The organism is Pseudomonas sp. WS 5011, assembly GCF_012985775.1.
Lineage (GTDB): Bacteria > Pseudomonadota > Gammaproteobacteria > Pseudomonadales > Pseudomonadaceae > Aquipseudomonas > Aquipseudomonas peli.
The window spans coordinates 112,865-165,487 of the sequence record NZ_JAAQXA010000010.1 but is presented as its reverse complement, the minus strand read 5'-3'; the positions used below and the strand labels follow the sequence as shown (position 1 = coordinate 165,487).

Here is a 52,623-nt window from a genome sequence, read left to right as displayed (position 1 = left end):
TCTTTGCGGGTCTGTTTGCGCTTGCCGGCGTACTCGGCGTCGGCGAAGGTCATCTGCTTCATCGGAAAACTCGGCGGGTGGAGTCCGGGGATTTTGCCAAAATCAGGAAGTCTTTTTCAGAGTTTCCCTAAGTCCTTTGCCAGTGGTCGCAATATCCGCTTGGTGGAGGGTACAGAGCTTAATCGCTGGATCGCCGCTTCACGCACGGCTCAAGCCAAACCCTCGGTTGCTACCCCAGCTCAAACCAGCTTCGTACCTGAACAAGCGCGTGCACCAAGTTGCCCTGTCTGCAGCTCGGCTATGCAAAAGCGAGTAGCAAAACGTGGGGCGAATATTGGTAATGAATTTTGGGGTTGTTCGCAGTTTCCGAAGTGTAAGGGGATTGTTCAGGATTTATGAGTTGTAGAGATATTTTTTGATTCTAATTTTAATTGTTTTAAATTTTGAGGTTTGTCATGTACATGAAGAGTGCTGAGCAAATTATTGAGATTATTTCTGCTTGTCGGCATGTTGATAGTGAGCTTCTCGAGAGCGATGTTGTTGAGTTTAAGGAATTTTCTGGTCTGAGTAGTTTGCACGGTAGCAAGGAATTAGCAGAGGAGATTTCTGCACTTGCTAATCATAAGGGTGGAATAGTATTGGTTGGTATAAAGGATGGGTCCAATGTGTCCAATAAAAATTGGTCGTCCCAGTTGGTTGGTTTTGAGCCTGTAGATAGTATTGAGCTGGAGCAAAGGTTGAGAGGGAAAATAAAGCCGTACTTAGATATTAAGGTTCAGAATATAGCATTTGATCATAAGAATTATGTTGTGATTCACGTTCCTACTAGGCGGGATATCTTGGTTGCTACGTCGAGCGGGAAGACATGTATTCGTGATGGGCGATCTAGTAGGCCAATGATGCCTGAGGAAATAAAGTCTGCTGTTAGTGGTTTGTTGAGTTACGACTGGACGGCTGATACGTTAGAGAATCTTGATTTTTCTTGTTTTGATATTGAATCAGTTGCATCTGCCTACAAAGATTACTGTATTCGTAAGGAGTACTCCGTAGAAAAGCTTCCTCTTGAAGAAGCGTTTCTTGAGGCTATTGGCGTTACTTCGAACGGTAAGCCGACTAAGGCAGGATTGCTATTTTTAGGTAAGGCGGATGAGATTGCTAAGTGGTTAGGAGTTTATGAGTATCGCTTTAGCTGGCGTACTCGCTCAGGGCAGCTGATTATAAATGATGTGTGGGATTCAAACATATGGGACACGATTGATCGGGCAAAGAGGCATTTTGATTTCTGTAATATGGAAATTGAGCTTTCCTTCAGAGGCGATAAGTATAAGTGTAAAACTTTGGATGATTCGGCGTTTCATGAGGGGTTTATGAATGCGCTTGTTCATCGTGATTATTCTATAGAAGGCATGGTTGTAGTTGATTATGATAATGATAAACTCGTTGTAACTAATCCGGGTGTTTTTTATGGTGGGGTAACGCCGGAGAATATTGGTACGCACCAGCCCAGGCATCGTAATAAGGCACTGGCTAAGATGTTGATGAACTTTCAGCTGGTTGATAGGGCGGGTATGGGGGTCAAACGAATGGGTTTAGGTTCTTTGGCGTACGGTCGTGAGTTTCCTGAGTTTAAGGAGTCATTTGATACTGTAGAGGTTGCGTTGTCGGCGAAAGCTATTATTCCAAGTATCTTTATCAAAACACAGACTAATCCATCAAAGTATGGTGTTGATGATTTGATTATTTTTAATAGCCTTTATCGGGTTGGTTATAAAGTTGTTGCTGATTTGACTAAGCGGCTTAAAGGTATCGTAAGTGACCCTTGGGCTGCAATAAAAGATGCAGTGGCTAGACATGAGGAGATTGAGCTTTGTGGCACTAAAGATGGGGTTTTTGTTCGTATAAAGCCTAAGTGGGCAGATTTTTTTGATGTTCGTCAGACTCTAAAAATTAACAGGGCTTCAGATAAGCATGTGAAGGTTTTTGATTATCTTATGGAGTTCTCTGAAGGGTCTAACGAGAATTTCACCAAGCTGTTGGCACATAAAAAATCTACGCATACAAGTGCTTTTCTACGTGAGGCTGCATATGTCGCTAGGCGAGGTAATGGCCCAGGCGCAAGATGGTATCTTTCTGAAGTTGGTCATAAAGCTTGATCGGCTTTTAGAATCTGAATAATTCTATTGCGAATTAATTGCTTGAATTCTCACAAAAAAGCCAGACCTAACGGTCTGGCTTTTTCACATCTATCCAACCTTTCTTACAACGCCCCAAACACCTTCTTAGCCAAACTGGTCGCCGCACCAGCCGGATTCTCCCGGATGCTGGCTTCCTGCTCGGCGATCATGGCGAACAGGCCGTCCAGCGCCTGCTCTGTCACATAGTTCTCGATATTCGCGCTTTTCGCGTCGATCACGCCGAAGCTCGCGGCTTGGCCGGCGAAGCTGTTGTATTGCTTGGCCAGGCCGACCTGGTCGGTGGCTTGCTTGACGATGGGCAGGAACTTGGCGCGGATCTGTTCGCGGCTGGTTTTGTTCAGGTACTGGGTGGCGGAATCTTGCGGGCCGCTGAGGATGCTCTTGGCGTCTTGCACGGTCATCTTCTTCACCGAATCCACCAGCAGCGCCTGGGCCTGCGGCACGGCAGCCTCAGCGGCTTTGTTCATGCTCGCTTCAAGCTGATCAACCTGCGCGCCCATGCCCATCATCTTCATGGTTTTTGCGGCTTTGCCGAGGTTGCCCGGCAGCTCGATGCGTACGTCCGGGTTGTTGCTGAAACCGCCGGGTTTGCCCAGCTGCTGCACGGCTACTTTGGCGCCTTGGGTGAGGGCGTCCTTGAGGCCGCCGCTGGCGTCGCTTTGCGAAAGATCGGCCAGCGACAGGGCGAAAGCACTGCTGGAGAGGGCGAGGCCGGCGGCCAGGGAGATAAGACGGAGCATGATGGGCATCCTTGTGCGGTTGGTAAGGTAGTGACTGGAGCTTAACGGAGTGGCGCGCGCAGGCAAATCTGCAGTTGCGTCGCCGCTCTGGCAGGGCGTCGCGCCAGAAGGTCGCTGGAGAGGGAGAAGGGGCGAAGCTAGTTGGTTAAGCGCTGCAGCTCGCGACGCACCATTTGTGCGTAGGCGGCAGGCTTAAGGGCATACAGCTCGGCCGCCACCCAGCTGAGCCAACGGCCACCCAACTCGGCCTTGGCGGCCAGCAGGCGCTGGGCTTCGGCTTCGGCGCGGGCCTGGTTGGCTTGGTGAAATGCCGCACGGGAGGGCCGTGCGGGTTGGTCGTTGGTTTCGCTCATAACGCTGCGGCCAGGCCGGTTTACACAGGCTCGGCGACATCCTCGTTGCGATCCATGGTGACCTGGCGGATCGATAGGCGCAGCTCTGCCGGCAGCACGCGCTTGGCGGCGCCTTCGGCCAGTTCGCTGAGCAGCGGATGATGGCTGAGCTTGCCGGCTTCATCCTGACGCAGTACGCCCTGGTCGAGCAGGCTCTGGATAAAGTGACGGAACAGGCTCTTGTCGAAGAACTCCGGGGCGTTCAGGCCATGCAGGATCGACAGGCGCTGGGCCATCACGGTGCAGAGGTCTTCCAGCTCTTCGGCGCTGATGGCGTTCTGGCCGGCATTCAGCAGCAGGGCGGTGGCCATATAGAAGCGCTGCAGGGTCTGCACGATGGCGCGGGCCAGCAGGGTGAGCAGGACGAACTCGCGCGAGCTAGGCGCCGGACGTACATACATATCGCCATCGAGCTTGAGCAGGCCCTGTTCAACGAAGGCTGTCAGCCATTGATCGACCACACCGTCCAGCTCATCCAGGTTCCAGCGGATAAACAGTTCGGCTTGCAGGTAGGGGTAGAGCGCGCGGGTGTAGCGCAGGATCTGCTCGCGGCTCATCCGTGAACTGCTCTGGAAGAAGCTCGCCAGCAGCGCCGGCAGGGCGAAGATGTGCAGCACGTTGTTGCGGTAGTAGGTCATCAGAACGGCGTTCTGCTCGTCCAGATAGAGAATCTTGCCGAGGGCATCCTTTTGTTCGGCGAGCAGGTTCATCTTCTGTACGTATTCGATCAGCGCCTGGCCGTTGCCGTCCGGCAGGGTGGTGTGCGGCGAGTAGGGCACGCTGCGCAGCAGGGCTAAATAGAGGTCGAGCACCCGCGACAGGGCGCGTTCGTCCAGGGCCAGTTTGCTGGTGGAAAGTAGCGCCAGGGCCACCAGGTTGACCGGGTTGATCGCCGCCGCCTCGTTAAGGTGTTGGGCAACGCGCTCGCCGAGGTTGTTGGTGGCTTCATTCAGCCAGGCCGGGCGGTACTGCGTGCCGTAATCCTGCTCGCGCCAGTCGGGCTGCTCGCTGTCGAGGAATTCCGCCAGTTTGATTGGCTCGCCGAAGTTGACCCAGACATGGCCGAAACGCTGCTTGAGCGCGCCGATGACCTTGAAGATGTCGAAGATCGACTCTTTCTTCTTGCTCGCGCCGCGCAGCTCACCCAGGTAGGTGCGGCCTTCCAGCACGCGTTCGTAGCCGATATACACCGGCACAAACACCACTGGCAGGCGGTTGCTGCGCAGGAAGCTGCGCATGGTGATGGCCAGCATGCCGGTTTTCGGTTGCAGCATGCGCCCGGTGCGCGAACGGCCGCCTTCGACGAAGTACTCGACCGGGAAGCCCTTGCTGAACAAGGTGTGCAGGTATTCGTTGAACACCGCGGTATAGAGCGGGTTGCCCTTGAAGGTGCGGCGCATAAAGAATGCCCCGCCACGCCGCAGCAGCCCGCCGATCACCGGCATATTCAGGTTGATGCCGGCAGCGATATGCGGCGGCGTCAGGCCGTTGCGGAACAGCAGGTAGGACAGCAGCAGGTAGTCGATATGGCTGCGGTGGCAGGGCACATAGATCACCTCGTGGCCCTGGGCGACTTCCTGCACGCCCTCGATATGGTTGACCTTGATGCCGTCGTAGATCTTGTTCCAGAACCAGCTCAGCACCAGTTCGAGGAAGCGAATGGCGGTGTAGGTGTAGTCCGAGGCGATTTCGTTGCCATAGCGCAGGGCCTGGCTTTCGGCCTTCTCCAGGCTGATGTTCTCGCGTTCGGCTTCTTCGATGATCGCCTGACGCACCTGCGGGCCATGCACCAGGCCTTTAACCAGGTTGCGGCGGTGCGACACGTCCGGGCCGATCACGGCGGCTTTCTGGTTGCGGAAGTGCACACGCAGGATGCGCTGGACCATGCGCAGGGTGCGCTCGTGGCCTTTGTCTTGCTCGACCAGCTCGCGCAGATGAATCGGCGTGGAGAACTGCACGCGGGTCTTACGGCCCAGGATCAGGATGCTCACCAAGCGGCGTAGACGCCCTGTAACCGCCCAGCTGTCGGCGAACAGCAGCTTCCACGGGCTGGTTTCACGGTCCGGCGACTGGCCCCAGAACACGCTGACCGGAATGATCTGCGCATCGTCCACCGCATGCTGGCTGAGTGCGCTGACCAGGCGTTGCAGGGTCGGCGAGATGCCGCGTTTGTCCTGCCGGCCGAGCCAGTCGGGCTCTGGGGTCAGGTAGAAGAAGGCGGCAGGCTCCAGCAGCTCACCCACGGCCACCGGTAGCACCGGGCGCGGCAGGCCGGCCTTGCGGCACTCCGTATCGACCACCGCCAGGTCACTCAGCGACGGCTGTTGCAGCACGTAGAGCACCGGCTTGCTGCGGTCGAGCTTGAGGGTGAAGGCGGACTGGTTGATGGTTTCCGAGCGCACCCAGAGGTACAGCACGCGGCGCAAGGTGCCAAAAACGAGACGGCGGAGCGGAGATCGGGTCATACGGAGTCTGCAGGCTTGAAAACGAGCATTTGCTCGGGGGGCGTAGTGTGCCGGATCGCTTGGCTGGCGGCAAAAATCTTCTAGGGTTTAGCTGTCGTCAGCTGGGTTGCGAAATTTTTTCAGCGCAGCTGTAACAGCCGCCGGTCGGCCTCGTCTATTGGGCCGAGGCAGCCAATCGGCCGCCACTGTAAACCACCATTGGAGCGTTGCCATGAACCATCTGAACACTGTTGTTGCATCCCTGGGCGCGGTACTGCTGAGCAGCGCTGCATTGAGCGTGCAGGCCGCGAGCAACCCGTTTGCCGCGCAGGAGCTGAGCAGCGGCTACAGCCTGGCTGCTGGCGAGAAATCCGCTGAAGGCAGCTGTGGCGAAGGCAAATGCGGCGGCGAAATGAAAAAAGCCGAAGGCGAAGGCAAGTGCGGCGAGGGTAAATGCGGTGGCGAAGCCAAGGCCGAAGGCGAAGGCAAATGCGGTGAAGGCAAGTGCGGCGGCGAGCAGAAAACCGAGTAACGGACTGAGTGCAGGGGCAGAACATGCAGATGGATTTCGTTAACGGTGCCGGGCTGGGCCTGCGTCGCGGCCTGCTTGGCGCGCTGCAGGACTGCAGCGCAGACGAGGTGGATTTCCTCGAGCTGGCGCCGGAGAACTGGATCGGTGTCGGTGGGCGCCTGGGCAAGCAGCTGCGTGCCCTGAGCGAGCGCCTGCCGCTGCTCTGCCATGGTCTGTCCCTCAATCTCGGTGGTTTTGCCCCGCTGGATCTCGAACTGCTCAAGGCCATCAAGGGCTTTCTCGACTTGCATGGCGTACGCGGTTACAGCGAGCACCTGTCGGCTTGCGCCGACCATGGCCAGCTGTATGACCTGATGCCGCTGCCGTTTTCCGAGGAGTCGGTGCTGCGTATCGCCGAGCGCGTGCGCATCGTGCAGGACGTGCTTGAGCGTCCGCTGATTATCGAGAACGTCTCGGCCTACGCGCAGTTGCCGGGTGAGCTGGATGAAGCGGCGTTTGTCAGCGCGGTGTTGGAGCAGGCCGACTGCCAGCTGTTGCTCGACGTGAACAACGTCTTCGTCAACAGCATCAATTTCGACTTCGATGCGGCCGCCTATATCACGGCCATGCCCAGTGCGCGCATCGCCTATTTGCATGTGGCCGGGCATTACGATCAGGCCAGTGATCTGAAAATCGACACCCACGGCGCGCCGGTGATCGACCCGGTCTGGGCGCTGCTGGAACAGGCTTACGCCACGCACGGCGTGCGCCCGACCTTGCTGGAACGGGATTTCAACTTCCCACCGATTGCCGAGCTGTATGCCGAGGTGGCGCAGATTCGCCAGCTGCAAGCGGCTGCGGCTCCTTTGCGGAGTTACGGCACATGAGTGGCGTCGAAGCACAGCGCGCGTTTGCCGCGCGTATTCGCCAACCGGCAGAGCAGCCGTTGCTTGATGGCATAAGCGCCGAGCGTATGGCGGTGTATGAAACGCTGTTTTTCAACAATATCGAAGGCTTTATCAGCGGCGCCTTTCCGGTGCTGCACCGGCTGATCGAGGCCAGTCGTTGGCAACGCTTGGTGCGCAGTTTTATCGCCGAGCATCAGGCGCGCACGCCGTACTTTCTTGAGATCAGCCAGGAGTTTCTCGCCTGGTTGCAGCAGGGCTATGTCGCCGAGGCGGGCGATCCGCCGTTTATCCTCGAACTGGCGCATTACGAATGGGTGGAGCTGGCGCTGGATATCAGCGAGGCCGAAGTGCCTGCGCAGGGCTGGTCGCCATTGGCTTGGCCGCTGGCTTATCAGTGGCCGGTGCAGCGCATTGGTGTGGACTTTCAGCCTTGTGCGCCAGATGCCGAGCCGACCTGTCTGCTGGTCTGGCGTGATGCGCAGGACAAGGTGCGCTTTATGCAACTCAGCCCGTTTGCCTATCAATTGGCGGCGCGCCTGCAGGCCGGTGAGACGGCTGAGCCGGCTCTGCTGGAGCTGGCGCAGCAGCATGGCCTAAACGCCGACAACGCCTATTTCAACAACGCCAAAGCCCTGCTGGATGGCTGGCAGCGCCAGGGCATCTGGCTCCCTTAATCCCTCGCTGTATCTGACCCTCGGCGCCAAGCGCCGGCTTGTGGAGATTCACCATGCTGACCCTGCTCAATCGTCTCCAGGATTGCCTGGACGCTACTCGTCGCCTGGATTTTCTGGGCCCGTTGTTGCTGCGCCTGTATCTGGTACCGATCTTCTGGATGGCCGGTACCCACAAACTGGCCGATATCGGCGCCACCGCCGCCTGGTTCGGCAACCCGGATTGGGGCCTGGGCCTGCCGTTCCCGACGCTGCTGGCCTGGGCCGCGGCGCTGACCGAAACCGGTGGTGCGCTGTTGCTGTTGTTCGGCCTGGCGGTGCGCTGGATCAGCATTCCACTGATCGTCACCATGCTGGTGGCAATCTTCGCCGTGCACCTGCCGTTCGGCTGGCAGGCGATTGCCGATGCCTCGGCGCCGTTCGCCAACGAGCGAGTCATGGCCTCGGTGGAAAAGATCGAGCGGGCGCGGGCGATTCTCAAGGAGCACGGCAATTACGACTGGCTGACCGGCAGCGGCAAGCTGGTGGTGCTGAACAACGGCGTCGAATTCGCCGTCACCTACCTGGTCATGCTGGTCGCTCTGTTCTTCAGTGGCGCCGGGCGCTGGCTGAGCCTGGATTATTGGCTGGCCAAGGGGCTGCGCCGCCCCTGAGGGTTGCATTCAAGCTTCGCGGCTAAAGCCGCTCCCACAGAGTTCGTGAGCCATGTGGGAGCGGCTTTAGCCGCGAATAATCGCTTATGCGCCGCCTTGCCACATTGAGGCCCCGCCGCATGAGCCGTAAAAGGTGCGGACTAGAGCGGTCAACTGCTTATATGCAAACGAAGTAAAAAGTTCCGCTGTAATCAAATATTTATATATCAGCAACCGCCCTGAAATATCCCGCCGCCAAGATTCCCTTCAGCACAAACGAGCCCCAGCGCTCGGGTGTTTTCAACACTAAGTCCATTAGAGGAATTTTCGATGATCCGTAAGCACAGCTTCCGTGGAGTAGGGACCGGTTTCGCAGCCAGCGCTCTGGCCCTGTTCGTTTCCGCCCAGGCTTTGGCTGGCACTGTAACCACCGACGGCGCCGATATCGTTGTTAAAACCAAAGGCGGCCTGGAAGTCGGCACCGTCGACAAGCAGTTCAGCTTCAAGATTGGTGGTCGTCTGCAACTCGATGGCGGCAGCTTCGACGGTTTCTACACTCAAAATGGCAACCGTGCCGACGAAACCTATCTACGCCGTGCCCGCCTGGAAATTTCCGGTGTTGCCTACCAAGATTGGGGATATGTATTCAACCGCAACTTTGGCGATAGCGGTGCAGACGATAACTGGAACGAAATGTCCGTCTCTTACAACGGTTTTGATCCGGTCACCCTGAGCGTAGGCCGCTTCAATCCGACTTTCGGTCTGGAAGAGGCTACCAGCTCCAAGTGGATTACTTCCATCGAGCGTTCGGCCATCTATGACTTGGTCCCGTGGGCGAATAACCACGAGGATGGCGAAGGTATCCGTCTGCGTACTACTCTCGGCGGCATGTTTCATGGCGAGGCCGGTGCCTATCGCCAAGACGGTAACCAGGACCAAGACGGCCAGAACAACTACTCCATCGTCACCCGTGGCGTATTTGCGCCAATCGTTGAAGAGCGCCAGGTTCTGCATTTCGGTCTGAACTACGCAACCCGCGAAGTTGAAGATGGCTTCCGTGAACGTATTCGCTCTCGCCTTTCGGTACGCGGCACCACCGAAGATGAAGTCAATGGCAACCGTGGTACTTACGGCGACGCTTTCCTGGACGGTACTGATAGCGCCTATGGTCTCGAAGCGGCCTATATGATGGGGCCGTTCTCCGTGCAGGGCGAATACCTGAAGCGCACTGCCGATGGCTCCGATCTGTTGAACGGCAACGATAACGATCTAGAAGCGTCCGGTTATAACGTTCAGTTGGCCTACACGCTGACCGGCGAGTCGCGCAGCTACAAGCTCGATGGTGGCTTGTTCGACAAGATCAAGCCGAGCAACAAGCAGTTGGGTGCATGGGAAGTGTTCTACCGCTACGACAATATCACAGTAGACGAGACGGCACGTTTGCCCGCCGGTGCTGTCGCTGGCCTTACCACCGACACCATCGAAGCCGGTGCCAAAGTACATACCGTGGGCGTGAACTGGTACGCCAACGAGTCCGTTAAAGTCGCTGCTAACTACATCACTGCCGAAGCAGACGATCTGGCAAACACTGCTGGCGATGACGACGGTGATGCTGTGACGGTACGTCTGCAATACCTGTTCTAACCAACACCGCTTAACCGCTGCTCCTATCTTTGAGCCCCGCCTAGTGCGGGGCTTTTTTTCGCAATTTTTATGTGGGGAAGGACCGATGCGCGTTTGTGCTCTGTTGTTACTACTGGCGGGTTTTAGCGCTATGGCTGTGGCTGAGGATTACCGTGCGGCCAAACCGGGTGATTTGTTGCAGGTGCGTCTTGAGCAGTTGCACCCGACCCAGGCCGTAGTGGGTTATGACCAGATTTATTACAAGCTCGGGCGTTTTGCCAAAGAGCCGAACAAGCTCTTCGATGAGTACTGCGAGGGCAATGGCCAGGGCGAAAGCAGCAAGGTGCCAAAGGGCGCCAATTTGCATCAGCCGGATAGCTTCAGCTGCCAGGGCGCAGTGGCTTCACGCAGCAGTGAGATGAAAACCGTGGTGGTCGGCCCAGAGGGCCAGTTGTACCTGACCGATGGGCACCACACCTTCACCACGCTGTGGGAGCAGCCTGAAGGCGGCGCCAAGCTGCAGATGTGGGTCAAGGTGACCGACAACTTCAGCGATAGCGCGGATCTGGCCAGCTTCTGGCAGCGCATGCAGGCCGCGCGCAAGGTCTGGCTCAAGGATGGCCAAGGCCAGGTGATTACCCCGGAGCAGATTCCAGCGCAGCTTGGCCTGGGCAGCCTGGCGGATGATCCCTACCGCGCGCTGGTGTATTTCACCCGTGAAGTGGCCTACGACAAACCGCGTTCGGGCGACGTGGCCCCAGAGTTTCTTGAATTCTATTGGGGCAACTGGCTGCGCGGCCAGCTCGACCTGAGCAAGTACGACCTGCGCGACAAAGGCGACTACCGCGACGCGATTGGCGAGGCAGCCAAGCTGATGGTAGCGCTGCAGGCTGACAGCACGGTGGGTGACAGCGGCTTCAAGGCGGCTGAGCTGGGCGGCTACTCATCTGTTGACCGCAAAGAAATGGGCAAGATGGCCAGCAAGAAGCTGCCGTATATGGTTGCCTACAAGGCCACGCGCCAATAAAGCCAAGGCAGCATCAAGGCGTGTGGCTATATATAGTGCAGCTTTGCCTGACTCACCGAGCTGCCGATGTTGCCGACCTGCCTGAATTCCATCGATGAAATTGCTGCCAGTCAGTGGGATGCTCTGCTGACTGATGCGCAGCCCTTCTTGCGCCATGCTTTTCTCTCGGCGCTGGAAGACAGCGGCAGCGTTGGCGGGCGCAGTGGCTGGCAGTCGGCCCATGCGGCGTTGCTCGATGCACAGGGTCAATTGCTAGCCGCCATGCCGAGCTACGTGAAAAGCCATTCCTATGGAGAGTACGTGTTCGATCACGGCTGGGCCGATGCCTGCCACCGCGCCGGCATCGACTATTACCCCAAGCTGCTCGGCGCGATTCCCTTCTCTCCGGTTACCGGTCAACGGCTGCTGGGCGCGCCGCTGGCTGCCGGGCAACTACTCGACGAGCTCAGCGCCAGCCTGGAACAGAAGGGCCTGTCGAGCCTGCATATCAACTTCACCACCGAGGCCGAAAATGCCCTGCTGCAGGGCCGTGACGGCTGGTTGCAGCGTCTGGGTTGTCAGTTCCACTGGCGCAATCGTGGCTACCGGGATTTTCAGGACTTTCTCGATGCGCTCAGTTCGCGCAAACGCAAGCAGATGCGCAAAGAACGCGAGCAAGTGGCGGGGCAGGGCATCGAGTTTGACTGGCGAGAAGGCCATCAGCTCAGTGAGCTGGAGTGGGATTTCGTCTACCTGTGTTATGCCAACACCTACCGGGTGCGTGGCCAGTCGCCGTACCTGACGCGCGCCTTCTTCAGCCTGCTGGCCGAGCGCATGCCCGAGATGATCCGCGTAGTGCTCGCCCATCAGGCCGGTAGACCTGTGGCTATGGCATTCAGTCTGGTCGGTGGCGACAGCCTGTACGGCCGTTACTGGGGTTGCCTGGCGGAGTTCGACCGGCTGCATTTCGAAACTTGTTTTTATCAGGGTATGGACTTTGCCATCGCTGCTGGCCTGCAACGCTTCGACGCCGGTGCCCAGGGCGAACACAAGCTGATCCGCGGTTTTGAACCGGTGATCACCCACTCCTGGCACTACCTCTGCCACCCCGGCCTGCGCGATGCCGTGGCGAATTTCCTCGCCGAGGAACAGCATGGCATCCGCGCTTATGCTGAACAGGCCCGCGAGCTGTTGCCGTACCGCCAATAGCGCGCCGGCTCGCGCAGTTTAGCGGGGCGGCAACTACGCTCAGAGCATGTTCGCTGCTGCGCGAGGTGTGTTGTGAGTGCATTTTCCCTGGTCGATGAGTTCTGGCTGCTTCCGGGTGTGGCAGTCAATCTGACCCTGTTTCTGAATATGCTCGGCGCGCTGCTGCTCGGCCTGTTGGTCGGTTACGAGCGCTCCTACCATGGCCGGGCGGCTGGTATGCGCACCTATGGCATGGTCTGCATGGCCTCCTGCGCGCTGACGGTACTCTGCGTGTACCCGCAGCACTGGCTGGGCGATCACTCACTATCCAGCGTCGACCCGACACGGGTGATTCAGGGTGTGGTCACCGGTATCGGTTTTCTCGGCGCCGGGCTGATCATGAAGGACGGCATGAGCATCAGCGGGCTGACCACGGCGGCTTCGATCTGGGCGTCTTCGGCGATTGGCGTGCTGGTGGGCGTGGGCTTTTATGGCGCGGCGCTGTTGCTCAGCCTGATTTCTGCCGGGTTGATGATGTGGGGCGCCAAGCTGGAGGCGCGGCTGCCGTCGCGGCCGGCGATTGCCATTGTGCTGCGTTTTGCGCCGGGGTTTGTGCGGCCGGAGGAGGCCACACTGCGGCGCATTGCCCGTGAGCGCGGCTATGTGATTGCCGGGGGCTCGTTCAGTGTGAGCTTCGAGCAGGGCCAGTTGGAATGGCGCTTTGTTGCGGTGGCGGTGGACGGGCAGAAGAGTGCGCGGATCAGCGATATGGCCGATGAGCTGGCGCAGCTGGAGGGGGTGGCGAAGTTTCACATGGCCCATGCGCGCAACTGAAGGCCAGGAGCCTGTCGGGCTTGACACTGTTCTACTGCGGAAAAGCCGGACTCGGCCATTTTTGCTGCTCTTTCTCGTTAAATAGCTCGCTATTCGCCTCGAAAGACCAACAAAACTCACTCGGTCCGGACTTCCCCTCGCTTCGAATGGTCAAGCCCGACAGGCTCCTAGGCAGCAGGCCGCCCAGCCGGTGGGGTATTTTTACAGACGCTTGGCGGCGGTGATCAGCACCGGCTCACGTGGGACGTTCTGATGGCCGCCACGGTTGGCGGTCGGCACCTGGGCGATCTTGTCGACCACGTCCATGCCCTTCACCACCTTGCCGAACACCGCGTAACCGAAGTCACGCGAGCCGTGGTCGAGGAAGGCGTTGTCCTTGTGGTTGATAAAGAACTGGCTGGTGGCGGAGTCGCGTACCTGGGTGCGGGCCATGGCCAGGGTACCGCGAACGTTGTGCAGGCCGTTGTCGGCTTCGTTCTTGATCGGCGCCTGGGTGTCTTTCTGCTGCATGTCGGCATCGAAACCGCCGCCTTGCACCATAAAGCCCGGAATCACGCGGTGGAACTGGGTGCCGGCGTAGTAGCCGCTGTCGACGTAGGTGAGGAAATTGGCGGTGCTGATTGGCGCCTTCTCGGCATCCAGCTCGATTTCGATTTCACCGAGGCTGGTGGTCAGCAGCACTTTCGGGTTTTCGGCGGCCAGCAGGCTGCCGGCAAACAGGATGGAGCAGGCGGCGAGGGTGAGGGTCTTGAACATGCGGGTAGTCCTTATTGTTGCGTGGCAGTGGGGGCGGCCTGCTCGACTTCGGCAAGGAAGGCCAGCAGGCTGCTGTTGAATTGTTCGGGTTGGTCCAGCGGTGTGGCGTGGCGTGAATCTTCGATTACCAGCAGGCGCGCATTGGGCATTTCGTCAACGTAGGCCTGCTTCTGCGCCACCGTGGTGTAATCGCGGTCGGCCGTGACCACCAGGGTCGGACAGCTGATCCGCGCCAGGCGTTCCCGCACGCCCCAGCCGATAATCGCATCCAGGCTGGCAAGGTAAGCACGCTTGTCGTTCTGTGGCCAGCGCACCAGGATTTTCTGCCGCAGCTCTTCCTGCTCCGGCTTGGGGAACAGCAGTTTGCCCAAGGCCTTGGCAATGGTGTCGAGGCTGAGCAGGCGCGACAGCGTCCAGCGTTTGGCGATCTCGATATAGTCGCGCGGGCTTTTCGCCTTCACTTCCGGGCCGCTGTTGACGATGCACAGGCTTTTCAGCAATTCGGGGCGATCCACGCCCAGTTGGAAGCCGATCATGCCGCCCATAGAGATGCCCACCAGATGCACCTGCGCCAGTTGCAGGTGCTCGATCAGCGCCGCCACATCCTCGGCGAAACCTTGAATGCTGTAGCGCTCGCGGGGTTTGTCCGAGCGGCCATGGCCGCGCACATCCAGGGCGATCACCCGGTAATGACGGGCCAGCTCGGGCACCTGGTATTCCCAATCGCGGGTGCTTGAGCCAAGGCCGTGCACCAGCAGCACAGGGGCACCGTGGCCGTAGTCTTCATAGTGCAGCTGGCAATCATCGTTGTTGAAGTAGGGCATCTGCGGGACTCCTTATCAGGCCGAGGGCAGCGGCGCAGCAAAGGCTGCATTTAACGGCGCAGCATCGAAACGCTGAATCAGCTCAACGAGAATCTGTGTAGCGGGCCCCAGGGGCTTGTCCTTGTTCGAGTAGAGGAAGAACAAGGGGTTGCGGCTGCCACCCTGGTCCAGTGGCAGCGGTTTGAGCAGGCCGTCCTTGAGCTCGCGCTCAATCATATGGCGTGGCAACCAGGCAAAGCCCAGGCCGTTGCCGACAAACGTGGCGGCCGTGGCGAGGCTGCCGACCGTCCAGCGCTGTTCGGCGCCGAGCCAGCCAACATCCTTGGGTTGTTGGCGACCTGAGTCGCGAATCACCACCTGCATCTGGGTTTCCAAGTCCTGGAAGGTTACGACGCGCTGCAGGCGATGCAGCGCATGATCGGGGTGAGCCACGGCGACAAACTCCACCGTACTCATTTCCGCACCGAGAAAACCGGGAATGTTCAGCGCGCTGATGGCCAGATCGGCCATGCCGTCCTTGAGCACTTCTTCCACCCCGGACAGCACTTCCTCGCGCAGACGTACACGGCAGCCACGGCTTTGCGGCATAAAGGCGGTCAGCGCGCGCACCAGGCGGGCGTTGGGGTAGGCGGCATCGACCACCAGGCGTACTTCGGCCTCCCAGCCTTGCTCCATATGGTGCGCCAGGTCTTCCAGTTGGCTGGCCTGTTTGACCAGTTGCCGCGAGCGACGCAGCAGCACGTCGCCGGCTTCGGTGAGTACCGCCTTGCGTCCGTCGATACGCAGCAGCGGTACGCCCAGCTGCTCCTGCATCCGTGCCACGGTATAACTCACCGAAGATTGCGAGCGGTGCAGCACCTCGGCGGCCTGGGCAAAACCGCCGTGATCGACCACGGCCTGCAGGGTGCGCCATTGGTCGAGCGTTACGCGGGGGGCTTTCATATTCGATTCCCGTACTGAGGGTGCAAACACCCACTCAATCAACCTAAACTGGCCGTCTTTTACCGGAGACTGCCCTGATGAAAAAGCTCTGTTGTGCGTTGCTGGCCTGCTTGCCGCTGACTGTAATGGCCTACCCGATCGAGGTGGAAAAACAGCTTAATGGTGCTGAAGTCTCCGCCACCACTCAGGAAATCGACCACAACATGGGTGCTGTACAGCTGTACAACTATGGCCGTAGCGATGCCAAGTGCACGGCGGTTTTCCGGAACGGCCCTGAAGCGCCGCGCACCCGCAAGGTCGTCCTGCCCGCTGGTGACAGCAACAACCTGGCGGTGAAGTTCAGCCGTAGCATTATCAAGCTGCGGGTCAAGCTGACCTGCGAACTGTCTTAAACCTTCCAGCCTGCTGCGCGTCGGCCCTGCTGCGTTAGAAACAGGCTCGGAATGCTCATGTACAAAAGTACACTCCGCTCCCTCGCCTGTTTCTGCCTTGCATGGCTCTAGCTCGCGAGGCTTTTAATAGGTTCTAGCCACGCGACTGCCCAGAGACTAAGCCTGGGCAGGCTATAAATCAAATTATTGGATTGTTTGGCGCAGGTATTTGCGCTTTTTAATCGGATTGTGCGCTCCTATTCTTTGCCCATCGACGTTCAACACCCCTTCGATGGAGCACACAACATGGCCAACGTCCTGGTAATTGAAAGCAGCGCCCGCCAGCAAGGTTCGGTTTCGCGTCAGCTTACGGCGCAATTTATCGCCAACTGGTCGTCTGCCAATCCGGCAGATCAGATCAAAGTGCGTGACCTGGCGGTTGATCAGGTGCCGCATTTGGATGCCAACCTGCTGGGCGGCTGGATGACCCCGGCCGGGCAGCAGAGTGAAGCCGAGCAAGCGGCACTGGCGCTGTCCAACCTGCTGACTGACGAACTGCTGGCCGCCGATGTGCTGGTGCTGGCTGCGCCCATGTACAACTTCGCCATCCCCAGCACCCTGAAGGCCTGGCTCGACCACGTGCTGCGCGCCGGGGTGACCTTTAAGTACACCGAAACCGGCCCGCAAGGCCTGCTCAGCGGCAAGCGCGCCTTTGTCCTGACCGCTCGCGGCGGCATCTACGCCGGCAGCGCTCAGGACCACCAGGAACCCTACCTGCGTCAGGCGCTGGCTTTTGTCGGTATCCACGATGTCAGCTTTATCCATGCCGAAGGCCTCAACCTGGGCAGCGAGTTTATGGAAAAGGGCCTGAATCAGGCCAAGGCGCAACTGGCCCAGGCCATCTGATTTTTCCGCAATATCTTGATCTCCTGGCGTCCGGTGCTCCTGGACGTCTCTGCCCGCTCTGCTGATGCAGTGCGGGCTTTTTTATGCCCTGCATTTTTGCACTGTACGGCTGTTTAAGTACCCGGCTGTGTCGCTTTGTGGCTGTGGTCTTCACTACAAGCCAGGCAAGATGTCAGGGTCTGATTAAGCAGGGTGGAGTGATGCAGCTGTCTGGGCGCGGTGTAGCGCTGTCGATTATTGCCTCGGTGTTGTTTGCTCTGGTGCCGGGCTATGTGCGGCTGTTAGCACCACTGGATGGCTTGCAGGTGTTTGCCCAGCGGGTGTTGTGGTCAATACCGGCGGTGTTGCTGCTGATCACTTTGTCGCGGCAATGGCCGGTGCTGCTCGCCGCCTGCGAACGAGTGCGGCGCGAGCCGTTGCTGCTGGCCAGTCTGCCGTTGGCCGCGTTGTTGATGGGGATTCAGTGGGCGCTGTTTGTCTGGGCGCCGCTGGCCGGACGCATGCTGGAAGTGTCGCTGGGCTATTTTCTGCTGCCGCTGGCCATGGTGCTGGCCGGGCGGGTGTTTTACGGCGAGCGGCTGCGACCATTGCAGCGTCTGGCGGTGTTCTGCGCCTTACTCGGTGTGGCCCATGAGCTGTGGCTGACCCAGGCGTTCTCCTGGGTGGTGATGGTCACGGTGCTGGGGTATCCACCGTATTTCATGCTGCGCCGCTGGATGCGCCTGGACGCCTTGTCCGGCTTTGCCTTCGAGATGCTGTTTATGGCACCGGTGGCGATCTGGCTGGTGCTGCAATGGAGCCCGCCGCAGCTGTTTGCCCAGGCGCCGCAGCTGTGGTGGCTGCTGCCTGGGTTGGCGATCCTCAGTTCTCTGGCGTTTGCCGCGATGATGGCTGCCAGTCGTCTGCTGCCGATGGGCCTGTTCGGTATCCTTAGTTATGTCGAGCCGGTGCTGCTGTTTCTGGTGGCGCTGCTGTTTCTCGGTGAGCAGTTCAATAGCGCGCAATGGTTGACCTACCTGCCGATCTGGCTGGCGGTACTGCTGGTCGGCTGGGACAGCGCGCGGCTATTGATCAAGCAGGCGCGGCAAGGTTTATAGAACGACATCCGCAGGGTTTTCCGGCAGCACCTGATAGTGCAGTTGCACCACGCCGCTGCTGAAACTGCGTTGTTCGTGCAGTCTCAGGCTGCGTTCCAGACCGCTGGCGAACATCGGGATGCCGGCGCCCAGCAGATAAGGCACCAGGCTCACCACCAGCTCGTCGAGCAGACCGGCAGCGAAACAGTTACCGGCCAGCGAACCACCGCCTACCAGCCAGATACGCTGATGGCCTTGTTCGGCCAGCGTCGTCAGGGCTTCGCTCGGTGTGCAATGGCGCATGCTTACGCCATCCGGTAATTGTTCGTGCGGATAGCGGGTCAGTACCAGGCAGGGTTTGCCGAGGTAGGGCCAATCCTCCTCGGAGTCCATCAGCGTGTCGAAGGTCATGCGGCCCATTAGCAGGGCGTCGATGCCGTCATAAAAGGCGTGATAACCGTGGTCGCCGCCAGCAGCCTGGATGCTTTCCAGCCAATCGACCCGGCCATCCGGACGAGCGATATAGCCGTCCAGGCTGGCGGCGACGTAGTAGATCAGAGTGGATTTCATGCTGATGCCCCCCCGGCAACCGAACAAGCCCATGGCGAGGGCTGTTGAACGGTTGAGTCGGATTGCGCAGCAAAGTTTCCTGCTGGTCTTGCGCGCTTAGCTGGCGGCCTGAGTTCGCCCAGCCAACATGCGCAGAATGGCATTGAGCAACATACCGTAGAGCGGCACGAACAGCAGCAGGCTGACCGCCAGTTTGACCCCGTAATCGACCGTGGCAATTTCCACCCAGTGCTCGGCCATAAACGGGTTGCTGCTGTTCCAGAATGCCACCGAGAAGAACGCATAGGTGTCCAGCAGGTTGCCCAGGACGGTCGAGACTGTCGGCGCTACCCACCATAGCGACAGCTGGCGCAGGCGGTCGAATACCTGAATATCGAGGAACTGTCCCAGGACGTAGGCGAGGAAGCTGGCGATGGAAATGCGCAGCACGAACTCGTTGAACTCCAGCAAGGCGCCGAAGCCGCGAAAGCTGGCTTCCTGAAACAGCACCGAGACGATGTAGGAAATCAGCAGCGCCGGCAGCATCACCCGGGCAATCACCCGGCGCGCCGCCTGTTTGCCGAGTAGGCGTACGGTCAGGTCAGTGGCCAGGAAGATAAACGGGAAGCTGAACGCGCCCCAGGTGGTGTGCCAGCCGAACAGGGTGATCGGCAGCTGCACCAGGTAATTGCTGGCGATGATGATCAGGATATGAAACAGCACCAATGCAATAAGCGCATTGCGCAGGCGCTGAGGGGCGGTAATAAGCATGACGGAACCTTTTTGCTGAATGGGGTTAGGGAACCCATGCCACCCGGAATTGAATGGCGGCGCGCATTCTACCGGCGCGATGCAGTAGATGCGTAGTGGTCTGACGGGAGGCGTCGATCTGTGCTGTTTCTGCGCGCGGCTGCAGGGCCGCCAACTAGGCTACAGACGCCGTTGGCCAGGCCGTTCGGGCTTTTAGCCGGCAGAACCGGTAATCTATGCCGCTGTATTGCTGATTTTTTGTCGAGGTATACCCGTGTTTTCCCAATTCGCCCTGCATGAACGCCTGCTCAAAGCCGTGGCCGAGCTTAATTTTGTCGAGCCCACCCCGGTGCAGTTGGCGGCCATTCCGCTGGCGCTGCAAGGAAAAGACTTGCGGGTTACCGCGCAAACCGGCAGCGGCAAGACCGCAGCCTTTGTGCTGCCAATGCTCAATCGCCTGCTCGGCGATGGCGCTTCCCAGCCACGTATGAGCGTGCGCGCGATGATCCTGCTGCCAACCCGTGAGCTGGCCCAGCAAACCCTCAAGGAAGTCGAGCGCTTTGCTCAGTTCACCTTTCTCAAGGGTGGTCTGATCACCGGTGGTGAAGACTTCAAGGTGCAGGCCGCCATGCTGCGCAAGGTCGACATCCTGATCGGCACGCCTGGCCGTCTGATCGAACACGCCAACGCTGGCAACCTGCTGCTCGATGAAGTCGAAGTGCTGGTGCTCGATGAAGCCGACCGCATGCTCGACATGGGCTTTGCCGAGGACGTGCAGCGTTTGTCCGAGCTGTGCAATGCCGACCGCCAGACCTTGCTGTTCTCCGCCACCAGCGGCGGCGCAGTGCTGCGCGAAGTGGTCGGCAAGGTGCTGAAAGAGCCTGAGCACCTGCAGCTCAACCGCGTCAGCCAGCTCAATGAAGGTACCCGTCAGCAGATCATCACCGCTGACCACAACCATCATAAAGAGCGTCTGGTCGAGTGGCTGCTGAAGAACGAGACCTACGACAAGGCGATCATCTTCACCAATACCCGCGTCCAGGCTGACCGCCTGTACGGCAAGTTGGTCGCCCATGACTTCAAGACCTTTGTGTTGCACGGCGAGAAGGACCAGAAGGATCGCAAGCTGGCCATCGACCGCCTCAAGCAAGGTGCGGTGAAGATTCTGGTGGCCACCGATGTGGCGGCCCGTGGTCTGGATGTTGACGGCCTGGATCTGGTGATCAACTTCGATATGCCGCGCTCCGGCGACGAATACGTACACCGCATCGGTCGCACTGGCCGTGCTGGCGCTGAAGGTCTGGCGATTTCGCTGATCTGTCACAACGACTGGGCGCTGATGTCGAGCATCGAGCGCTACCTCAAACAGCGTTTCGAGCGCCGCAATATCAAAGACCTTAAGGGCATCTACCAGGGGCCGAAAAACCTCAAAGCGTCCGGTAAAGCGGTTGGCCCGAAGAAGAAAAAGGTCGACCCGAAAACGGGCAAGAAGCTGGCGAAAAAACCGGCAGCCAATGCTCCGAGCAAACGCAACACGATCAATCGGCCGAAACCTGATGCGCCGGTGCTGGTCAGCCAGGACGGCTTGGCACCGCTGAAGCGCCGTACTCCCGCAGCGGAATAACTCGGTTGCAGTGTGATTACAACGGCGGGTTGGCTGGGGAGCTAATCCGCCGTCGTCATTTCAGGGCTTACTTCGGTACGATCAATATCTTGCCATCGCGCTCGCCACTGGCGGCAGCTGCTACGGCCTGCTTGATCTCGCTGACGTCATAGGTCGCAGCAACGCGGGTATGCAGCTTGCCGCTGGCGATCAGTTGTACCAACTCACCAAACACTTTCATCTGCTCGGCCTGGCTGGCGTTCTGGAACCACTTGGCCAGCCAGAAGCCGCGCAGGCTGACATCGCGGAACACAAACGACGCGGGCGAAACCTGACACGGCTGACGGCTCATCATGCCGTAGTTGACCAATACGCCGCCCTCGCAAAGGCTGGCGGCCAAGTGATCAGTGGCTTCGCCGCCCACGGCATCAATGCCCAAGCGCACGCTTGCACCGCCAGTGGCGGCACGCACGCGTTTAGCCAGATCCGGACCGTCGACCAGCACCACATCACCGCCTTCTGCTTCGACACCTGCCACCGCTGAATCGCGGCGCACTACGTTGATGGTCTTGAAGCCGCGTAGTTTGGCCAGCTGAATCAGGTAGCTGCCGACGCCGGAGTTTGCGGCGTTCTGGATCACCCAGTCACCGGGTTTGAGGTCGACGAATTCACTGAGCATCAGGGAGGCGGTCGGTGGGTTAACCGTCATCATCGCCAGTTGCTGTGGGTCGGCTTCCGGCAGGGGAATCAATTTATTAGCCGGTGCGTTCAAATGGCTGACCCAGGTACCGCAGCCCACAGGCAACAGCACCATTTGGCCGACTTTGAGGTTACTGACCTCGGGGCCCAGTACTTCCACGCGGCCGACCCCTTCGTTGCCGCCTACTGCTGGCAGCGGCGGCAGCATGCCGTATTCGCCGGTCAGGGTAAGCACATCCGACGGGTTGATCGGTGCGGCCAACACCTTGATGCGTACCTGGCCCGCGCCAAGCTCTGGCAGCTGCAGTTCTACAGCGGCGATCACCTCGTGAGGTTGTGGGCCACGGTGTTGGTATTCGGCTTTAAGCATGGGAATTCTCCGGTAGAGGCTGAACAAAGTGGCTGAAGTCTAGACCGGAGTGGCCAAGGTGCGACGAATCCTCCGTTATCGATCCGGGTGATCGGCAGCGGTTGAACAAGCCGAGTGGTGGCTAGTTTGGGTCGTCTTGCATGTTATCGCCGGCTTCTTCCAGTTCATTGAGACGCTGGTCGTAGCCTTCGCAAGCGTTTTCCATCTCGTCAGAGGAAGTCTCGGGTGAGGTTTCCTTCAGTTCTGCGCGCAGCTGTTCCGCACGGGCAGGATCTTTTTTGGTGATCTCTGCGACTTTGGCTGCGAGTTGCTCGGCTTTGGCGATCGCCTCCTCGGAACTGCACGAAGCGTAGGCCGTGCTCTGGGCAAATAGAGCGAAGTCAGCGCAAAGGCTCAGAGCGGTTTTACTGGGCAGAGTGATCTTCATGGCAATGTCCTCGCGGGCGAATAGGCAGACGTGTTCGGTTGAGTAGGCCTGGGTGGGGAAAGTTCAGGTCGAACCTAAGCGGGCAGAGGTGGGTCGGAACTTAACAGGGCGGCGTGCAATGCAGCCCTCGCGCTTGCCACTGGGTTGAGCGCAACGCGAATGGGAGAGAGCGATATGTCTTATAACTGGGATCTTATCGAGCGCTTGCTGCATGAAGTGCAAAGTTCCGCCGGTAAAAACTTCGCGCCCCGTGCTTATGCCGAGGAGCTCGCGCAGGAGCTTGAGCGTGCAGGTGAGCACACCGATAACTTGGATGCGTTGAAAGCACTGGCGGCGGAGTACGAATCGCAGTTGCTCGGCGCTGGCTTTATCGAACCTCGGCCGGAAGAGGAGGGCGGTAACGGCGAGAATTTCGTGCTGACCCCACGAGGCTTGCAACTGCTCAGCATGATTGATAGCAGCATTCCTGGGGGTGAGCATTCCCGTGAGTTGCTTGACGACCAGGGCCCGGCCGCGTTATCGCCGGAGGTTTTTGCCGATACGGCGGCTAAAGCCAATCTCGTTTAACAACGTTTGGCAATGCGTGCTCAGCCGCTAGTGCACGGCTGGGCAGTTAGGCTTTCAGTCTTGCACTGAAAGCTGCTGATGCGTGGCGTATGTCCGATTCGGAATAATCGATCTCAGCGATAGAGCAATGCAGAGTCATGCCATAGCCGGCTATGCTGGGCTCTGGTCCAACTTGGGTATCGCTATGAAGTGGTTGTGGGTCTGTTGTTTGTTGTCGTGCAGTCTTAGCGTCTCGGCGCAAGCCTTGCGCGTAGGCTTTGGTACGCACAAACCGCCTTATATCTTCGAGAGTGAGGCCAGTGGCCTGGAGTACGACATCGTGATGACTGCCGCGCAGCGCGGCGGGCTGGAGCCGATGGCGTACTATGCGCCGATGGAGCGCTTGAACCTCATGCTGAGCAAGGGTCAGATCGACGTTATTGCCACCACCAATGAGCGCAGCGGCGGTTCTATTTTTTATTCGGAGCCCTATATCCGCTACCAGAATGTCGCGGTGGCCTTGCGCTCGCGAAACCTGGATATCCAGCGCATCAGCGACCTGGTGGGCTACTCGGTAAATGCCTTTCAGCGCGCGCTTTCTGCTCGGCAGTGAGTACCAGGCGATGGCCGAAAACAATCCGCGCTATCGCGAGGAAGCGTTTCAGATTGCCCGCAACCGCATGCTCTACAGCGGCCGAGTGGATGTGGTGGTGACGGACATGCGCATCCTGCGTTACTTCAACCGTGAGGTGTACACCCAGGTCGATGTGACCCAGCCACTGACTCTGTATCCGATTTTCGCGGCTACCGACTACAAGCTGGGTTGCCGCCAACAGGCCCATTGCGAGCGCTTTAATCAGGGCTTGGCAACGATTCGGGAAAGTGGCGAGTACACGACTATCGAGCGTCGCTACGCTATGCACTGACGACACTTGGTTGGTCGTCAGTGCCTCAGCGGTTTATTGCGTAGGTGCAACCTCGTCGAGGCCCTCTTGCGCGGCCAGCAGTTCTTCCTCGGTTTGCAGCGGTGTGCTGCTGACGCTGAAATCGACAATCTCGATAGCGCCCTGACCCTGACCCAGCAGGTGGAAGGAGAACGCCTTGCGTGCTTGCGGGTTGTCGAAGGTGAAGCTGACTTCGACGGGCTTGTTACGGGTTAGTAGCGGCAGCTCGGGGATCGCCAAGTCGACGTTGCGGTCGTATTCCTTGGTTTTCAATTGCAGCGTGGCGCCCTTTTTATCCATGCGCAATGCGCGGATTTTCAGGGTCACGGTGGTCTGGGTAGCTGCACCCAAGGTCAGGTACTGCGCGCCCACCAGGTTGTCTGCCCAGTCATCACTGACGCTGGGTTTGAGCTTGATTGGCTGCTGGTTGGCGAACTGGTAGCGCTGCTCGGCCTGGCCGCCGTTGCTCAGGGATTGGTCAAGCAGTGCCGCTTGCTGGCTGATCAGGCGTGCCGGTTTGCCGCTGAAGCGGCCCAGGTAGCGCGCGCTGTCGGCAATAAAGCCAGGGCTGGCATAGCGCCGGCAGACATTCTGGAAATCGCATTCGGTCAGCGTGCCCTGGCCGTCATGCCGGCGCAGCAGGCCATTGGTGTAGGAGATGATCTCGCGGCCCGTGGCGTAGTCGCGCAGCAATGAGCGACCGGCAATATTGGCTGGCACCGGGAAGGCGAAGTAATCGAGTACCGAAGCGGTCAGGTCGACATGACCATACACGCCTTGCTTGAGTGCCGGCAGTTGCGCCTGTTCGGGGGCCAGCAGCAGGTTGAAGCCCCAGGCCGAAGCCAGGCGTACGTTCTCCAGACCGTGGGATTCATCCGAGGTGACGATCACCAGGGTGTCTTTCATCACCCCCTGTTTTTCCAGCGCCGCGAGGAAGTCGGCGACGGCATCATCCAGGTAGGCAATCGCCGCCAGTTTGGCGTTGGGATGACGGTCCAGGTAGTCCTGCGGGGCGGAGTAGGGCTGGTGAGTGCCCACGGTCAGCAGAGTCAGCATCCAGGGTTGGCGCTTCTTGCGCAGCTGTTGCACGTAACCCAGGGCACCTTCGAAGTAGGCCTTGTCGTCCATGCCCCAGGGGAATTCGAGATAGGGCTTGTTCTTGAACCAGTCGCGGCCTAGGGTCTTGTCGAAACCCATCTGCGGCATGATCTGGTCTTTGGCCATAAAGCGCAGCCCGGCACCTTGCAGGAAGTGCGTGCTGAGGCCGCGTTCGCGCAATTGCGCGGGCAGGCATTGCTCGCTGCGCGCCGGGTTGTTGAGCAGTTCAACGCCCTTCGGCGTGCCCGAGTCGAGTTTTTCGTAATCACCGCAAAGCATGGCGTAGAGCCCGCGGATGGTTTGATGGTTATGCAGCACGTAATCGGTAGTGAGCATGCCGCGCTCAGCCCACTGGCTCAAACGTGGCATCGGGTCTTGCGCGTAGCTGCTGCCGATGGCCTGGCGGCTGGCTTGCAGATAGGCGCCGGTTACACCTTCCAGGGTAATGATCAGGACGTTGCGAGCGCTGCCGGCCTGCTTGAGCAGCGGCGTGCCGTTCAGGTCGAGTTGGTTCAGGCCGCTGATATCGGGCGGGCTGCTGGGCTCATCACCCGCTAGCCGGTCGGCCAGATATTGCTGGCTGCTATTGGTGCTTTCTGCCAGCAGCTTGTGCGGCAGGTTGAACTGCAACCATTGGTCGGCTTCGCTGGGTTTGAATTGCTGGCCGACGCTGTGCACGGCAAACAGTGCCAGCGGTAGCAGCAGCCAGGTGCGTGCAAACGGCGCGGCGCGGCGTGGTATCTGCAAGCTGCGCAGGCCCAGGTAAAGCGCCACCAGCACGGCCATGGCTATAGCCAATAGCGGCTGGCTTAAGCCGCTGCCCTGGGTCGAATGGCTGACGAACTGCGCATCGCCCAAGTACTGCAGGTCGGCCGGTTCCGGCATGCGCCCCACCGCATTGACCAGCTCGGCGGTGCTCAGGGTAAAGATGCACCAGGTCAGCAGCAGAGGAATGCTCAGCAGCCAGGAGCGTTGGTGCAGAACAACCAGCAGCAGACTGCCGATTGCCAGGTCAGACAGATAGCCATAGGCGTGCGACCAGCCCAGTGCGTGGCGGCTGAGCAACGGTAGGGCGAGTAATAACAAACCGAGGGTAAGCAGGGTGCTGGAAGGGTGTCGCAGCCAATTGCAGGTAACGCGCACGGGTACTCCTGGGGCGATTGCCATCGTTCAGCAGCGGCAATGCCGAAATCAGCCGCAAGATGCGGGCTGACATGATTCTGAAACAAGGTTGTGCTAAGCGCCAGTGGGCGGAGCGTAAAAGGGTGAAACAACTGATGTCGGACTGAGGAAGGGGGCTTGGAAGCGGAGGGGGTTATGCACTGGCCAGCGCCTTGTCATTGCGAGCAAAGCGCTGCATGGCCAGAAAGCGTTACTTTTTACCGATGGTGATCTGCTTGGTGGTGCCGTACACCTGGCCGCTGACGCCTTTGGCAATTTGCTGAATTTCCCCGCCGGATTTCAGGAAGGCTTCGATCTGTGCGTCGATCGAGGCGCTGGTTTCCACGGCTGGAGCCGGCTTGGGTTTGCTGTTGGATGCTTTTACGCGCATGACGGCCATTAACCTACTCAAAAATTAATTTGGCCGCGCATAATACTCGAAATGCTTGACAATTGCTTGATAAATAAAGCTCGGATGTAGCGATATGCAGAGAGATTATTCTGTAAATAGCCCGGGTAATTAGCGGATATGCCAGTAAGTGATTGTTTTAATAAGAATAGATAATTCGTATTGAGGCAGCGTCTTGCGATCTAGGCCATCGGTCGGATTGCTCCGCAGGTCATCAGGCTGGCGCTGTGCGATGGCCGGTAGGCCGAGAAATTCAGAGGCGAGTCGGCTAGAATGCCGGCCTGGTAATGAGGGTAGGGCATCATGGCTGTAATTGGACGAATGAATAGTTTGCAGGTCGTGAAGCACACCGACTTCGGCCTGTATCTGGATGGCGGTGCGGATGGCGAAATTCTATTGCCTAAGCGTTATATCCCGAGCGACACCCCAAGCGAAGTGGAAGACTGGTTAAACGTCTTCATTTACTTGGACAGCGAAGACAAATTAATTGCCACCACAGAAAAACCAAAAGTTCAGGTGGGTGAATTCGCCAGTTTGAAAGTTGTGGATATAAATCGCGTGGGCTTATTCCTGAATTGGGGTTTGCCGAAAGATTTATTGTTACCGCACTCCGAAGAAAAGCGCCCGTTGCAGATTGGTGATTACTGCGTGGTGCATGTATTCCTCGATAAACGCAGCAAGCGCATCACCGCTACCGCACGTCTGGATCGTTACTTGGATAACGTGCCAGCCAACTATACGGCGGGCCAGGAAGTTGATCTGTTGGTGGCCGAATCCACCGATATGGGCTTCAAAGCCATTATCAATGGCAAGCACTGGGGCCTGATCCACAAGAATGAGCTGTTCAAGTTTGTGCGCAGCGGCATGCAGGAAAAAGGCTTTATCAAGGAAGTGCGCGCCGACGGCAAAATCAGCCTGAGCCTGCAACCGGTTGGTCAGGAAGCGGCCAGCAGCCTGGGCGAGCAGATTCTGGCCAAGTTGCGCGAGCACGATGGCGTACTCAAGGTGAATGACAAAAGCTCGCCTGAAGAAATTGCTGGGTTGTTTCGCGTCAGCAAGGGCAACTTCAAGAAAGCCATCGGCGGCTTGTACAAACAGGGTCGCATCGTGATCCACGAAGACCGTATCGAACTGCCGAGCAAGTAACCGCCGTTACACTTCACAGCAGCGCAAAGTCCGTGAGGTGTACGGCCGTCAGCTAGGCTTGGGATGACAGCTTGAGTCGCGTTGCAGCTAGTGTGCGCGACTTAAGCAATATCTTGCCGGTGTAGCTCAGTCGGTAGAGCAGCGCACTCGTAACGCGAAGGTCGCAGGTTCGATTCCTGTCTCCGGCACCATCAACCCCAATGTTCTAGCCGCCACCGAACTGAGAGAACGATGCAGTTCGACTGGGTTTGGTTTTTTGCGGCGCGGCAATTCTGCCGGCGTAGCGCCAGTCCCAGGGCGCGACGATGTCTTCGGCGGGCAGCTGCCAGAGGCCTTTACCCATGTTTCTGGCCAGGGTTTCGGCATCTTTGAGTCGGTGGTCTTTCAGCTGCGTGGTATAGGCCCAGGCAGCGCCTTGCGCGACCAGTGTGTAGTTCACGTCAGTGCCACCGACATAGGCGCGAGCCCGTGTGATGCCGTAGCGATCCACCTCGTTGACCTGCAGGACGACCTGTTTCTCCAGCACCAAAGCTGACAACGCCTGCTTGGCTTCGGCGCCATAGGGTTGCTTTCTTTCTGGTGCGTCAATTTCTGCGAGGCGAACCCGCAACCGTTTATTCTCGGTGGTCTGGCAGCTGAACGTATCGCCGTCGCTGATGGCCACTGCCCTGCAGCTGAAGGGATCAGCAAGTGCCAGATTGGGCAGGCTGATAAGAAACAGTAGAACGATGCGAAAGGTCATCTGGGGCGTGTTGCTCAAGTGAAGACGTAGTCGGTGATACTAATAAATGCTTGGCGGATTTAGCGGGACGGGCATCGCGAAACAGCATGCCAGCTTTATCCAAGGGCTTTCTGCATCGGCTAGTGTGGGGCTTGTGCTTTTCTGCGATTCGCGGATGATTGCTCAATATTTGAGCAGTTTTACGGCTCAAGTCTGCCAAGGTGGACCACAGGTCGGAACCGCAGGTGGGTTGCTGTTGCCAAACCATCAGGTTCGTTACGCGCCGATGGCGCAGAGGTTGTGATGACGATGTGTCGATATGCGATCAGCCTGGTCGGGCTGCTGTTGGTAACGCCGCTGTATGCCGAGCAGCAGGCGCCGCAGACGTTGCGGGTCATTCCGAAGACCTATATCAGCCCCGGTGCCAGCGGCAGCATCGGCAGCTCGCAGACCATCGAAAGCCATAACCTCTATGGCGGGCAGCGTCTACCCGATGGCCTGCAGCGCCATGAGCAGCGTTACGGCAGCCAGTCGATAGAAAACCGCGGAACGATCAAGCAAACGATTGAGTACCCGAATGGCTACCGGGTGCAGCAGTATCCAGGGCAGAGCACTGAATACTATGAGCGCAGCCGCTAGCAGGCCGTTGAAGAATTACCTACGTTGCCGATACTGCGTTGAAAACAGGCTCGGAATGCTCATTTACAGCTCGTAAACTCCGCTTCCTCGCCTGTTTTCGCCTTGTCTCGACTGCCTCGCTAACATTCTCAACGGCCTGCTAGCTCAGGCCGCCATCACCAAGCCCCAGCGCAAGCCTAGAAACGCCAGCAGGCCCAGTGGGCCGAACATTAGCGTCAGCACATAACAGGGCAACAGTGCCCAGTGGCTGATGCCGGCGATGGCGCCTTCGTGGCGGATATACAGCCCGACCATCAGATCGAACGCCAGAATATGTATCCAGGCTGCCAGTGCGGCTGTGGGTTGTCGCAGCAGTGAGAGCACCCCGCCGAGGCTAAAGAAACCGGGCCTGCCGCTACCCGGTTCAGGCCGCTGGCGCATGGCGACAAACAGCAGCCAGCTATAGACGATGGCCAGCAGGACCACGCTGAGGCCCAGTACCAGTTCATCGGTATAGGGCCAGAATGGCAGGCAGACCAGCATCAGCCAGCCGAACAGAGCGATCAGCGAGGTGAGTTTGAACAGGGGTTTCAACGGGGCCATGGCGTGCTCATTGGGCAAGGTGTGAACTCAACCATAGCGGATGCGGCGACTGCCGCACCCTGGTATCAGCGGCTGAATACAGCACCATCAGCGGACACGAGGGCCAGCCGATGGGCGCGGTTTATTGCTTCTTGCCCCAGAGTTGCTCCAAGCGTTGATCGCGACCGCAGCCGTTGCGGTAGTAGTTGTAGCGCAGCGGGTTACGTTGGTAATAGTCCTGGTGATAGTCCTCGGCTGGATAAAAGGTGCTGGCGGCGAGGATTTCCGTGACCACCGGGGCCGGCAAACGCCCGGATTTATCCAAAGTGGCTTTGGAGGTTTCGGCCAGTTGCTGCTCTTCGGCGCTGCTGTAGAAGATCGCGCTGCGGTATTGCGGGCCGCGGTCGCAGAACTGGGCGTTGGCGGTCACCGGGTCGATGGTGGGCCAGTAGGCTTCAAGCAGCTTGGCGTAGCTGGTCTTGCTAGGGTCAAAGCGAACGCGCACCGCTTCGATATGCCCGCTAGTGCCGGCAGAGACCTGCTCATAAGTGGGGTTGTCGACATGCCCGCCGATGTAGCCGGAGGTGGTGTCAATCACGCCGGGCACTTTGTCGAAGTCTGACTCGGTGCACCAGAAACAGCCGCCGGCGAAGATTGCCACGCCGGGGTTTTCCACCATCGGCGTTGCGGTTTTGGGCTGCGGCTGCGGCGCTTGCGCAGCTGTGGGTTCACAAGCGGCCAGCAGGCCGCCCAAAACGAGGATGCTGCTGGCCAGCAGACGGCGGCGCCAGGTGTAGGTGATAGCAGTCATGTTCAGCTCCGCAGCTCAGGTAAGGCTTCGCCTTGCGGGATAAAGCGCAAGGCCACACCGTTGTTGCACCAGCGTTCGCCGCGCGGCTTCGGGCCGTCGTCGAAGACATGACCCTGGTGCCCGCCGCAGCGCGCGCAATGGTATTCGGTACGCGGGAAGAACAGCTTGAAGTCGCGCTTGGTACCCATATGGCCGGCAATCGGCTGGGTAAAACTGGGCCAGCCGGTGCCGCTTTCATATTTGTCCTGGCTGGCGAACAGCGGCAGGTAGCAGGCGGCGCACAGGTAGGTGCCATCGCGTTTTTCCTGATTTAACGGGCTGCTGCCAGGCGCTTCGGTGTCCTCTTCGAAGAGCACGGCATAGGCTTCAGGCGTCAGTAGATCCCGCCAGTCGCTGTGGGGTTTATTCAGAGACGTCACGCTACTGGCAACAGCTTCTGCCAGGCTAAGTGGGGCGTGACTGAGCAAGGGCAGGGCTGGCAAGAGTGCCATCCCCTTGAGCAGGGAGCGTCTTTTCATGGCAGTGCTCTGTATGAAGTGTGGCCAATAGACAGAGACAAAGCCGAGTTGTTACAGCCTTGCTCGCCGGGCGCGAGAATTTTTCCGCGCAAGTTGTAAATAAAGATAAATCGAGGGATCAGGCGATGGGTAGGCTGCTGGTTTTGTCCACGCCATCATCGATGACGATGCAGTTACGGCCGGCATTCTTGGCGCGATAGAGGCGTTCGTCGGCGCGCTGCAGCAGGCTTTCCCAGTGTTCGTCGCGGCGCAAGATGGCCCCGCCTACTGACATGGTCACCGCACCGCTGGGCCCGCGCAGGTGCTGCGCCACTTGCTGCTGCAGGTGTTGCGCGGCGGCCAGTAAGCCTTCGCGTTCGGTGTTGGGCAGCAGGAGGAGGAATTCCTCGCCGCCGAAGCGGAACAGTCGGTCTTCCTTGCGCGATGAGCTTTTGATCAGTTCGACAAAGTCCACCAGCACCTGGTCGCCGGCATGGTGGCCATGGTTGTCATTGATCCGTTTGAAATGATCCAGGTCCATCACCAAGACGCCGTAGCTGTTGCCGTGGCGGCGGTAAATGGAGGCGGCGATCTTCAGTTCTTCATTCATCGCTCGGCGATTACGGGCGCCGGTCAGCGGGTCATGGATGGCCAGTTGCTGGAGTTGATCGCGCTGGGTGCTGGTGCGGTAGGCAAAGACGAAACTGAGGATGCTGGCCATCATGCTGGTGACCAGAAATGACACCATCTGGTAGTCGCTTTCGAATACCGAGCCGGGTTTAAGTTGGCCGTAACCGACCAGCGTGGTGAGCACCAGGGTGGTGGCCAACAAGGCCTTGGCCGGCGACACCATAAAGAAATTGAACATGATCAGCGGGTAAATCCAGAACAGGCCGTTTACACCCAGGTTGATGGCGATCAGCGTTGCACCGGCGGAGAAGATGGTGGCCAGGTAGATGCCGGGTTTGATCGTGTCACCGGTGCGCCAGGCATAGATCACCGCCATCACTGTGGAGACAACGATCACGGTGTCGGAGGAGCCTACCAGGTAGTTGCCGGTCGCTAGCCGGTAGACGGCATAGGGGCTAATGCCAATCACGCCAAACAGGCCCATCAGCGTGATGATGGACAACTGGAAGTCGCTACGCAGGCGCCTGAGCAACCGCGATATCTGCATAGTTAAAGGCCACTGTTGTCGTTGTTATGAGCTAAGCATGCAGAGCTTGCCCTGGCGATGGCAATAGTAAAATTCTGCAACGTGCCAGCATGGGCCACTATCTGCCGAATGGTGTTGGTTTATCTGGTACTAAGGTTCCAGCCCTTGAGCGGTAAGGCTCGAGCTCGGCACGCGCACAAATGCCAGCAGGTTTTTGCTGCGCTGATAGCGCCTCAGGCGTTCAGCCAACGGCTGAGGCAGGTCGGTGCAGGGGGCAAAGCCCAGGCGCAGGTAGAAGTCGCTGAGCTGCGGGTGGCAGAACAGCCAGACCGGTGCCGGGCAATCGAGCAACGCAGTCTCGATCAACTTGCGCGCGATGCCTTGCCTCTGCCGAGCGCTATCGACCAGCAGGCTGGTCAGCCAATGCCCATGCGCGACCGGGTGCAGGCACAGCGCCGCGAGGATATCCCGGTCTTCAGCTACCCAGAGCTGGGCGCCGGCTGCGGCGCGCATGGCTGATCGTTGATTGCGGTAGAACTTGTCAGCCAGTGGCTTGAGCGAGGCGGGGAGTTGGCGGTAGTGCATTGCAGGTACTGTTGCGGCGGTGAGTGGATGCCTGAGCACAAGCGCGATGCTTGCCTCAGACGGTGCTTCAGGCGTTGGCGGCGTGGCTGCCGAGCAGGGTTTTCGCACCTTGCTTGTCTTTCTTGTCCGTACGCTTTTCGCTGGCGGTTTTCAGCGGCTTTTTCTTCACTTGTTTCTTCGAATCCATACCTTTGCTCATGATCTTCACCTCTGACAATGTCGTGGTTGAATGTTCTGGAGCGGGCCATCCCATCGCAGTGAGGCGAGGCTGGTACTTGGAGTCTACGCCCATGCCGAGCGAATAGCTGAGGCGTTATCTGGGCGTCTGGATGCAGGACAGGGTTCGACTGGTTAACAGTTCACCGGCAAAATCGGTGGATGGCGGTGACAGCCTGAGCGTGCCGCCGCATCATGGGCTTAATTACGCCGTGTACAGCCTGCTTGCTGTGCGACTGTCTGAACCCCTAGCCGAGACATTGATGGAACAAGCGCTGATTTATGCCGGCCAGAGCGTGCCTGGTCGGGTGCGTGGGCACAATGAAGATGCTCTGTTGTGTTGCCCACAGCTGAATCTGTGGGCGATTGCGGACGGCATGGGTGGTCATCAATGCGGCGAAGTGGCCAGTGCCCTGGCCTTACAAGCGCTGCAGGCGGCCTGTGCCGAAGGCCAGGACTTAGTGACGGCGGTGCATGCGGCCAATCGCGAAATCCTCAGCGTGGCGCGTACCGGTGAGCAGCGCGGCATGGGCACGACCTTGGTGGCGGTGCACTTTGCTGGCGCGGCCTTCAGCATTGCCTGGGTCGGTGATAGCCGCGCTTATCGGGTCAGCGCCGGGAAGATCGAGCGTCTGACTCGCGATCACAGCTGGGTGCAAACGATGATCGATGCCGGACAGATGAGCGCCGAGGCGGCGCGTAGCCATCCGCAGCGCAATGTCATTCTGCAGTGCCTGGGCCGTGATGATCAGCCGCTGGAAGTCGGCATGTTGCAAGGCTCGCTCGGTGAGCATGAGTTGCTGCTGCTGTGCAGCGACGGCCTGACTGGCGAGTTGGAAGACGCGCAGATCCAGCAGCTTTGCAGTAACGCTCAGACCCTCGATGAGCTGGTAGAACAGCTGCTGGCGCAGGCCAACCAACTGGGCGGCAAGGATAATATCTCCTGTATCGTACTCGGCCGTGATGCGGCTACGCCCAGCGTCGAGGCCAAACCGCGAGGTTTGCTCAGCCGTCTGTTTACCTCCCGCAAGCCCTAATTCGCCGGTGTGCACTGACCCCCATGACTGAACAATTGCTCGAAATCCCCGGTTATCAGGTGCATGGTCGCCTGGGTAAAGGCGGCATGGCCGAGGTGTACCTGGCCACGCAGGCGTCCCTGCAGCGCAAGGTGGCGATCAAGGTGCTGCTGAGCGCGGATGATCAGGCGTTCAGTCAGCGCTTTCTCAAGGAAGGCCACATCGTGGCGTCCCTGCATCACCCCTCGATCATCACCATCTATGACATCGACCAGCTCGCCGATGGTCGCCACTACCTGACTATGGAGTTCGTCCCGGGTGGCGATCTGGCGCAGCACAAGGGCGAGGTGTTCGACCTGCCGCGCGCGCTGCGTATCGTGCAGCAGGTGGCCAGCGGCCTGGCGGTGGTGCATGACAAAGGCCTGGTACACCGCGATATCAAACCGGCCAACATCCTCTTTCGCAGCGACGGCACGGCGGTGATCACCGACTTTGGCGTGGCCAAGGAAGTCGAGCTGGACCATGACCTTACCCAGTTCGGCATCGCCGTCGGCAGCCCGTCCTACAGCAGCCCCGAACAGGCGCAGTGCCAGGCACTGGATGCGCGCAGTGATATCTACAGCTTGGGGGTGATCCTGCTGGAGATGCTCACGGGCAATAATCCCTACCGCGCCGCCAACTACACCCAGACCGTGATGAACCACCTGCAAATGGACGTGCCGCAACTGCCGGCGCATTTGCAGAACTACCAGTGGTTGCTCGAACGCATGCTGGCAAAAGACCCAGATGAGCGTTTTGCCGACTGCAAGGTGCTGCTGGCGAGCCTTGATGAGCTGACCCGCGATGACCCGGACAGCACGCGCATCGCCCCAGCGCTGAGCCTGAGCAAACCGGCCAGACGCGAAACTGCGCGCAGTACGCTGTGGGTCTCGCTGCTGGCCGGCATCGTGTTGCTGGCCGGTGCTGCCAGCGGCGGTTATTACCTGTATCAGCAAAAACAGATCAGCGACTACCTGGCGCGTGCCGAGCTGCGCCTGCAGAACGGCAGCCTGCTGGAACCGCCGCAGGACAACGCCGATTACCTGTTCCGCCAGGTGCTGGCGCTGGATGCGGATAACCCGGAAGCTCTGGATGGCCTGGCGCGGGTGCTGCAGGCGCGGATCAACCAGTACTTGGCGTTGGCTGAGCAGCGTCTGGCTGATCAGCAGTTGCTGCTGCCTGAGGATGACAGTGCGACTTACTACTTCCGTCAGGTGTTGGCCTGGGAGCCCGATAATCTGCTGGCCCTGGCCGGAATCAACCGCGTGGCGCAGCGCTATATCGAGCAAAGTGAGGGTGCCTACAAGCGCCGCGAGTTTGCCCTGGCCTTGGCGCTGGTGCAGCAGGGCCTGGAAGTAGAGCCGGCTAACGAGCAGTTATTGCAGTTGCTCGATGGTCATGAGCAGCGCGTACGACTGGCCCAAACGCCGCGGCGCCGGCCGGCAGCTGCGGAACAGCCGGCAGCGGTAAACCCCGTCAAGCGGTTATGGAACAACCTATTCGATTAAGTTTTATGCTGGCATATTGCTACCGGCTAGATTGGCAGGCAGCATGCGCGCCTCGTCCACCGTGCCGCATATGAATGCCCAGGTACGACGGGTTATAGCTGGTTGTTTAACCGATGTTGGCGGAGTGCGCAGATGCTCAAAATTCACTTCAGTGATAATCGTCAGGCCCCGATCTGGTTGGTCGACGAGCGTTTCACCATCGGCCAGGACAGCCGCAACAGCCTGGTGCTGGAAGACCCCAGCATCGCTTCGTTTCACGCGGAAATCCGTCAGGATCAGGGCTTCTATTACCTGACCGATGTGGGCAGTCCGAGCGGCTCTTTCGTCAATGACGAGCGCGTCAGCACGCGCTTCCAACTGCGCGCTGATGACCGTGTGCGCTTGGGGGCGGTGGAGCTGCAGTTGGTCGACCCGGCGCGCAGCAAGACCCACACCGAGCAAACCGCGCGCTGGTACTTGCAGGTGATTCAGGGTGAACACGAAGGCAAGAAATTTCATATCAACGGCTCTATGACTTTTGGCCGTTCGGTGAAGTGCGAGCTGTGCTTCAGCGATCAGGAGTTATCGCGCCGTCACTGTGAGTTCTTCCTCAAGGATGACGTGCTAGAGGTCAAAGACCTGGCTTCGGCTAACGGCCTACTGGTCAACCAACAGAAGGTCACGACGGCGGTACTGCAGCCGGGCGATCAGTTGAAGATGGGCTCGGTGAGCCTGCTGGTGATCGGCCCGAAAAGCACCGTGGCGACCAGCGAGGATGAAGACGCCACGCTGTTTATGCGCGCGGTGGACCTGCCAAAACCGCTCAAAGCGGCGCCGCTTTCCAGCTCGCCGAACAACCAGTCCAACCCGCTGCGCACAAACGTGCAGGCCAACCCGCTGCGTGCAGCGCCGGCCAATGAACCCCCTGGCTTGAACAAGCCATTGCTGGCGTTGGCGGGGCTGTTGGTAACCGGGTTGGTCGCGGCGGTGGTGGTGTTTGTTCTCTAGCTCTGGCGGGCTCTGTAAGCACTGCGCTGCTCGATTGGTGAATGGGCTGACTTGATACGACAGTGCCAGGTGGCGGCTTTGGCGTTAGGCTACGTCCTTTGCACTGCCATCCGCTGTTGGAGTCTCCGTGAAGCCATTGCTCCTGTTGCTATCTGCCTGTTGCCTGGCGCTTCAGCCGTTCAATGCCCTGGCGTGGTCCAACCACTCGCTGGGCAGTCAGCTGGCCTTGCAGAACCTGCCGCAGTTGCAGCGCACGCTGACCTATGAACCGCTGCAGGCCTTTCTGGACGCACAGGCGCCGGCAATCGAGCAATTGCTGGATGAGCAGGAAACCTTTGCCCGTGCGCATTTTCCGGACTATCCAACCCGCCCGGATGATCTGCGGTTTGAGGCCGCGAGCACCCTGCCTGAGCAGCGTCGTGCCGCGTTTCTGCAGGCATTGCGGGTCAACCCGCAGATTCGTCTGGCTGGTTTTGTTCAGCAGTTGCCAGGGCAGGGCGATGAGGGTCGACCACGCCTGATGGCCGAGCAGGTGCTGGTGTTTCGCAAGATTGGTCCCTGGAGCCACTGGCGGTATTTGGCGCTGCAGCCCGGTGAGGCGGTGAGTGCTTTGCAGGTGCTGAGCAGTGCGGCCGATGAACCGGACTATGGCCACGATATCAACCTGTTCAGCGACAACCCAGGCGATGCCGGCGCGCGCTACAACTTCGGCGCGCAGCCCTTCGGCGATGCGCGCTTCGAGTATTCCTCCCAGGCGCCATTTCATATCGGTTATTACCACGAGCCAGAGTTGGTGCTTCAGGCGGCGCCTTATCTACGCCGCACCCTGCCGCACTGGCGCATCTACCAATACACCGGGCTGGCGCGGCTGGCCCTGGCCACTGGGCACGACTACTGGGGCTATCGCTTCCTCGGTTGGGCGCTGCACTACATGCAGGACCTGACCCAGCCCTACCACGCCAAGACCGTTCCGGGCTTCAGTACGCCAGAGCTGATGCTGATTGCGCTCAAAGGCGCAGCCGGTTACCCGCAAGACCGCCAAGCAGCGATTGCCCGCGTGGCGGATCGACACACGGCCATCGAGGAATATCAGCTGGAGCGCATGCAGCAACTGATGGACGAACAAACGCCAGCGCCCCTGTTGCAGGCGTATACGCAAACGCCACCGGATGCGTATCCGACTTATTCGGTGGATTACGCGCAGCAGGTGGTGGCGGCCGAGTCCTATGCCACGGCGGATGCGCTGGATCAGGTGATTGGTCAGTGGTTGGCCCGCAAACCCGCGGCTGCGCCAGGTTTTAGCGGGGGGAATCAGCTGACTCAGGCCCAAGCCGACCCGGTACTTGAGCAGATGCTGGTGGTGCTGTTTAAACGCTTTGGCGCACACACCCGCAACGTTGTGCAGACTACTTTGGCGCCACCTGTGTCTGGCGTAACTGCGTCGGACTGAACCACAGTTCACGCCTCTGCAGCGGGGTGGCACTGGGCAATAGCGGGTTGGGCAGTTCGATCACCTGGCGTTCGGCGTCTTGCAGATGCGCCAGGCTGTGGGCGAATTGTTGCTTGAACAACTCCTCAAAGGAGCCGTCCGCGACGGCGCGCTCCATGCCGATGCGGACGGTTTCGGCCAGTTCCGGACGTCGCGGTGAAAAGAAGAAATACAACGCTGTGGGGTAGTGCAGCAGCACATGCGGGTCGGCGACCAACTGCTGTGCCCGTGGGTTTTGCAGCTCGGTACCGATTTCCAGAACCGATCGCGGGAAGTAATCAAAGCGCCGTGCCTGCAGCATGTGAAACAGGCTGGCATAGTTGGACGACACCACCACGGGTAAGCCCTGGCTTTGCAGAATGGCGGTGTCGGGCCAGTCGTGGCCCTGGCCTGCCGTAAACTGGCGCAGGTCATCCAGGGTTCGCACGTGCTTGAGCAGGTCCACGCGCTCGCGGGGCAGCAACGCGACACGCCAACCGAATAACCCTTTGTCCAACGGTATGCGTACAGGCAGTAGGCGTTCTTCGCGCTCGCGGCTGGTCATGCTCCAGACCACATCCAGGTGTTTGTCGTGTTGCAAATCAACCAACGCACGCTCTTGCTCCATGCTGGTATGCGTGGGCACTAGGCGCAGTGGGCTGCCGGCTTTATCCAGCGCGAGGCGTAACTGAGCCAGCATGTAGTTGGAGCGCGACTCATCACCGTCACTCCAGCGCGGGTAGTAAATGGCGGTCGCGTCACTCGCGTGCACGGGCAATAACAAACTGCACAGCAACAGGCATAGCAGCCAGCGCCAGACGGTCTGTTGCAAGGGGAGTGGCATATCGATATGAATCCTTTCAATACCGGCCCGGCAGGGTTCAGTGGGCAGTGCGGCGCGCATTATGCCAGCCTGGCGTCGCGGCCGTATGCCGTAGGTCGATTGCCATCGTCGACTCAGGCCCTGCTGCGCAAGAACGCTCCGTAGCCGCGCGCCTGCCCAAGGTCGCTGGCGAATACGCCTTGCTGGTACGCGATACGCCCGTTGATCACAACTGCATCCACAGCGTCGCCACGGTTGACCATGCGCTGCAAGCCGCCGAAGGCCTCCATCGGTGCTTCCTGGTAGCTGGCCAGTGACTCATCCAGCGCACTGGGGTCAATGATTACCAGGTCGGCACGAGCGCCTTCGTAGAGCCTGCCGGCGTCAATGTTGAACCACTCACCCAGCTCGCCTGTCAGGCGCCAGATTGCCGTTTCAATCGGCATCACCGGTTGGTCGCGTAGCTCGGCATCGCGCACCAGTTTGAGCAGGCGAACACCGAAGTTGTAGAAGGCCATATTGCGGATATGCGCACCGGAGTCGGCAAAACCGATCAGGGTACTTGGCTCGCATACCAGTTTCTCCACCACTTCGGGGCGATGGTTGGCGATCAACGTACGCCAGCGCAGGCGCGGGCCGTGGGCCACCAGCAGGTCGAGAAACAGATCGGCCGGGTGTTCATCGCGGCTCTTGGCCAGCTCGCCAACGCTTTTGCCGACCACGCTGGCGTCCGGGCAGTCGACAATCCAGGCGTCGTCGAAGTCGCGGTGCCAGACCCGTGGGCCGAATTTCTTCTCCACATCCTGGCGAAAGCGCAGGCGGTAGGCCGGGTCCTGGAACAGTTGACTGCGCATATCGTGGTTGGCCAGGTGCAGGGCGGCTTGGCCGGCGGGAAACTCTTCGAAAACTACAAACTCCATGCCGTCGGCATAGGTTTCAAACGGCACCGGCAGAGTTTGCCAACGGAAGTCGGCATGGGTCAGGCGATTGATCCAGCGGGTCAGTGGGCCAAGTACCGGGGCGAGCCACGGATCGGCTTTGACATCCATCAGGGTGATCAGGGTGGTCTTCAGCGGCTTGCGCCACCAGCCGCCGATGCTGTCCCAGAGAAAGGCCAGGACATTGAGCTTGGTCACCAGGTTCGGCGCGCCCTGATGGATGCGCCCGCGCCGGCGCAGGATCTTGTTCAGCCGCGCGTACTCGGCCCAGGGTGCATACACCGAGGGCAGAGATTTCGAGCGCTGACGGTCGCCATCGAGCTTGTCCCAGGGATTGGTCATGCTCGACAGGCCGAGTAAACCGGCGTCCAACGCCTCTTCCAGCAGGCGTTCCATCTGCTGTAATTCACCCTCGGTGGGGCGTACGTTGGCGTCTACGGCGCGTTCCAGGCCAAGCACGGCGACGCGCAAATCGGAGTGGCCGAGGAAGGAGCAGATGTTCGGCCCCAGCGGATGCTGATCGAGAAAGGCGGCGAATTCGCTGGCGCTGTTCCAGGTCTTGCGCGCCTGCAGCAGCGGTAGCACATGTTCACGCGGCACTGATTCGACGCGGGTGAACAGGTCTGAGCAATCCTCGGGGCTGGACAACACCATGCTAATCGAGCAGCTGCCGATCATCACCGTGGTCACGCCATGGCGCACCGACTCCTTGAGCGCAGGGGCGGCCACCAGTTCGGCGTCGTAATGGGTGTGCATGTCGATAAAACCGGGCGTCACCCAGCGGTTTTGCGCATCGATCACCTGGCCACAATCTCTCTCATCCAGGGCGCTGGCACTGATGCAGGCTAGTTTTCCGTCACGGATGCCAAGGTGACGCACGACGCCGGGCGCGCCGCTGCCATCGAAAAACAGCGCGTTTTTGATCAGCACATCGAACATCGGCAGGCTCCTTGGCGAGTGATTCTGACTCGTCGAGCTTAGTCTGCCGTGCGCCGTTGTTGTGAGGGTGTAAGTGAACAACCCTCGGTCAATTCGGCCACCTCGCCAAGCTGCTCAGGCGTTAAGGCGACGGCGCTCGGCGCTGATCTCCGGCATATCGGTACGCCGCATATAGACCCGCAGCGGTTCGCTGATCGCCAGACGGTCATCAATGTTCTGTTCCAGCAGCAGTTGCAGGCGCGCGCGGTCGAGGCTCATCAGTTCGCCGTCAAAGGCACGCCAGACGAATTCGCACGTAGGCGTGATGCTCTGTTCGAGCACGTCGAGGCCAAAGGAGTCTTCGGAAAAACGCACGATATAGCGCCCGGTCTTGGCATTGAAACCGACAAAACCTTGCAGTTGGTCGGCAGCCGCGCAGATGCTGGCAGAGGTGATGCTCATGGGAGCCTCGTCGATGGCAATGGATGTCATCGGCATAGGCTAAAGCGCTCTGGGTAGAGGATCTTGCGATGGATCAATAAGTGGGCGGATCGCACTAGTTCTGAGCAGGGAAGCGAAGGGCAGGTGCAAGAGGGTGTCGCCCGGCGAGCCATTGCAACTCGCCAGGGTGGTGGATTTAGTCTTTGCGGGTGCTGGAGAAGGCGCTGATCTTGCCGAATGGCGAGCTTTGCATGCCCACCTTTACTGCCATCAGCGGCGAGTTGTTGACCCAGACATCGTCGATCACGATGGTTTCACCGATGTCGTCGTTATCGGCGGCTACCAGTAGGTAGTAAGTGCCGTCTTCGGCGGCTTCACCATCCCAGCTCAGGCTGATCTGGCCGACCACGGCTTCGGCACGCGAAGGCTTGTCGGCAATCACTGCGCCGTAGGCATCCAACAGCATGGCGCGTGGTTTCAGGGCGTATTTGCTGACGCCCATGCAGGGATCGTTGCACAGTGAGTGCACGTTGAGCGTGTAGCGCTCGCCCTTTTTCAGCTGCAGGGAAAAGATCCGGTAGTTGGAGATCGAGCTGCCGAAGTCCAGGCGCGGCTCATCGGCGCTGATCGGCCACTGTGGTGCCAACAGGCCCGGGTTGAGCGGCAGTGGAATGGCCTGGGTGTTGTGGATGGCTTCCAGGGCGCTCTTGGCCATCGGACTTTTGCCCGCCTTAACGTCTTGCTGGTAGGTCGTCTGCGGGTTGCTGGCGCAGGCGCCGAGCAGCAGGCATGCGGCCAGAATCAGAAACTTGTGCACGGTAAAACTCCTGTGTGACGACGTCCTTGTGTACACGCCGGGCATGGGTAGCGCGGCGGGCGGCGATTCTACCCGCTTTGTTGGCTGCGGGCAGTGGTCAATCGGCCGAATCGACGAACTGCGCACATTGCAGCGTGCCGTTCGTGGACCCGCTGCGCCTCCTGCGCAGCGGGTCTGGTCAGCCTGGGGTTAGCCGGAAAGCCCGACGTAGACGTTCTGCACGTCATCGTGAGCGTCGAGGGATTCGAGGAAGGCTTCGACTTCTTCCAGTTGTTCTGCAGTCAGGCTGCTCACCGGGTTTTTCGGGATGTAGCCGATTTTCGCCGAGTTGACGCTGAAACCATGCTCCGGCAACGCGCGGCACACGGCGTCGAGGTCGGTCGGTTCGGTGATAAACAGGGTGTTGCCTTCATCGGCTGGCTCGAAATCCTGAGCGCCGGCTTCGATGGCGGCCATTTCCGGGTCGGCATCGCTTTCGGTGCTGGCTTCGATCATACCCACATGGTCGAAATCCCAGGTTACCGAGCCGGAAGCGCCCATCTGGCCCTTGCGGAACAGCACGCGGACTTCGGCCACGGTGCGGTTGATGTTGTCGGTCAGGCATTCGATGATCACGGGCACCTGATGCGGGGCGAAGCCTTCGTAGGTGGCGGAGTGGAAGGTCACGGTGTCGCCCAGCAGGCCGGCACCTTTCTTGATCGCTCGCTCGAGGGTTTCCTTGGGCATCGAGGCTTTTTTCGCCTGATGGATGGCCAGGCGCAGCTTGGGGTTCAGGTCCGGGTCGGCGCCGTTGCGGGCTGCGATCATGATTTCCTTGACCAGGCGGCCGAAGATCTTGCCTCTGGCGTTGGCCGCGGCTTCTTTAGGTTTGGCTTTCCACTGAGCGCCCATGGGTTATCTCGTCGTTGCGGGTTAATAGGTGAATTTCGGGCCTGCTGTGCGTCGGCGATTGCGCGTTAGAAATGGCTTCATTCGCGCGGCGCAAGTTCCGAAATAAATACGAAAGGCTGCGATTCTAGCCCTTCGAGGCGCTGGCGGCACCTGTGGCGCAGCAATCTGCCGATCAGTGATGCGCTGTACGGCTTATTTGCCGGGTTTCTGTATGGGCGCGATGGCGCGGCTGGCCGCTTTAATAAGCGCTGATTTATTAGTCTGGAACGCCCATGCAACCCAAGGATTTACTGCTGGCCCTGGTGGTGATCGTCGTCTGGGGTATGAACTTTGTGGTGATCAAGATCGGCCTGCATGAGATGCCGCCGATGTTGCTGGGCACCTTGCGTTTTCTGCTGGCGGCCTTTCCGGCCGTGCTGTTTATCAAGCGCCCACAGATTCCCCTGCGTTGGCTGCTGGCCTATGGCTTGACCATCTCGCTGGGGCAGTTTGCCTTTCTCTTCTCGGCCATGGCGGTCGGCATGCCGGCCGGGCTGGCGTCGCTGGTGCTGCAATCGCAGGCGCTGTTTACTCTGCTGTTTGCTGTGCTGTTGCTGGGTGAGCGTTTTCGCCTGGCCAATCTGTTCGGGTTATTGGTGGCAGCCGGCGGTTTGCTGCTGATTGGCTCGCAGGGCAATGGCCTGATGACCCTGGCCGGTTTTCTTCTCACGCTCTGCGCTGCCGCCATGTGGGCGCTGGGCAATATCGTGACGCGCAAGCTGGGCAAGGTGAATCTGGTGGGCTTGGTGGTGTGGGGTAGCCTGGTACCGCCGTTGCCGTTTTTTGCGCTGTCCTGGCTGATGGAAGGCCCTGAGGTAATCGAGTCTGCGCTGCGCGGCTTTAGCCTGGATACCTTGCTGGTGCTGGTCTACCTGGCATTCGGCGCGACCATTCTGGGCTATGGCCTGTGGAGCCGCTTACTGTCGCGCTACCCAGCCAGCCAGGTGGCGCCGTTCTCGCTGCTGGTGCCAGTAGTCGGACTGACCTCATCGGCATTGCTGCTTGATGAGCGCCTGAGCAGCCTGCAGCTAGTCGGTGCGCTGTTGGTGATGCTCGGTTTGCTGCTGAATTTTTGCGGCGGTTGGTTGCAGGAGCGTTTGCGCGCGCGTTGGGCTTAACGTTTACCCATGGCGCGGCGAGTCCCACTTGGCGCTGGGCCAATCTTCTTTTCGTGGCTCGACTTGTTGCCCTTCTGGTGCCAGGGCTGATCGTCTTGTTTGCCTGAAGCGGCTTTGGCGGCGCCGAACAGCGAGGCAAAGCCGCTGGCTTTAACCGCGTTGGTGGCGTTGCTCTCGCTGTCGGCAGACTGAACGGCGAGGGTGGGTTCAGCTGCTGGAGTGTTGGTCATGGCGAGGTCCGCGGGTGCGAGAAGAAAAGGCCGGCGAGTATACCTGGCTATTGCCCGAGGTTTTGCACTGTTGGTCAGTGGCACGGTGCCCGATGGGCGCTGCGCGAAAAAATTGGATTCGCCGGGCCGGGCGGCCCAGCGAACAGGCAGGATCAGTCCTGGCGGCTGGTCACTTCCAGCAGGTGATAACCGAACTGGGTCTTCACCGGGCCTTGCACCACGTTGATCGGTGCGCTGAATACTACGGTGTCGAATTCCTTGACCATCTGGCCTGGGCCGAACGAGCCAAGGTCACCGCCGCTGCGGCTGGACGGGCAGCTGGAGTTGTCTTTGGCGACTTGGGCGAAGTCGGCACCGCCTTCGATTGCGGCTTTTAGTTCGTTGCACTTGTCTTCGCTGGCAACCAGGATGTGACGGGCAGTGGCGCGGGCCATGGGAATTACTCCTTATAAAGAAGCGGCAAAGCCTACCGGAATCGTTCGGCTATTCAAACGCCGTGCATGTGACGTTTATCGGTTGAGTCATAAAAATCTGCCTGGCGCGCTGATTCACGCCGCGTTGCGTTGAACCCTGAATGGCGTGCATAAAAAAGGCTTACCCATGGGTAAGCCTTTTGTTGTTTCGGCCAGCGTTTAGCTGCGTTGTTGCTCAGCTTGGCAAGCGGCGGCGGTGAACAGCACATCGGTGGAGGAGTTCAGCGCGGTTTCTGCAGAGTCCTGCACGATGCCGATTATAAAGCCGACGGCGACCACCTGCATGGCCACATCATTGGGGATACCGAACAGGCTGCAAGCCAGCGGAATCAGCAGCAGCGAACCGCCGGCAACCCCTGAGGCACCACAGGCGCAGATCGAGGCCAGCACGCTGAGCAGCAGCGCGGTAGGCATATCGACGGCAACACCCAGAGTGTTTACGGCGGCCAGGGTCAGAACGCTAATGGTGATAGCGGCACCGGCCATGTTGATGGTCGCGCCCAGAGGGATCGACACCGAGTAGGTTTCCTCATGCAGGCCCAGGCGCTGGCAGAGCTGCAGGTTGACCGGAATGTTGGCCGCCGAGCTACGGGTGAAGAACGCCGTCAGGCCGCTTTCGCGCAGGCAGGTCAGCACCAGCGGGTAGGGGTTGCGGCGGGTCTTGAAATAGACAATCGCCGGGTTGGTCACCAGGGCGACAAACAGCATGCAACCGACCAGTACCAGCAGCAGGTGCAGGTAATCGATCAGAGCAGACATGCCTGATTCAGCCAGGGTGGCCGCAACCAGGCCGAAAACCCCCAGTGGCGCCAGGCGAATCACCAGTTTGACGATGCTGGTAACTGCGTCAGAAAGGTCAGCGAGCATTTGCTTGCTGCTCGGGCTGGCGTGACGGAAGGCAAAACCCAGGGCAATGGCCCAGGCCAGGATGCCGATAAAGTTGCCTTTGAGCAGGGCATTGATCGGGTTATCCACCACATTCAGCAGCAGGGTTTTTAGCACTTCGCTGATATCGCTGGGTGGTGACAGCTCGGCGCTGTTGCTCACCAAGGTCAGGCTGGACGGGAAGGCAAAGCTGGCGGCTACTGCGATCAATGCCGCACTGAAGGTGCCGATCAGGTACAGCAGCAGAATCGGTTTGATATGGGTCTGCTGGCCTTGCTGATGGTTGGCAATCGACGCCGCTACCAGTACGAATACCAGCACCGGTGCTACGGCCTTCAGCGCAGATACAAACACCGTACCGAGGAAGCTGACGCTCGCCGCTGCTTCAGGCAGGAGCATCGCCAGGGCGATACCGGCCACCAGGCCGATGGCGATTTGCAGCACCAGGCTGGTGCGGTTGAGCAGTTGGACAAGCGGGTGTTGGGCAGTGGTCATGACATGCATCTCTACTTGGCGGGCAGGCCTGCGATCTCTTCATATTGCCTGCGGGGCTTGGGGCGCCGGGGGCTGGATGCATGGCTGCGGTGCGCGTTATGAGGCTTTTCGCGGGGGATGAAACAAGGCCACGCTGAAAAATAGCGCGCGACTCTACCACAGTGACCCGCTGTTACGCGCTGGCGCAGTGCCAGCCCCGCCAAGCGGCTGTTATGCCTATCAACCGGTCATCAGGCGGGCTAGGCTAGGGCCTTTGCGAGGCCATGAGGTGGTTATGTCCAACGAAGATGCGAACGCTATGGCGGTTGAAACCCTGACGATCGTCGAAGCGCGGGTGCTGGGTTGCTTGATCGAAAAGCAGCTGACCACCCCCGAAGCCTATCCCCTGACGCTAAATGCCCTGGTGCTGGCCTGCAATCAGAAAACCAGCCGTGAGCCGGTGCTCAACCTTACCGCCGGCCAGGTCGGCCAGGCTCTGCGCAGCCTGGAGGGGCGAGAAATGGCGCGCCTGGTAATGGGCAGCCGGGCGGATCGCTGGGAGCATCGCGCCGACAAAGCGCTGGAGCTGGTGGCGGCGCAGGTGGTGCTGATCGGTCTGTTGCTGCTGCGTGGCCCGCAGACCATCAACGAGCTGCTGACCCGCAGCAGCCGCATGCATGATTTTGATGATGCCGAGCAGGTGCAGCATCACCTTGAGCGCCTGATCAGCCGCGAACTGGCCTGCCTGTTGCCACGCCAGTCGGGGCAGCGCGAAGACCGTTATATGCATGTGCTGGGTGACCCAACGGATTTGCAGGCGGTATTGGCAGCCAGAGCCAATGAGCCGCAGCGCGCGACGGCGGGCGGTCAGCAGGATGAGCGCCTGGAAGCTTTGGAGGCGCGGATTGCGGCGCTGGAAGAGCGCTTGGCGCAGTTGGAGTCGCCTGCGCAATAAACAAAAAAGGTGCTCGATTGAGCACCTTTTTTTGTGTTGCCTATTAGCTGTAATCAGCTAAAGCGCAGGCCTAGTGTACGTTCAGCACCACCTTCAGCGACACGGTTTGCGCCAGTGCGGTCGGCACCGTCTTCGGCTACACGCAGACGCTCTTGCAGGCGATCAGCACCACCTTCTGCGACACGGTTTGCGCCAGTACGTTCGGCACCGTCTTCCGCTACACGCAGGCGCTCTTGCAGACGATCAGCACCGCCTTCGGCGATACGGTTTGCGCCAGTGCGGTCGGCACCGTCTTCGGCCACACGCAGGCGCTCTTGCAGGCGATCAGCACCACCTTCAGCGACGCGGTTTGCGCCAGTGCGATCGGCACCGTCTTCGGCCACACGCAGACGCTCTTGCAGATGATCAGCACCGCCTTCAGTTTGCAGGTTGCTACCAAAACCCATCAGGTTTTTTACGCTGCTGTCCTGCATTTCACCCAGCAGTGGCTGCGGGTTGTTCTGTGGCAGGGCAAAGGCACTGATGGACAGGCTGCTCAGGATCACGGCGGTAAGAATTTGCTTTTTCATATTCAGGCTCCTCGTAAGGGCGGGTGTAAGTGAGTACGGAGCCAATCATACGGATGAAAATTTGATGAAGAAGTGCAGGCTGAGCATGGTAATCATCGACGGCATCGATAGTTGAGTTAATGTTTTATTTATCATGTAGTTATATTTATTTTTGAGTGTCTATACGATGGTTTTTGGAGCGATTGTGCATGATCATTAATATCTAATTAGTCGATATATTTAACTGCGCAGCTTGCGCGTCAGGTATAGGGTGTGGCTTTGCTTGAAATATCGAACGCCTGGTGCGTATTTTGTGCGCCTCGCCGTGCAACTGCGGCCTCTTGCATCAATAAGGACAACAGCAAATGAGTACCCTCGACCGCACCGCCCTGGCTGAGTTGCTGCGTGGTGTTGATGAAGTTGAATGTGTAACGCCTGATCTCAACGGCGTGCCGCGCGGCAAGGTGATGACGGCTGAGGGTTTTCTGGAGGGACGGCGCTTGCAGTTGGCGCGCGGGGTATTGCTGCAATGCATCATGGGTGGCTATCCGGCGCCGTGTTATTACGGCAGTGATGACGGTGACCTGGCCTTGAATGCCGAGCCGACGCAGATTCATCGGCTGCCCTGGAGTGAAACGCCGCGCGCGCTGGCCATCTGCGATGCTGATGAACTGGATGGACGTAGTTCCGGGTTGTCGACCCGCGGCCTGCTTAAGCAGGTAATTGCGCGTTACGCCAGTCATGGCTGGCAGCCGGTGGTGGCGACCGAGCTGGAGTTTTTCGTGTTTGCCCGCAATGCTGATCCGCTGCAGCCATTTCAGCCGCCGCTGGGGCTCGATGGTCGGCGTGAAGACGGCGGCTCGGCCTTCGGTGTGAGTTCCAACAATGGCCTGCGTCCGTTCTTCCGTGAAGTTTATCAGTGCATGGCGGCGCTAGGGTTGCCGCGCGATACCTTTATGCACGAGATGGGCGTCAGCCAGTTTGAGATCAACCTGCTGCACGGCGATCCGCTGCTGCTAGCGGATCAGACGTTTCTGTTCAAACACCTGCTCAAGGAGGTTGCGCTCAAGCATGGCCTTGCTGTGGTGTGCATGGCCAAGCCGCTGGCGCATACCCCGGGCAGCTCAATGCATATTCATCAGAGTGTGGTGGAGCAGGGCAGTGGGCAGAATATCTTCAGCGCGGCCGATGGCCAGGCAACGCCGGCGTTCTATCAATTTATTGCCGGTCAGCAGGCCGCTATGGCTGATTTCACTCTGCTGTTTGCCCCGCATGTAAATTCCTATCAGCGCCTTTGTCATCCTTATGCATCGCCGAACAATGCCTGCTGGTCGGAGGATAATCGCGCCGCAGGCCTGCGCATTCCCGCCAGTGCGCCAGTGGCGCGGCGGGTGGAAAACCGCTTGCCGGGCGCCGATGCCAATCCTTATCTGGCGCTGGCGGCGAGCCTTGCGGCGGGTTTGTATGGGATTGAACAGCAGCTGCAGCCCAGTGCGCCGATCCAGGGTGAGTTCGAAGTCCCGGACGAATTGGCGCTACCCTGTACCATGCATGCCGCGATCGAGCGTCTCAAACACAGTGCGCTGGCGCAGGAACTGTTTGGTGCAGAGTTCATCGAAGGCTACATCGCCAGTAAGACGCTGGAACTCACCAGTTTCTTTGATGAAATTACCCCGTGGGAGCGCCGCGTACTGGCGTCCCATGCCTAGAGTCTGACCGCCGAGCAGGGTTTCGGCGGCTTTTATGGAGACACCAGCCGCCCCATGTCTGTGATCCTCAAGTCATTTAGTTCGCTGTATTTCGCCACCCTCTTGATGTTGTTGGGCTCGGGTTTGTTGAGTACTTACCTGGCGTTGCGGTTGGCGGAAACGGCCGATGGACTCTGGGTCGGTGCGCTGATGGCGGCCAATTACCTGGGGCTGGTGCTGGGCGGCAAGATTGGCCACCGTCTGATTGCTCGGGTGGGTCATATCCGCGCCTATGTCGCCTGCGCCGGTGTGGTCACCGCTGCGGTTCTCGGGCATGGCTTGAGCGACTGGTTACCCAGCTGGTTGCTACTGCGGATGCTGGTCGGCCTGGGCATGATGTGCCAGTACATGGTGATCGAGAGCTGGCTCAATGAGCAGGCGGAAACCAGCCAGCGTGGTCAGGTGTTTGCCGGTTATATGGGGGCTTCCTACCTCGGTCTGATCCTCGGCCAGCTGGTGTTGGTGGTGCACCCGACGCTCGGTCTTGAGCTGCTGATGCTAGTGGCGCTGTGCTTTGCCCTGTGCCTGGTGCCGGTGGCCTTGACCCGCAAACTGCACCCTGCACCCTTGCATCCAGCCCCGCTGGAAATGCGCTTCTTTATCGACCGTGTGCCGTTGTCGCTGACCACCATTGTGGTCGCGGGGCTGCTGATTGGTTCGTTCTACGGCCTGGCGCCGCTGTATGGCACGCGCATGGGTTTGTCCACTGAGCAGATCGGTCTGTTTATGGGTTGCTGCATCATCGCTGGCCTGGTGGTGCAGTGGCCGTTGGGCTGGTTGTCTGATCGGCATGACCGCGTGCAGCTGATACGTGGCTGTGCCGCGTTGCTGGCGCTGGCTGCGCTGCCTCTGGCGATTCTGCCGCAGGCCAGTTTGCCGCTGTTGTTTGCCGGCGGCTTTGCGGTGTGTGCCTTGCAATTCAGCCTCTACCCGCTGGCGGTGGCGCTGGCCAATGACCATGTTGAAGCCGAGCGGCGGGTGTCACTGACGGCCATGCTGCTGGTGACTTTCGGTGTCGGCGCCAGTATTGGGCCGTTACTGGCGGGCGTGCTGATGCGCTTTCTCGGCGCGAACATGCTGTACGCTTTCGTCTGCGGTTGCGCCTTGATTCTAGTGCTGCGTATCCGTCCGGAGCGCGTCACCCATCTGCATCAGGTCGACGATGCGCCGCTGCACCACATTCCCATGCCTGACAGCACCACCAGTTCGCCGTTGACGGCGGCACTTGATCCTCGCGTCGATGAGCAGGTGGTGCAAGAGCAGATGCATCACACCAGTGCCGTGCAAGCGCCTGAAGGTGAGTCGCCTACCCAGCCAGAGCCGCGTGGATGAAACCGTTGCTAAGCGTGGTGATTCCTGCACGCAATGAAGCGCAAGCCTTGCCTGCATTGTTGGATGATTTGGCGGGACTTCGTGCCTCTGGTGCTGAGTTGATCCTGGTCGATGGTGGTAGCAGCGATAGCACTTGCGAGCTGGCACGGGGGCGGGTTGATCAAATACTTCGAGTGGCCCCTGGGCGCGCTTTGCAGATGAATGCCGGTGCGGCGGTGGCTTGTGGTGAATATGTGTGGTTTTTGCATGCCGACACGCGGGTCAGTGCAGCGTCGCTCATGCGCTTACACGACGTGCTAAGTGAGCGACCTCTGTGGGGACGCTTCGATGTGCGTTTATCTGGGCAAGGGCTGGCACTGCGGCTGATTGGTGCGATGATCAGTTTGCGTTCGCGCCTGAGCGGTATCGCCTCGGGTGATCAGGGGATTTTTGTTGCCCGACAGTCCTTTGACGCGTTGGGCGGTTATGCACAGATCCCCTTGATGGAAGATTTACAGCTGTGCAGGCGACTTAAGTCGCTGGCTCGACCGCGCTGTCTGCGTCCGCCCTTATTGACCTCAAGTCGGCGCTGGGAGCAGAACGGGATTGTGCGTACTGTGCTGCTGATGTGGCGCCTACGGCTTGCCTATTACTGTGGTGTCAGTCCAGCAAAGCTGGCCCGCCAATACCGCCGAGGGTCATGGCTATGAACCTGTCGATCTCATTGCACTTGCTTGCTCGTTCACCAGTCGCGGGGCAGGTAAAGACTCGCCTGATTCCAGCCCTGGGTGCTCAGGGGGCCTGTGACCTGCAGCAAATGCTGCTAGAGCGCGCATTGCAGTTACCGGCTGACGGCTTTGTTGAGCGCTTTCTCTGGTTGGATGGCGTTCCCAGTACAAGTCTGCAGGCGCTGGCGCAGCGCCTTGGCTGGACGTTGGTCGAACAGCCGGCTGGCGATCTTGGCGAGCGCATGCGCCGTATCGCCACGCTAGGGCTGGCTGAAAGTGATGCGGTAATCCTGATCGGCAATGACTGTCCGGCGCTCAATGGCGACTACCTGCAAGCAGCTTGTAGCGCGTTGCAGGAACGGTCTGTCGTGATTGGGCCTGCGGAGGATGGCGGTTATGTGCTGCTAGGGTTGCGTTGTATAGACGCAACTTTGTTCAGTGAGATGCCGTGGGGCACTGAGCGAGTGCTGGATATGACACTGCAACGCCTGCAGCAGCTGGACTGGCATCCGGGGCTGTTGCCTGCGTTGTGGGACGTGGATCGACCTGAAGATTTGTCTCGCCTGGCGGCGCTGAATATCGTGATCTAGAACAGTCCGTCACTTTCAAAACGCCGCGCTTCGCGCTGCAGCTGGTAAACGAAACGTTCGACCAGACGCTGTTCCTGGCCATTGATGCGGTGAAAACGTGCACCGACAAAAGTGGTGTCTACCTTGTCTTCATATTGCACGTGCCGCATTTCGATGGCCGTGGTCATGGCGCCGAAAGGAAAGCGTGCAGTAAACCGCTCATAGACCTGGCCTGCCTGTAGGCTGCCGGTGATGTTGCCGGGGAAGCGCAGCTTGCAGCCGGTTGCAGAGATATCCAGCAAATGTCCCGGTACTGCTGTGCGCAGTTTATCGCCGGCGAGCTCAATTTTGATCAGCTCACTTTGCTTAAGCGGCGCGCGGAAGGCACTACGCCGTTGGTGATAGGTCACCTCAAGCGGCATCGGGCTGAAATAGCAGCGCGCACCTTCATGGTCGGTAATGCGCACGCTTTGTTCGCATGTCCAGGCTACACGCACGCCTTCATGGAAGGCTTCTACGTTGAATGTTTCACCATTGGCCAAGTAGCGTTCGCCATCATTTGGCACTAACTCATCGAGAATCAGCAGGTTTTTATCGCGGTTGACGTCAATGACGTAGCTCTGGAACCGTTGGTTGCGCTCGTTGAAAGTGATGATCAGTGGGTCATGGTTTTGTTGCAGTTGGCGCAGGTTGGCAACTATTTCCACCGGTGCCTTGAGCACCTTGGGCGGCTGCGGGCCATCTTCCTGGCTAAAAGGACTGGACACGGTCCATAACTCTCCGAGCAAATAC

58 protein-coding genes and 1 tRNA gene are annotated in these 52,623 nt (G+C 59.3%); 30 read left to right on the top strand and 29 right to left on the bottom strand.

The window, feature by feature from the left end; all coding sequences use genetic code 11:
- Positions 1-162 precede the first annotated feature (162 nt).
- On the top strand, positions 163-399 hold the full coding sequence (locus tag HBN63_RS21915) for a topoisomerase DNA-binding C4 zinc finger domain-containing protein (protein WP_345940486.1): 237 nt from the start codon (positions 163-165) through the stop codon (positions 397-399).
- A 56-nt stretch (positions 400-455) separates the two neighbouring features.
- Positions 456-2,153 (top strand): RNA-binding domain-containing protein, encoded by a 1,698-nt coding sequence (locus tag HBN63_RS13075; RefSeq protein WP_170049707.1) that lies wholly within the window; start codon positions 456-458, stop codon positions 2,151-2,153.
- Positions 2,154-2,257: 104 nt separating this feature from the next.
- Here the strand turns inward: HBN63_RS13075 and HBN63_RS13070 are convergent, their stop codons facing one another.
- The 3 genes from HBN63_RS13070 to plsB form a co-directional block, all read right to left on the bottom strand.
- On the bottom strand, positions 2,258-2,935 hold the full coding sequence (locus HBN63_RS13070; protein WP_160085204.1) for a DUF4197 domain-containing protein: 678 nt from the start codon (positions 2,933-2,935) through the stop codon (positions 2,258-2,260).
- Between the two features lie 137 nt (positions 2,936-3,072).
- Entirely contained in the window at positions 3,073-3,288 is a 216-nt protein-coding gene (locus tag HBN63_RS13065; protein WP_170049706.1) for a hypothetical protein, read from the bottom strand.
- Positions 3,289-3,308: 20 nt separating this feature from the next.
- On the bottom strand, positions 3,309-5,792 hold the full coding sequence (plsB, locus tag HBN63_RS13060; protein ID WP_170049705.1) for a glycerol-3-phosphate 1-O-acyltransferase PlsB: 2,484 nt from the start codon (positions 5,790-5,792) through the stop codon (positions 3,309-3,311).
- 211 nt (positions 5,793-6,003) lie between these two features.
- Between plsB and HBN63_RS13055 the strand changes: the two genes are divergently transcribed.
- From HBN63_RS13055 to HBN63_RS13020, 8 genes are all read left to right on the top strand, one after another.
- On the top strand, positions 6,004-6,303 hold the full coding sequence (locus tag HBN63_RS13055; protein WP_108489482.1) for a hypothetical protein: 300 nt from the start codon (positions 6,004-6,006) through the stop codon (positions 6,301-6,303).
- A 23-nt stretch (positions 6,304-6,326) separates the two neighbouring features.
- Complete coding sequence (locus HBN63_RS13050; protein WP_170049704.1) at positions 6,327-7,169, top strand: DUF692 domain-containing protein; 843 nt, start codon at positions 6,327-6,329, stop codon at positions 7,167-7,169.
- Entirely contained in the window at positions 7,166-7,864 is a 699-nt protein-coding gene (locus HBN63_RS13045; RefSeq protein WP_170049703.1) for a putative DNA-binding domain-containing protein, read from the top strand. The genes HBN63_RS13050 and HBN63_RS13045 overlap by 4 nt, the downstream gene beginning before the upstream one ends.
- A gap of 53 nt (positions 7,865-7,917) precedes the next feature.
- The gene (locus HBN63_RS13040) at positions 7,918-8,514 is read left to right on the top strand and encodes a DoxX family protein (RefSeq protein WP_170049702.1); all 597 of its coding nucleotides are present in this window, start codon (positions 7,918-7,920) and stop codon (positions 8,512-8,514) included.
- 309 nt (positions 8,515-8,823) lie between these two features.
- Positions 8,824-10,137 carry a porin gene (locus tag HBN63_RS13035; RefSeq protein ID WP_170049701.1) on the top strand — a complete coding sequence of 438 codons (1,314 nt, stop codon included), beginning with the start codon at positions 8,824-8,826 and terminating at the stop codon, positions 10,135-10,137.
- 85 nt (positions 10,138-10,222) lie between these two features.
- A complete protein-coding gene (locus tag HBN63_RS13030) occupies positions 10,223-11,143 on the top strand; it encodes a ParB/Srx family N-terminal domain-containing protein (RefSeq protein ID WP_170049700.1) in 921 nt (306 codons plus the stop codon).
- A gap of 66 nt (positions 11,144-11,209) precedes the next feature.
- On the top strand, positions 11,210-12,331 hold the full coding sequence (locus HBN63_RS13025; protein WP_170049699.1) for a GNAT family N-acetyltransferase: 1,122 nt from the start codon (positions 11,210-11,212) through the stop codon (positions 12,329-12,331).
- Positions 12,332-12,403: 72 nt separating this feature from the next.
- On the top strand, positions 12,404-13,144 hold the full coding sequence (locus tag HBN63_RS13020; protein ID WP_223181876.1) for an MgtC/SapB family protein: 741 nt from the start codon (positions 12,404-12,406) through the stop codon (positions 13,142-13,144).
- A 201-nt stretch (positions 13,145-13,345) separates the two neighbouring features.
- On the opposite strand, the gene HBN63_RS13015 is transcribed toward HBN63_RS13020, so the two are convergent.
- Genes HBN63_RS13015 through HBN63_RS13005 form a run of 3 tightly spaced genes read right to left on the bottom strand, consistent with a single transcriptional unit; the run spans position 13,346 to position 15,666 of the window.
- A complete protein-coding gene (locus tag HBN63_RS13015; RefSeq protein ID WP_170049698.1) occupies positions 13,346-13,900 on the bottom strand; it encodes a peptidylprolyl isomerase in 555 nt (184 codons plus the stop codon).
- Positions 13,901-13,911: 11 nt separating this feature from the next.
- The gene (locus HBN63_RS13010; RefSeq protein WP_170049697.1) at positions 13,912-14,724 is read right to left on the bottom strand and encodes an alpha/beta hydrolase; all 813 of its coding nucleotides are present in this window, start codon (positions 14,722-14,724) and stop codon (positions 13,912-13,914) included.
- Between the two features lie 15 nt (positions 14,725-14,739).
- On the bottom strand, positions 14,740-15,666 hold the full coding sequence (locus HBN63_RS13005; protein WP_090248496.1) for a LysR family transcriptional regulator: 927 nt from the start codon (positions 15,664-15,666) through the stop codon (positions 14,740-14,742).
- A gap of 77 nt (positions 15,667-15,743) precedes the next feature.
- On the opposite strand from HBN63_RS13005, the gene HBN63_RS13000 reads away from it, so the two are divergent.
- From HBN63_RS13000 to rarD, 3 genes are all read left to right on the top strand, one after another.
- The gene (locus HBN63_RS13000; RefSeq protein WP_090248494.1) at positions 15,744-16,058 is read left to right on the top strand and encodes a 3-phosphoglycerate kinase; all 315 of its coding nucleotides are present in this window, start codon (positions 15,744-15,746) and stop codon (positions 16,056-16,058) included.
- A gap of 285 nt (positions 16,059-16,343) precedes the next feature.
- Complete coding sequence (locus HBN63_RS12995) at positions 16,344-16,943, top strand: FMN-dependent NADH-azoreductase (RefSeq protein WP_170049696.1); 600 nt, start codon at positions 16,344-16,346, stop codon at positions 16,941-16,943.
- A 200-nt stretch (positions 16,944-17,143) separates the two neighbouring features.
- A complete protein-coding gene (gene rarD, locus HBN63_RS12990) occupies positions 17,144-18,040 on the top strand; it encodes an EamA family transporter RarD (protein ID WP_170049716.1) in 897 nt (298 codons plus the stop codon).
- On the opposite strand, the gene HBN63_RS12985 is transcribed toward rarD, so the two are convergent.
- Together HBN63_RS12985 and HBN63_RS12980 are read right to left on the bottom strand one after the other, a co-directional pair.
- A complete protein-coding gene (locus HBN63_RS12985; RefSeq protein ID WP_170049695.1) occupies positions 18,035-18,589 on the bottom strand; it encodes a dihydrofolate reductase family protein in 555 nt (184 codons plus the stop codon). The two genes, rarD and HBN63_RS12985, sit on opposite strands and share 6 nt — an antisense overlap.
- A 96-nt stretch (positions 18,590-18,685) precedes the next feature.
- Positions 18,686-19,339 carry a 7-cyano-7-deazaguanine/7-aminomethyl-7-deazaguanine transporter gene (locus HBN63_RS12980; RefSeq protein ID WP_090248490.1) on the bottom strand — a complete coding sequence of 218 codons (654 nt, stop codon included), beginning with the start codon at positions 19,337-19,339 and terminating at the stop codon, positions 18,686-18,688.
- A 253-nt stretch (positions 19,340-19,592) separates the two neighbouring features.
- On the opposite strand from HBN63_RS12980, the gene HBN63_RS12975 reads away from it, so the two are divergent.
- The gene (locus tag HBN63_RS12975) at positions 19,593-20,942 is read left to right on the top strand and encodes a DEAD/DEAH box helicase (protein ID WP_170049694.1); all 1,350 of its coding nucleotides are present in this window, start codon (positions 19,593-19,595) and stop codon (positions 20,940-20,942) included.
- A 67-nt stretch (positions 20,943-21,009) separates the two neighbouring features.
- Here HBN63_RS12975 and HBN63_RS12970 read toward each other — a convergent pair whose 3' ends face one another.
- A complete protein-coding gene (locus HBN63_RS12970; protein WP_170049693.1) occupies positions 21,010-21,990 on the bottom strand; it encodes a zinc-dependent alcohol dehydrogenase family protein in 981 nt (326 codons plus the stop codon).
- A 121-nt stretch (positions 21,991-22,111) separates the two neighbouring features.
- Positions 22,112-22,417, bottom strand: a complete 306-nt coding sequence (locus tag HBN63_RS12965) for a hypothetical protein (RefSeq protein WP_090248484.1) — start codon at positions 22,415-22,417, stop codon at positions 22,112-22,114.
- A 174-nt stretch (positions 22,418-22,591) separates the two neighbouring features.
- Here HBN63_RS12965 and HBN63_RS12960 point away from each other — a divergent pair, with 174 nt between their 5' ends.
- The 3 genes from HBN63_RS12960 (at position 22,592) to HBN63_RS21905 (ending at position 23,889) form a co-directional block, all read left to right on the top strand.
- Positions 22,592-22,984, top strand: a complete 393-nt coding sequence (locus tag HBN63_RS12960) for a transcriptional regulator (protein WP_090248483.1) — start codon at positions 22,592-22,594, stop codon at positions 22,982-22,984.
- 127 nt (positions 22,985-23,111) lie between these two features.
- The gene (locus tag HBN63_RS21910; RefSeq protein ID WP_262498953.1) at positions 23,112-23,576 is read left to right on the top strand and encodes a transporter substrate-binding domain-containing protein; all 465 of its coding nucleotides are present in this window, start codon (positions 23,112-23,114) and stop codon (positions 23,574-23,576) included.
- Positions 23,542-23,889: a transporter substrate-binding domain-containing protein gene (locus tag HBN63_RS21905; protein WP_262498952.1), complete on the top strand. Its 348-nt coding sequence runs from the start codon at positions 23,542-23,544 to the stop codon at positions 23,887-23,889. Before HBN63_RS21910 ends, HBN63_RS21905 begins: the two co-directional genes overlap by 35 nt.
- 33 nt (positions 23,890-23,922) lie before the next feature.
- Here HBN63_RS21905 and HBN63_RS12950 read toward each other — a convergent pair whose 3' ends face one another.
- Together HBN63_RS12950 and HBN63_RS12945 are read right to left on the bottom strand one after the other, a co-directional pair.
- Positions 23,923-26,148: an LTA synthase family protein gene (locus HBN63_RS12950; RefSeq protein ID WP_345940485.1), complete on the bottom strand. Its 2,226-nt coding sequence runs from the start codon at positions 26,146-26,148 to the stop codon at positions 23,923-23,925.
- A gap of 229 nt (positions 26,149-26,377) precedes the next feature.
- Entirely contained in the window at positions 26,378-26,566 is a 189-nt protein-coding gene (locus HBN63_RS12945) for a hypothetical protein (RefSeq protein ID WP_169852821.1), read from the bottom strand.
- 312 nt (positions 26,567-26,878) lie between these two features.
- Here HBN63_RS12945 and HBN63_RS12940 point away from each other — a divergent pair, with 312 nt between their 5' ends.
- Both HBN63_RS12940 and HBN63_RS12935 read left to right on the top strand, forming a co-directional pair.
- Positions 26,879-27,721: a S1-like domain-containing RNA-binding protein gene (locus HBN63_RS12940; protein WP_170049691.1), complete on the top strand. Its 843-nt coding sequence runs from the start codon at positions 26,879-26,881 to the stop codon at positions 27,719-27,721.
- Between the two features lie 115 nt (positions 27,722-27,836).
- A tRNA-Thr gene (locus HBN63_RS12935) sits at positions 27,837-27,912 on the top strand.
- A 14-nt stretch (positions 27,913-27,926) separates the two neighbouring features.
- On the opposite strand, the gene HBN63_RS12930 is transcribed toward HBN63_RS12935, so the two are convergent.
- Positions 27,927-28,385 carry a thermonuclease family protein gene (locus HBN63_RS12930; protein ID WP_345940484.1) on the bottom strand — a complete coding sequence of 153 codons (459 nt, stop codon included), beginning with the start codon at positions 28,383-28,385 and terminating at the stop codon, positions 27,927-27,929.
- A 360-nt stretch (positions 28,386-28,745) separates the two neighbouring features.
- On the opposite strand from HBN63_RS12930, the gene HBN63_RS12925 reads away from it, so the two are divergent.
- Complete coding sequence (locus tag HBN63_RS12925; protein WP_244152828.1) at positions 28,746-29,081, top strand: hypothetical protein; 336 nt, start codon at positions 28,746-28,748, stop codon at positions 29,079-29,081.
- Between the two features lie 144 nt (positions 29,082-29,225).
- Here HBN63_RS12925 and HBN63_RS12920 read toward each other — a convergent pair whose 3' ends face one another.
- The 6 genes from HBN63_RS12920 to HBN63_RS21900 form a co-directional block, all read right to left on the bottom strand.
- Complete coding sequence (locus tag HBN63_RS12920; RefSeq protein ID WP_160085184.1) at positions 29,226-29,663, bottom strand: ABA4-like family protein; 438 nt, start codon at positions 29,661-29,663, stop codon at positions 29,226-29,228.
- Between the two features lie 121 nt (positions 29,664-29,784).
- A complete protein-coding gene (msrA, locus tag HBN63_RS12915; protein WP_170049689.1) occupies positions 29,785-30,453 on the bottom strand; it encodes a peptide-methionine (S)-S-oxide reductase MsrA in 669 nt (222 codons plus the stop codon).
- Positions 30,454-30,455: 2 nt separating this feature from the next.
- On the bottom strand, positions 30,456-30,971 hold the full coding sequence (gene msrB / locus HBN63_RS12910) for a peptide-methionine (R)-S-oxide reductase MsrB (RefSeq protein WP_170049688.1): 516 nt from the start codon (positions 30,969-30,971) through the stop codon (positions 30,456-30,458).
- A gap of 118 nt (positions 30,972-31,089) precedes the next feature.
- Positions 31,090-32,127 carry a GGDEF domain-containing protein gene (locus HBN63_RS12905; RefSeq protein WP_170049687.1) on the bottom strand — a complete coding sequence of 346 codons (1,038 nt, stop codon included), beginning with the start codon at positions 32,125-32,127 and terminating at the stop codon, positions 31,090-31,092.
- A 129-nt stretch (positions 32,128-32,256) separates the two neighbouring features.
- On the bottom strand, positions 32,257-32,691 hold the full coding sequence (locus tag HBN63_RS12900; protein ID WP_170049686.1) for a GNAT family N-acetyltransferase: 435 nt from the start codon (positions 32,689-32,691) through the stop codon (positions 32,257-32,259).
- A gap of 67 nt (positions 32,692-32,758) precedes the next feature.
- Entirely contained in the window at positions 32,759-32,890 is a 132-nt protein-coding gene (locus HBN63_RS21900) for a hypothetical protein (RefSeq protein WP_256665405.1), read from the bottom strand.
- A gap of 280 nt (positions 32,891-33,170) precedes the next feature.
- On the opposite strand from HBN63_RS21900, the gene HBN63_RS12895 reads away from it, so the two are divergent.
- From HBN63_RS12895 to HBN63_RS12880, 4 genes are all read left to right on the top strand, one after another.
- On the top strand, positions 33,171-33,944 hold the full coding sequence (locus HBN63_RS12895; protein ID WP_170049715.1) for a protein phosphatase 2C domain-containing protein: 774 nt from the start codon (positions 33,171-33,173) through the stop codon (positions 33,942-33,944).
- A 23-nt stretch (positions 33,945-33,967) separates the two neighbouring features.
- A complete protein-coding gene (locus HBN63_RS12890; protein ID WP_170049685.1) occupies positions 33,968-35,470 on the top strand; it encodes a serine/threonine-protein kinase in 1,503 nt (500 codons plus the stop codon).
- A gap of 132 nt (positions 35,471-35,602) precedes the next feature.
- Positions 35,603-36,457, top strand: a complete 855-nt coding sequence (locus HBN63_RS12885; RefSeq protein ID WP_170049684.1) for an FHA domain-containing protein — start codon at positions 35,603-35,605, stop codon at positions 36,455-36,457.
- Between the two features lie 136 nt (positions 36,458-36,593).
- On the top strand, positions 36,594-37,907 hold the full coding sequence (locus tag HBN63_RS12880) for a phospholipase (protein ID WP_170049714.1): 1,314 nt from the start codon (positions 36,594-36,596) through the stop codon (positions 37,905-37,907).
- Here the strand turns inward: HBN63_RS12880 and HBN63_RS12875 are convergent.
- From HBN63_RS12875 to HBN63_RS12855, 5 genes are all read right to left on the bottom strand, one after another.
- Positions 37,864-38,769 carry a hypothetical protein gene (locus HBN63_RS12875; RefSeq protein WP_223181875.1) on the bottom strand — a complete coding sequence of 302 codons (906 nt, stop codon included), beginning with the start codon at positions 38,767-38,769 and terminating at the stop codon, positions 37,864-37,866. The two genes, HBN63_RS12880 and HBN63_RS12875, sit on opposite strands and share 44 nt — an antisense overlap.
- A gap of 113 nt (positions 38,770-38,882) precedes the next feature.
- Positions 38,883-40,625, bottom strand: a complete 1,743-nt coding sequence (locus HBN63_RS12870; protein WP_262498949.1) for an amidohydrolase family protein — start codon at positions 40,623-40,625, stop codon at positions 38,883-38,885.
- Positions 40,626-40,739: 114 nt separating this feature from the next.
- A complete protein-coding gene (locus HBN63_RS12865; RefSeq protein ID WP_170049683.1) occupies positions 40,740-41,066 on the bottom strand; it encodes a DUF2025 family protein in 327 nt (108 codons plus the stop codon).
- 175 nt (positions 41,067-41,241) lie between these two features.
- Positions 41,242-41,862: a hypothetical protein gene (locus tag HBN63_RS12860; RefSeq protein WP_345940483.1), complete on the bottom strand. Its 621-nt coding sequence runs from the start codon at positions 41,860-41,862 to the stop codon at positions 41,242-41,244.
- Positions 41,863-42,051: 189 nt separating this feature from the next.
- On the bottom strand, positions 42,052-42,753 hold the full coding sequence (locus HBN63_RS12855) for a YebC/PmpR family DNA-binding transcriptional regulator (RefSeq protein ID WP_170049682.1): 702 nt from the start codon (positions 42,751-42,753) through the stop codon (positions 42,052-42,054).
- 272 nt (positions 42,754-43,025) lie between these two features.
- Between HBN63_RS12855 and HBN63_RS12850 the strand changes: the two genes are divergently transcribed.
- Complete coding sequence (locus HBN63_RS12850; protein ID WP_170049681.1) at positions 43,026-43,910, top strand: EamA family transporter; 885 nt, start codon at positions 43,026-43,028, stop codon at positions 43,908-43,910.
- On the opposite strand, the gene HBN63_RS12845 is transcribed toward HBN63_RS12850, so the two are convergent.
- The 3 genes from HBN63_RS12845 to sstT all read right to left on the bottom strand — a co-directional run bounded on the left by HBN63_RS12845 (position 43,907) and on the right by sstT (position 45,993).
- Positions 43,907-44,140 (bottom strand): hypothetical protein, encoded by a 234-nt coding sequence (locus HBN63_RS12845; protein ID WP_170049609.1) that lies wholly within the window; start codon positions 44,138-44,140, stop codon positions 43,907-43,909. The two genes, HBN63_RS12850 and HBN63_RS12845, sit on opposite strands and share 4 nt — an antisense overlap.
- 152 nt (positions 44,141-44,292) lie before the next feature.
- Entirely contained in the window at positions 44,293-44,574 is a 282-nt protein-coding gene (locus HBN63_RS12840; RefSeq protein ID WP_090248458.1) for a peptidylprolyl isomerase, read from the bottom strand.
- Positions 44,575-44,772: 198 nt separating this feature from the next.
- Positions 44,773-45,993 carry a serine/threonine transporter SstT gene (gene sstT, locus HBN63_RS12835; RefSeq protein ID WP_170049680.1) on the bottom strand — a complete coding sequence of 407 codons (1,221 nt, stop codon included), beginning with the start codon at positions 45,991-45,993 and terminating at the stop codon, positions 44,773-44,775.
- Positions 45,994-46,267: 274 nt separating this feature from the next.
- Here sstT and HBN63_RS12830 point away from each other — a divergent pair, with 274 nt between their 5' ends.
- Positions 46,268-46,927 carry a DUF480 domain-containing protein gene (locus tag HBN63_RS12830; protein WP_170049679.1) on the top strand — a complete coding sequence of 220 codons (660 nt, stop codon included), beginning with the start codon at positions 46,268-46,270 and terminating at the stop codon, positions 46,925-46,927.
- Between the two features lie 53 nt (positions 46,928-46,980).
- On the opposite strand, the gene HBN63_RS12825 is transcribed toward HBN63_RS12830, so the two are convergent.
- Positions 46,981-47,496 (bottom strand): phage infection protein, encoded by a 516-nt coding sequence (locus HBN63_RS12825; RefSeq protein WP_170049678.1) that lies wholly within the window; start codon positions 47,494-47,496, stop codon positions 46,981-46,983.
- 446 nt (positions 47,497-47,942) lie between these two features.
- Here HBN63_RS12825 and HBN63_RS12820 point away from each other — a divergent pair, with 446 nt between their 5' ends.
- Genes HBN63_RS12820 through HBN63_RS12805 form a run of 4 tightly spaced genes read left to right on the top strand, consistent with a single transcriptional unit; the run spans position 47,943 to position 51,852 of the window.
- A complete protein-coding gene (locus tag HBN63_RS12820) occupies positions 47,943-49,184 on the top strand; it encodes a glutamine synthetase family protein (RefSeq protein WP_170049710.1) in 1,242 nt (413 codons plus the stop codon).
- A 54-nt stretch (positions 49,185-49,238) separates the two neighbouring features.
- Positions 49,239-50,555 (top strand): MFS transporter, encoded by a 1,317-nt coding sequence (locus HBN63_RS12815; RefSeq protein WP_170049677.1) that lies wholly within the window; start codon positions 49,239-49,241, stop codon positions 50,553-50,555.
- Complete coding sequence (locus HBN63_RS12810) at positions 50,552-51,244, top strand: TIGR04283 family arsenosugar biosynthesis glycosyltransferase (RefSeq protein ID WP_170049676.1); 693 nt, start codon at positions 50,552-50,554, stop codon at positions 51,242-51,244. The genes HBN63_RS12815 and HBN63_RS12810 overlap by 4 nt, the downstream gene beginning before the upstream one ends.
- A complete protein-coding gene (locus HBN63_RS12805; RefSeq protein ID WP_167141762.1) occupies positions 51,241-51,852 on the top strand; it encodes a TIGR04282 family arsenosugar biosynthesis glycosyltransferase in 612 nt (203 codons plus the stop codon). Before HBN63_RS12810 ends, HBN63_RS12805 begins: the two co-directional genes overlap by 4 nt.
- Here HBN63_RS12805 and HBN63_RS12800 read toward each other — a convergent pair.
- Positions 51,849-52,598, bottom strand: coding sequence for a flagellar brake protein (locus tag HBN63_RS12800; protein WP_170049675.1), 750 nt, complete (start codon positions 52,596-52,598; stop codon positions 51,849-51,851). The two genes, HBN63_RS12805 and HBN63_RS12800, sit on opposite strands and share 4 nt — an antisense overlap.
- Positions 52,599-52,623 lie beyond the last annotated feature (25 nt).

Bases quoted from the DNA above. Each gene is read 5' to 3' on its own strand.
- HBN63_RS13075 (WP_170049707.1), top strand. From the start codon at position 456: ATGTACATGAAGAGTGCTGAGCAAATTATTGAGATTATTTCTGCTTGT.
- HBN63_RS13070 (WP_160085204.1), bottom strand. From the start codon at position 2,935: ATGCTCCGTCTTATCTCCCTGGCCGCCGGCCTCGCCCTCTCCAGCAGT.
- HBN63_RS13065 (WP_170049706.1), bottom strand. From the start codon at position 3,288: ATGAGCGAAACCAACGACCAACCCGCACGGCCCTCCCGTGCGGCATTT.
- plsB (WP_170049705.1), bottom strand. From the start codon at position 5,792: ATGACCCGATCTCCGCTCCGCCGTCTCGTTTTTGGCACCTTGCGCCGC.
- HBN63_RS13055 (WP_108489482.1), top strand. From the start codon at position 6,004: ATGAACCATCTGAACACTGTTGTTGCATCCCTGGGCGCGGTACTGCTG.
- HBN63_RS13050 (WP_170049704.1), top strand. From the start codon at position 6,327: ATGCAGATGGATTTCGTTAACGGTGCCGGGCTGGGCCTGCGTCGCGGC.
- HBN63_RS13045 (WP_170049703.1), top strand. From the start codon at position 7,166: ATGAGTGGCGTCGAAGCACAGCGCGCGTTTGCCGCGCGTATTCGCCAA.
- HBN63_RS13040 (WP_170049702.1), top strand. From the start codon at position 7,918: ATGCTGACCCTGCTCAATCGTCTCCAGGATTGCCTGGACGCTACTCGT.
- HBN63_RS13035 (WP_170049701.1), top strand. From the start codon at position 8,824: ATGATCCGTAAGCACAGCTTCCGTGGAGTAGGGACCGGTTTCGCAGCC.
- HBN63_RS13030 (WP_170049700.1), top strand. From the start codon at position 10,223: ATGCGCGTTTGTGCTCTGTTGTTACTACTGGCGGGTTTTAGCGCTATG.
- HBN63_RS13025 (WP_170049699.1), top strand. From the start codon at position 11,210: ATGTTGCCGACCTGCCTGAATTCCATCGATGAAATTGCTGCCAGTCAG.
- HBN63_RS13015 (WP_170049698.1), bottom strand. From the start codon at position 13,900: ATGTTCAAGACCCTCACCCTCGCCGCCTGCTCCATCCTGTTTGCCGGC.
- HBN63_RS13010 (WP_170049697.1), bottom strand. From the start codon at position 14,724: ATGCCCTACTTCAACAACGATGATTGCCAGCTGCACTATGAAGACTAC.
- HBN63_RS13005 (WP_090248496.1), bottom strand. From the start codon at position 15,666: ATGAAAGCCCCCCGCGTAACGCTCGACCAATGGCGCACCCTGCAGGCC.
- HBN63_RS13000 (WP_090248494.1), top strand. From the start codon at position 15,744: ATGAAAAAGCTCTGTTGTGCGTTGCTGGCCTGCTTGCCGCTGACTGTA.
- HBN63_RS12995 (WP_170049696.1), top strand. From the start codon at position 16,344: ATGGCCAACGTCCTGGTAATTGAAAGCAGCGCCCGCCAGCAAGGTTCG.
- rarD (WP_170049716.1), top strand. From the start codon at position 17,144: ATGCAGCTGTCTGGGCGCGGTGTAGCGCTGTCGATTATTGCCTCGGTG.
- HBN63_RS12985 (WP_170049695.1), bottom strand. From the start codon at position 18,589: ATGAAATCCACTCTGATCTACTACGTCGCCGCCAGCCTGGACGGCTAT.
- HBN63_RS12980 (WP_090248490.1), bottom strand. From the start codon at position 19,339: ATGCTTATTACCGCCCCTCAGCGCCTGCGCAATGCGCTTATTGCATTG.
- HBN63_RS12970 (WP_170049693.1), bottom strand. From the start codon at position 21,990: ATGCTTAAAGCCGAATACCAACACCGTGGCCCACAACCTCACGAGGTG.
- HBN63_RS12965 (WP_090248484.1), bottom strand. From the start codon at position 22,417: ATGAAGATCACTCTGCCCAGTAAAACCGCTCTGAGCCTTTGCGCTGAC.
- HBN63_RS12960 (WP_090248483.1), top strand. From the start codon at position 22,592: ATGTCTTATAACTGGGATCTTATCGAGCGCTTGCTGCATGAAGTGCAA.
- HBN63_RS21910 (WP_262498953.1), top strand. From the start codon at position 23,112: ATGCAGAGTCATGCCATAGCCGGCTATGCTGGGCTCTGGTCCAACTTG.
- HBN63_RS21905 (WP_262498952.1), top strand. From the start codon at position 23,542: ATGCCTTTCAGCGCGCGCTTTCTGCTCGGCAGTGAGTACCAGGCGATG.
- HBN63_RS12945 (WP_169852821.1), bottom strand. From the start codon at position 26,566: ATGGCCGTCATGCGCGTAAAAGCATCCAACAGCAAACCCAAGCCGGCT.
- HBN63_RS12940 (WP_170049691.1), top strand. From the start codon at position 26,879: ATGGCTGTAATTGGACGAATGAATAGTTTGCAGGTCGTGAAGCACACC.
- HBN63_RS12925 (WP_244152828.1), top strand. From the start codon at position 28,746: ATGACGATGTGTCGATATGCGATCAGCCTGGTCGGGCTGCTGTTGGTA.
- HBN63_RS12920 (WP_160085184.1), bottom strand. From the start codon at position 29,663: ATGGCCCCGTTGAAACCCCTGTTCAAACTCACCTCGCTGATCGCTCTG.
- msrA (WP_170049689.1), bottom strand. From the start codon at position 30,453: ATGACTGCTATCACCTACACCTGGCGCCGCCGTCTGCTGGCCAGCAGC.
- msrB (WP_170049688.1), bottom strand. From the start codon at position 30,971: ATGAAAAGACGCTCCCTGCTCAAGGGGATGGCACTCTTGCCAGCCCTG.
- HBN63_RS12905 (WP_170049687.1), bottom strand. From the start codon at position 32,127: ATGCAGATATCGCGGTTGCTCAGGCGCCTGCGTAGCGACTTCCAGTTG.
- HBN63_RS12900 (WP_170049686.1), bottom strand. From the start codon at position 32,691: ATGCACTACCGCCAACTCCCCGCCTCGCTCAAGCCACTGGCTGACAAG.
- HBN63_RS21900 (WP_256665405.1), bottom strand. From the start codon at position 32,890: ATGAGCAAAGGTATGGATTCGAAGAAACAAGTGAAGAAAAAGCCGCTG.
- HBN63_RS12895 (WP_170049715.1), top strand. From the start codon at position 33,171: ATGGAACAAGCGCTGATTTATGCCGGCCAGAGCGTGCCTGGTCGGGTG.
- HBN63_RS12890 (WP_170049685.1), top strand. From the start codon at position 33,968: ATGACTGAACAATTGCTCGAAATCCCCGGTTATCAGGTGCATGGTCGC.
- HBN63_RS12885 (WP_170049684.1), top strand. From the start codon at position 35,603: ATGCTCAAAATTCACTTCAGTGATAATCGTCAGGCCCCGATCTGGTTG.
- HBN63_RS12875 (WP_223181875.1), bottom strand. From the start codon at position 38,769: ATGCCACTCCCCTTGCAACAGACCGTCTGGCGCTGGCTGCTATGCCTG.
- HBN63_RS12870 (WP_262498949.1), bottom strand. From the start codon at position 40,625: ATGTTCGATGTGCTGATCAAAAACGCGCTGTTTTTCGATGGCAGCGGC.
- HBN63_RS12865 (WP_170049683.1), bottom strand. From the start codon at position 41,066: ATGAGCATCACCTCTGCCAGCATCTGCGCGGCTGCCGACCAACTGCAA.
- HBN63_RS12855 (WP_170049682.1), bottom strand. From the start codon at position 42,753: ATGGGCGCTCAGTGGAAAGCCAAACCTAAAGAAGCCGCGGCCAACGCC.
- HBN63_RS12850 (WP_170049681.1), top strand. From the start codon at position 43,026: ATGCAACCCAAGGATTTACTGCTGGCCCTGGTGGTGATCGTCGTCTGG.
- HBN63_RS12845 (WP_170049609.1), bottom strand. From the start codon at position 44,140: ATGACCAACACTCCAGCAGCTGAACCCACCCTCGCCGTTCAGTCTGCC.
- HBN63_RS12840 (WP_090248458.1), bottom strand. From the start codon at position 44,574: ATGGCCCGCGCCACTGCCCGTCACATCCTGGTTGCCAGCGAAGACAAG.
- sstT (WP_170049680.1), bottom strand. From the start codon at position 45,993: ATGACCACTGCCCAACACCCGCTTGTCCAACTGCTCAACCGCACCAGC.
- HBN63_RS12830 (WP_170049679.1), top strand. From the start codon at position 46,268: ATGTCCAACGAAGATGCGAACGCTATGGCGGTTGAAACCCTGACGATC.
- HBN63_RS12825 (WP_170049678.1), bottom strand. From the start codon at position 47,496: ATGAAAAAGCAAATTCTTACCGCCGTGATCCTGAGCAGCCTGTCCATC.
- HBN63_RS12820 (WP_170049710.1), top strand. From the start codon at position 47,943: ATGACGGCTGAGGGTTTTCTGGAGGGACGGCGCTTGCAGTTGGCGCGC.
- HBN63_RS12815 (WP_170049677.1), top strand. From the start codon at position 49,239: ATGTCTGTGATCCTCAAGTCATTTAGTTCGCTGTATTTCGCCACCCTC.
- HBN63_RS12810 (WP_170049676.1), top strand. From the start codon at position 50,552: ATGAAACCGTTGCTAAGCGTGGTGATTCCTGCACGCAATGAAGCGCAA.
- HBN63_RS12805 (WP_167141762.1), top strand. From the start codon at position 51,241: ATGAACCTGTCGATCTCATTGCACTTGCTTGCTCGTTCACCAGTCGCG.